This window comes from Candidatus Vidania fulgoroideorum (genome assembly GCF_053760525.1).
Map to the genome: position 1 here is coordinate 1 of NZ_CM132394.1, position 57,671 is coordinate 57,671.

Sequence of the window (57,671 nt, forward strand, 5' to 3'; positions counted from 1 at the left end):
ATGAAAAAAAATTTTGAAAGAAATAAACCTCATATAAATGTTGGTACTATAGGACATGTTGATCATGGAAAAACATCGTTAACTTCTGCTATAACAAACGTTTTATCAAAAAAGTTTTCATGCTCTTATAAAAAATATAGTGAAATAGACTCTTCTCCTGAGGAAAAAGAAAGAGGTATTACAATAAACACAGCTCATATAGAATACGAAACAGAAAAAAGACATTATGCTCATGTTGATTGCCCTGGTCATTCTGATTACATAAAAAATATGATAACGGGAGCAGCTCAAATGGATGGTGCTATATTAGTGTGTTCAGCAGTTGATGGTCCAATGCCTCAAACTAGAGAACATATTTTATTAGCAAGACAAGTTGGTGTTCCTAAAATAATAGTTTATTTAAATAAATGTGATTTAGTAGATGACAATGAAATAATAGATTTAGTTGAATTAGAAATAAGAGAATTACTTAATAAATATAACTTTGATGGTGATAATGCACCTATAATAAGAGGATCAGCTAAATTAGCTTTGGAGAATAGAGATACTGAATACGGAATAAAATCAATAGAAAAATTAGCTGATAATCTTGATTCATATATACCTTTGCCTAAAAGAGACGTTGATAAGCCATTTTTAATGCCTGTAGAGGATGTTTTTAGTATTTCTGGAAGAGGTACTGTGGTTACTGGAAAAATTGAAAGGGGAATAATAAAATTAAATGATGAAATAGAAATAATAGGTTTTGGAAAAAAAATAAAAAGCACTTGTACAGGAATAGAAATGTTTAACAAAAATTTAGAATTTGGAAAAGCAGGTGATAATGTTGGTTTACTTATAAGGGGTATTAAGAAAAGTGATGTAAGAAGAGGTCATGTAATATCTAAATTAAATACTATTAAGTCATTTAATAAATTTAAAGCAAATATATACATATTAAACAAAAAAGAAGGAGGTAGACACACTCCTTTTTTTAATAATTATAAACCTCAATTCTTTTTCAGAACTACAGATGTAACTGGTTGTATAGTTTTAACTGGAGAAAAAAAAATGGTAATTCCTGGAGAAAATATTGAAGCTGTTGTAAATCTTATGAATGATATTGCAATTGAAAAGAATATGAAATTTGCAATTAGAGAAGGAGGTAAAACAATAGGAGCTGGTGTTGTTTCTTCATTAGAGGTATAGCTTAACGGAAGAGCTCTGGTCTCCAAAACCAAGAATGAAGGTTCAATTCCTTCTACCTCTAAAAATTTTTTTTGAAATTAATAAAAATAAATATAATTAAAGGTTTTAATAAAAACTCATCAATTAATTCTTGTCTTGGTCAAAATGGTATAAATATTTTTGATTTTAAAGAAAAATTAGAAAAAAAAATAAAAAATTATAAAAAAGGTGATAAAATTAGAATATTAATAAAGGTATTTAAAAAAAATGAATATTCTTTGAAAGTTTTAGGATGTTCAACATCATTTTTAATTAAAATTATATGTAATGAACATTTTAAAGATGAAAAAAAAATAAACGAACATTGTATTAAAAAAATAATAAAACTTTCTAATAATGTTTTTAATACATTAAAATATAGTAAAATAAAAAAAATTATATTAGGTGTTTCTAAATCTATGTCTTATCGTTATGTCAAATAATTTTTTTAATTATTTAAATATAATTAATAAAAAAAAATTTAAATTTAAGGAAACTTATACTGTTACTTATATATCAAAAAAAAATTTTTTTGATTACAATTCTTTTTTTATATTACCTTTTAAAACAAAAATAAAATTTTTAATTTTTTTTTGTTTTAAAAAAAATAATTTTAAAAATTCATATAATAAATATATTTTTTTTGATTTTAACGAAAAAATTTTTAACAATAATTTTTTTAAAAAAAAATATAGATATTATTTTTTTGATTCATTTTCTTTTAAAAAATTAAAAAAATTGGGACTATTAAAAATTTTTATTAGAAAAAAAAAAAAATTTTTTTATAATTATGGATTTTACTTTGATGAATTTGAAAGAATATTTAAAATTTTAAAAGAAAATAATTTTTTATTTTTTGATATAAATAAAAAAAATAATTTTGTTAATTTTTCTTTTTCTACTACTGATTGTAATATAGATAGTATTTTTAAAAATTTTATTTTTATTAATAAGAGTTTTTTTAACTTGTTAAAAAAAAAAGGCTATAATGTTAAAAATATAAAGAAAATTGTTGTTAGTACAACTCAAAAAAATAAATTTTTAATAACAGATGATGAATGTTTTTTCAAAAATAAAAAATAATTTTTTAAAAAATATTTATTTATTTAATGCGGATATAAAGAATATTAATAATAATAGATTAATTAAATTAAGAATGTTTATGAAAAGTAAAAAAATAAAAATTTTTTTTTGTAAAAAAAAAGTTTTTTTAAAATTATATAGTTTGTTAAATAAAAAAAATATAAGTGATTGTGGAAATTATCTTTTTTTTTTTAATTCTTTTGATATTTTTCTAAAATATTTCTTTAAATATAAAGAAAAATATAATATATGTTTTAAAAGTTTATTAATAAACTTTAAAGAAATTAATAATTTTGATAAATCAATTTTAAATTACAAAAACAAAAAACATATAATAAATAAAATTATTTTTATTTTTAATAATTTTATAAAAAATATTTTTAATATTTTATTTTTTTTAAAAAATGAAAAAAGTAGATAAAATATTCGAAGAAATATGCAGTTTGAATCTATTAGAATTAAAAATTCTAATAGATAAAGCAAATGAAAAATTTGGTAATTTAAATAAAATTGAAAATTTTAAAAAAGATAAAGAAGAAAAAAAAATAATTTTAGAATTAACTTCTATAGGTGACAATAAAATTTCTTCAATTAGAATGGTAAAAGATATCTTAAAAATAGACTTAATGAAAGCAAAAAAAATAGTTGATAATGTACCTCAAGTTTTATTAGAAGATATAGAAAAAAAAAAAGCAGAAGAAATTATAAAAAAGTTTTCAAAAATAGGTTGTATATGTAATTTAAAATGATTTTAAAGAATTATGATGAATATTTTTTTACAAAAGAAACTCCTTCTATATTAAATAATTTACTTTTTATTCAAAAATTTTTATTTAACAGTACATTTTTAAGAAAAAATAATTATTTAGATAAGATTTTTTTTAGGTATTTTCCTATTTATTCAAAATATTCAAGATTAAAAATATGTTATTGTGGTTATTTTTTAAAAAAAAAAATAACAGATTTAGATTATTGCAAAAAATTCTATAAAACAAAATATTTTAGTCTTTACATTAGAATAAAATTTTTATTTTTTTATAATGAAAAAAATAAAAATTTTATTAGTAAATTAATATATAAAAACATATATTTTTGCGATATTCCTATTATGACCAACAATTGTTCTTTTTTAATTAATGGAATAGAAAGAACAATTGTTAGTCAATTATATAAAAATCCTTCTATAAGTATAGAAAGAATAAAAAATTACGATGTAATTAGAGTAATTCCTTTATATGGTATTTGGCTAGAATTTTATAGAGATAAATATAGAAATATAAGTTTATCATTAAACAACAGTAAAAAAATACCAATTTTTTATTTTTTAATATTAATTAACTTTCCACTAAGTTATTTAATAAAACTTTTTTCTTTTTATAGTTATTTGTTATTAAAAGATGGAAAAATATATATTTTGTTTTATAAAGGAATTTATAAATTATCAAAAAGATATAAAAAATCTAATTTAAATAAAATAAATAAAAAATATTATTTAGAAATTAAATCATTTTTATATAAATATATATATTATATAGATGCTTATAAAAAAAATATATTTTTAAATCTTGAAAAAAATTTTAATATTTTTTTAAAAAAATATAAAAATTTTAATGGTTTAATAAAATGTATAATTACTAAAAATTGTAATAAAATTTTTGTTTCATGCATAGAAAATTATTATAATTTAAATATTATAAAAGAATTTTATAACATTTCAGGTATTTCAAAAACAAGTAGTTTTAATAATTTTTTACTTAAAAGAAAAAAATTATTTTTTTCTGAAAAATTTTTTTACCTAACAAGTTATTCAAGAATAAAGCTAAATAAAATAATAGGTTCTTTTAGTTCCCGTAATTTTATAGATTATAATGATATTTATAACTTAATATTTTTTTTTATAAATAATAAAAAAATATTAAGTTATAAAATAGATAAAGATAGCTTATCTAATAAAAAAATAAGAGGATCTGGAAAGCAAATAGAAAATATATTTAATAATAAAATTTTTTTATTAAAAAAAATTATATTAAAAAGAATTTCAAAAAAGAATATAAAAACATCATTCTATTTGTTTAATAATAAAATAATTACTCATTCTATTAATGAATTTTTTTGCGTGTCTCAGTATTGTCAATTTTTAGATCAAAACAATATACTATCAGAAATAACTCACAAGAGAAGAATAAGTTCAATAAGTAAGAATTCTTGTTTAAAAGGAAAATCAATGGAAGTTTTAAGAGAAATACATTATACTAGTTATGGAAGAATATGTCCTATAGAAACACCAGAAGGTTTAAATATAGGATTAGTAAATTCATATTCTTTATTTTCCAATTTAGATTATGATTATTTTATAAATACCCCTTTTATAAAAATATTTAATTTTAATATAACTGGTAAAATAATATATTTAAAATCAGAAATAGATACAAAAAATAAAATATGCAGTTTTAACAACATATTAAATATTAATAAAATTAATAAATTTGGTATAGTTAGATTGAATAAAAAAATATTGTATGACACATTAGATAATGTTAAATTTTTGGATGTATCTACTTTACAAATATTTTCTCTCGCTTCAACTATGATTCCTTTTTTAGAACATGATGATTTGAACAGAGCATTAATGGGTTCTAATATGCAAAGACAAAGTGTAACTGGATTTATAAAAAGTTTACCTTATGTTAGTACTGGTTTAGAATATATACCTTTAATTGATTTAAATTATTCTTTTTACATTATAAATAAAAGAATAATTTATCAAGATTCTAAAAATATAATAATAACTAAAAAAAATAATAAAATTTTAGTTTTTAAAATAATAGATTTTTATAAGTACAAATATAATAATCAAAAAAATATAGTAAACAATAATGTTCATGACTTAAAAAAAAAAATAAATAAAGATTTATGTTTTGTTAATGATAATCAGAATACCCATAAAGGTTTTATGTCTTTAGGTCATAATGTTATTACTTGTTTTTTATCTTTTAAAGGATATAATTATGAAGACTCAATAATAATTTCTGACAGACTTTCTAAAAGCGAATATTTTAGCACTTTACACTATAGTACTTATGTAATGAAATTTAAATATAGTAAAAATATTAAATACGATAAAAAAATGTTTTATATAGATAAAAAAAATTATAAAAAAATTTCAAAAAATGGGTTTCCTAAAATAGGTATGAATTTTGAACCTGGAGAAATTATAGTTGCTAGAGTTATAAAAAAAAATGATTTTTCTAAAAGCGGTTGTGATAACCTAATAAACGTTCTTATAAAAAATAAAAAAATAAATTACTATCAAGATTTTGTAAGAATTGATAATAATTGTTCAGGTACTTTATATAAAATTGATTATATTTATTCTGATTATTATGAGGAAATAGATGGTAATTTTAGCAGAAAAATTAATAAATGTTATAAAATAATATTAAAATATTATGTAAAAGAAAAATTTAAGTATTTTAAAAAAAAGTATAAAAAATATTATTATAATTTTTATTATAACAAAAAATTTTATTACTTAGGAAAAAATAATATCAATATAAATATTGATATTATTATTGCAAATAATAGAATATATAATATTAATAAATTTATTTATCCAGAAAACAGTAATTTAAAAAAATTAAAAGAAATACGTTTTAATTTTATAAAAAAAAAAAAACTTTCAGTTGGAGATAAAATGTCTGGTAGACATGGTAATAAAGGTGTAATTTCAAAAATACTACCTATAGAAAATATGCCTTATTTAAAAGATGGAACAATTTGTGATATGATTTTAAACCCTTTAGGAGTACCTACAAGGATGAATGTAGGACAAATATTTGAAATAAATCTTGGTTTATTAATATTTGGAATAATAGAAAGAATAAAAATTTATATTAGAAATAGAAAAATAAATAATATAAAAAGTTTTTTAAAATGTTTAAATTTTTCTTTTAAAAATTTTAAAAAAAATATATACGATATTGAATATTATAAAAAAAATATAACTATTAGTTGTTTACCTTTTAGAAGTATAAATAATTTTGAAATTATAAAATTATCAAAAAAAGTTTTCAATAATTCATTAATAAAAAAATTTGGTATAAATAAAACCTTTGATAAAGTTGATATTTTTGATGGTTACAATGGATTAAAAATAGAAAATAAAGTAACTTTTGGTTATATGTATTTTTTAAAATTGCATCATACTTCTTACGATAAAATACATGCTAGATCTATAGGCCCTTACTCTTTAATTACACAACAACCTTTAAAAGGAAAATCAAAAATGGGTGGTCAAAGAATAGGAGAAATGGAAACTTGGGCTTTTGAAGCTTATGGAGCGGCATATATTTTAAGAGAAATGTTGACTGTGAAATCAGATGATATGATTTCAAGAGAAATTAACTACAAAAATATAATTTTTGGTAAAAAAGAAAAAATGAATTTTTTTCCGGAATCTTTTAATATACTTGTTAACGAATTAAAATCTTTATGTATTAATTTAGAATTATTATGAAATCATTTAAAAAATTAAGAATTTCATTTTTTAATTCAAATCAAATTCTTAAAATATCTTCTGGTGAAGTAAAAAAATCTGATACAATAAATTATAGAACTTTAAAACCAGAAAAAAATGGTCTTTTTTGTCAAAAGATATTTGGACCTTATAAAAAAAATTCTTGTAATTGTAACAAATATAAGAAAAAAAATATATTAAACAACTTATGTAAAAAATGTGGGGTTAATGTTAATAATTTATACTTAAAAAGAAATAATATAGGACATATTGTTTTACAATGTTGTGTTTTTCATATTTTTTTATTTAAGACTTCTCCTTATTATTTAAGCTTAATATTAAATTTAAAAAGAAAAATTATTGAAAAAATAATATACTACGAAATCTATTATGTTATAGAAAGTAATGTAGAATATATAAAAAAAAATACATTTATAAGTTCCTCTTACTATTTTAAGGTTTTTAATAAAGTTTTTAATATATGCAACATTAAGTCTGGATGCGATGCTTTATTTTACCTTTTGAAAAAAGTAGATTATTCAAATGAATATTTTTCTTTAAAGGATAAAATAAAATATTTTTATAAAAATGAAAATAAAAGAATGATAGAAAGATTTAATATAATATCTTTTTTTTTTAAAAACAATATAAGAATGGAAGATTATATAATAAAAGTACTTCCAGTTTTACCTTGTGGTTTAAGACCTTTAGTAAAGATAGATAAGAATAAAATTGTTTCTTCAGATTTAAATGAATTGTATTCTATAGTTTTAAATAGGAATGATAGATTAAAAAAAGTTAATAATATAGAAGCTCCAGAATTTATATTAAAAACAGAAAAGAAATTAATACAAGAATCTGTTGATTGTCTTTTTGAAAATGGAAAAAATGAAACTTTTTATAAAAAAAATTCAAAAAAACCTTTTAAATCTATTTCAGATAATTTAAAAGGTAAAAAAGGTATATTTAGAAATAATCTTTTAGGAAAAAGGGTTGATTATTCCGCAAGATCAGTTATAGTAGTTGAACCAAATATAAAATTAAATTATTGTTGTATTCCAATTAAAATTGCAATAGAATTATTTAGACCATTTATATACAGAAAATTATTAAAAAATTTTTATTGTAACAATATAATAGAAGCAAAAAATATTGTTGACAATCAAAAAAAAATTTCAATTAAAATATTAAAAAAAATAATAAGAAATAAATATATTATATTAAACAGAGCTCCAACCCTTCATAGATTGGGTATACAAAGTTTTAAAATTCTACTTGTAAAAGATAGAGCTATACATATACATCCTTTGGTATGTTCTTCTTATAACGCTGATTTTGACGGTGATCAAATGGGAGTACATATACCATTATCAAGAGAAAGTATATATGAAACAAAAAAACTTCTTAAATCAACTAATAACATTATAAATCCTTCTAATGGTAATATAACTATTTTACCAACACAAGATATTATTTTAGGCATTAATTATTTAACTAGTAATAATTACTTAATAATTGAAAATATAGAATATTTTGATAATATTAAAGATGTTATAAATTACTATTTTATTAAAAATGAAATAAATTATTGTATATATTTTAAAATATCCAATGGAAAATTCATAAAGACAAGTTGTAGGAGAATACTATTTTTATCTATTTTACCTAAAAAAAACTTTATTATAAAATATAATAAAGTTCTTTATAAACATGATATATATGAAATTATTTATTATGTTTATAATAAATATGATAAAAAATTTTTTTTTGAATTTATTTATAAATTAATAGAATTTGGTTTTTATTATGCTACTAAATCTGGTATTTCAATATCTAATTGTGATTTAAAATTTAAAAGTGAAAAAGAATTTTATTATCTAATAAAAGACATTAATAACAAATTAAATATTTTAAAAAAAAATTTCGGTAATTCTAAAACTTATAAAAAAATAGAAAAAAAAATATTTAATAAATTTTATAAAAAAAACAATAATGAAATGTTGAATTTTATATCTAAAGATTTTATAGATTTTAGAAGTAAAGGTTTTAAAGTAGAAAACAATAATTCTTTAAATAAAATTTATAAAAGTGGTTCTAAAGGATCAGAGCAACAGATAAATCAGATATCAGGAATAAGAGGATTTATGATGAAACAAAATGGAAAAATATTAAAAACTCCTGTTTTATCTAATTTTTATTATGGTTTAAATACTGATCAATATTTTTTATCAAGCCATGGAGCGAGAAAAGGATTATCAGACACATCGCTAAAAACAGCTAACTCTGGTTATTTAACAAGAAGATTAGTTGATGTATCTCATAATGTTGTAATAAAATTAAAAGATTGTAAAACAAAAAAATATTCAAGAATATTTTTTGACAAATCGAATTACTTTGAATATTTAGGATACTGTATATTTTCAGATATATACTATAAAAAAAAAAAAATATTAAAAAAGAATTCTATATTAAATGAAGAAAAATTTATGCTTCTAATTAAAAATAATATAAATATTATAAATATAAGAAACCCAATATTTTGTAAAATAAATAATGGTTTATGCTCACTATGTTATGGTATAGATTTTTCAAAAAACAAAATAGTTGATATAGGTCATGCTGTTGGAGTTATTGCTGCTCAATCTATAGGAGAGCCTGGAACTCAATTAACAATGAGGACTTTTCATACCGGTGGTGTTTATTTTGAAAAAAAAGAAAAAAAAAAATTTATATTTAAAAAATATTGTTTTATAAATAATTATAATAATAATTTATTTAATTGTTATAAAAAAAATTCTCAAATAAATAATAAAAGCAATTTGAGTTTAACTGATTTAACAGGAAAATTACTTTATAGCAATAAAGTTAATCCAGGAATTAATTATAATAATTCAAACAAAGTTAATTTTTCAAATTTAAAATTTTCAAAAAAAACTAGTTCTAAAAAAATAATTTTAGATATAAAAAATGTAAAAATAAATTTTATAAACTTTTTGAATAATTATAAATATGTAATAAAAAAATCTTATATATATTTTTATATAGAATATAAAAATATTTTAAATATACCTTATTTAGTTCTTGAAAAAAGTGAAAAATATTTATTATTTTTATATAATAAATATATTATAAAACTAAATAGAATAAAAAATTTATTTAATATTACAGTTTATTATTATAAAAAAGAAAAATATCATAAGGATATAACTGATAGTTTGTTGGATATTTCTAATATTTTTGAAAATAGATTAACTAAAAAAAATGATACAATACAATATTATGATGGTTTATTAAATTTTAATAAAAATGGATTAAAATTTAATAACAAATTTTTAAATAAAAGTTATAAAGTTATTACAAATAAACCTTTGTTATTTGGAATTAAAAAAATTATAAATAAAGGTCTTATAGTTAAGAAAAATGATTATAATTTAAATGATTATTTAAGTTTGGTAGGTTTAAATAATTTTTGTAATCATTTTGTAAATGAATTAAAAAATATATATTTATACCATAATATATCAATATCAAGAAAACATTTTGAAGTAATACTTAAAAAAATGTTGAATAATATAAAAATAACAAAAAGAAAAAACAAATTTTTTTATAAAAATCAAATTTTAAAAATCGAAAAATTAAATAATAATAATTTTTATAAAAGGTATTTATACGGAGTAACAAAATCATCTTTAAATAGTGAATCATTTATATCAGCAGCATCTTTTCAAGATACTATAAAAATTTTAGTTAACGCCTCAATTTATAAAAAAATTGATAATCTTAAAGGTTTAAAAGAAAATGTTATAGTTGGTAAATTTATTCCCGCAGGTACTGGAATTTTTTACAAATATTTTTATGAGTAGAATAAATCAAATAATAAAAAATAGAAGAAAAAAAAAAAAAAAATATTCTAAGTCACCAGCTTTGATGAAAAGTCCTCAAAAAAGAGGTATATGTATAAAAGTTTATACAACAACTCCTAAAAAACCAAATTCTGCATTAAGAAAAGTTGCAAAAGTAAAGCTATCTAATAAACAAGAAGTTATATGTTATATTCCAGGTGAAGGTCATAATTTACAAGAACACTCTGTTGTTCTTATTAGAGGTGGTAGAGTTAAAGATTTACCTGGTGTTAAATATCATATAATAAGAGGTTCTTTAGATTTATTAGGAGTTGAAGGAAGAAAATCTTCAAGATCAAAATATGGTGTAAAAAGAAATGTCGAGAAAAAAAAATAATTTTTTTAACAGAAATGTTTTTAATGATCTAAAATATAATGATTATTATGTTAGTAAATTAATTAATGTTTTTATGTTATCTGGTAAAAAAACTTTATCTGAAAAAATAGTTTATAATGTTTTAAACAATATAAAAAAAAATTATTGCTCAAACCCCTTAAAGATTTTGAAAAAGTCTATATTAAACTGTACTCCAAAAGTTGAATTAAAAAAAAAAAAAGTAGGAGGAACATATTACATGATACCTGTAAGTATAACTAGAAAAAGAGGTTTAAACAAAGCAATAAAATTTATTAAAAAAAATACCATAATAAGAAATAAAAAAAATATAATTGATTCTCTTTTAAAAGAAATTATAGATACTTATAATGATAACAGTTTATCTGTTAAAGATAGAGATGAAATACATAAAAAAGCTGAATTAAACAGAGCTTTTTCTCACTTTTCTTTTTAATGAAAATAAAAAATATTAAAAATATAGGTATATGTGCACATATTGACGCTGGTAAAACAACTCTTACTGAAAGAATTTTATATTATACTGGAAAAAAACATAAAATAGGAGAAGTTCACGATGGTGAAGCAACAATGGATTGGATGGATCAAGAGCAGGAAAGAGGTATAACCATAAATTCTGCGTGTACATATGTTTATTGGTCTGGAATTTTAAAAAAAATTAAAAAGAATAAAATTAATATAATTGATACTCCAGGTCATGTTGATTTTACAGCAGAAGTAGAAAGATCAATGAGAATACTTGATGGTGCTTGTATGGTTTTTTGTTCTGTTTCTGGTGTTCAAGCTCAATCCGAAACTGTTTGGAGTCAACTAGAAAAATACAAAATTCCTAGATTAGTTTTTATAAATAAAATGGATAGGATCGGATCAAATTATTTTAAAGTTTGTGATCAAATAGAAAAAACTTTTTCAAGAAAAATAATTAAAATACATTATCCATTATATAAAAATGGTAATTTCATAGGTTTTTATGATTTAATATATTCAAAAAAAATTATTTTTAATAATAAAGGAGTTATTAATTATCATATAAGAAATATAGATTACGATAAAAATAATTTTTTGCTTAAATTAAGAAAAAAATTAATAGAAGAATTAGTAAACCCTTATGATTATTACTTAAGTAAATATTTAGATAATAATCTAAAAGAATTAGAAATTCTAGAATTACTTAAAAAAAGAATAATAGATTGCTCAATAGTTCCAGCTTTGTGTGGTAGTGCTTTTAAAAACATTGGCGTTCAAGTTTTGTTAGATTATATAATTAATTTTTTACCTTCTCCTTTTGATAGGAAATATTACTATTATGATAAAAAAAATAATATATGTAACATAAATAAATTAAAATCATTTTCTGGTTTTGTATTTAAAGTAATTAATGATTTTTATTGTGGTTTGATGTGTTTTGTTAGAGTTTATACTGGAATAATTAAAGTTGGTCAAACGGTTTTTAATTCAAGTAAAAAAAATAAATATAAAATAAGTAGAATTATTAAAATTCATGCTAATAAAAAAAAAGATACAAATTCAGCGAAAAAAGGAGATATAGTTGCTTTAATAGGTCTAAGAGGAATAAAAACAGGAGAAACTCTTTATAAAAGTGAATTTTGTTTTTATGAAAAAATAAACTTCCCTAACCCTGTAATTTCATATGTAGTAGAACCATTAGATTCATCAGAACAAGAGAAACTTTTTGTTTCTCTAAAAAAATTGTCATATGAAGACCCAACAATATTGTTGTCTACTGATATTGAAAGTGGTAAAATAAAAGTATCAGGTATGGGAGAACTACATATAGAAGTATTTTTAGAAAGGATAAAAAGAGAATTTAACATAAATTTTAAAAAAAGCAATCCTAAAGTTTCTTATAGGGAAACAATTTCGAAACATTCAAAAAATATAGAGGGAAAATATGTTAGACAATCAGGTGGTAGGGGTAATTATGGTCATGTAGTTATAAATATATATCCAAGAAAAATTGGTAAAGGTAATAAATTTGTTAATCTTATTAAAGGCGGTTCAATTCCAAGAGAATACATAAAACCTGTTGAGAAAAGTATAATTGATAGTCTTAATAAAGGTGTATTGTATGGATATCCAGTAATTGATGTAAAGGTTGAATTAATATTTGGAACTTTTCATGAAGTAGATTCTAATGAGAATGCTTTTAAAATAGCAGCTTCTTTAGCTTTAAAAAAAGCATTAACTTTATCTTCTCCTATAATTTTAGAACCAATTATGAACGTTAATGTTACAACTCCAAAAGATTATATTGGTAATATTATAAGCGATTTATCTTCTAAAAGAGGTATTATATATGGGACTGAAGAAAATAACAAAAACTATATAGATATAAAATCGTATGTGCCTATGTCAGAAATGTTTGGTTATTCTACATCTCTTAGAACTATTACAAAAGGAAGAGCTACTCATACAATGAGTTTTCATAGTTATAAAAAATATTCAAAATGATTTATAAAAACAATTTAAAGATATTATTGATTTCATTATGTTATAAAACTATAAATTATTATACAAAAAATTTTTTAAATTTTTTAAATAAAAATTTTGTTATATTTAAAGGACCTTTAAATCTTCCTAAAGAAATAAAAAAATTTGATATATTAAGATCACCTCATAAAGATAAAGATTCTAGAGATCAATTTGAAATAAGAAAATATAAAAGACTAATAATTTTAAAATTTTGTAATAAATATATATTTAAAAAGATAATAAACTTAAGCATACCAAGTTCTGTAGAAATAAAAATTTTTTAAATGCTGTTAGTAAATAATAAATTGTTAAATTTTTATTGTAATATTTTTTTTAAAAATAATAATTTAAATAAAAATTTTTATAAAAAATTATGTTACTTTAACAACGGTTTAGCTTTGAATTTTTCACAAATATGTAAAAGATTTAATTTTTTTATTCTGGAAAAATTTATATTTTATTATTTTTATAATAATTATTATTTATTTAAAAGTTCTGAAAAGTATATTTTGATAGAAGGATGTTTAAGTTTAAATAAAAATTTTATAAAAATAAGAAGCAAGTACTTATCTTTTATTTCTTATAATAAAAATTTTATAAAAAGAAAAATATTTATTAAGGGTTTTTATTCAATATGTATACAGCATGAAATAGATCATAGTATAGGTATTTTAATTAATAAAGGCTAAATAGCTCAGTAGGCAGAGCTACGGGTTGAAGGTCCGTTGGTCAGTGGTTCGATTCCACTTTTAGCCATTATATAATTTTGTATAACTTAGTTTATAAATATTTATTTTTAAAAAAAATAAATATTTATAATTTCAAAAAAAAATTCTTAAAAAATAATGTTAATATTCTAATTAACTTTTTTTTGAAAAATAAAAATTTTTTAATTAATATAATTTTTAAAAAAAAATATTTGAAAAAAAAATTTTTTTCTACTTTAGTTTTTAATCAAAATTATCATAAAATTTTATTTAATTGTTATGTTAGTGATATAATAATTAGAAAAAATAATCTCTCAGAAATAAAAGAAAATCTTTTTCATTCTTTTTATCATGTTATAGAAAAAGAACATTATAAAAAAAAAGATTATTTAAATATGATTTTTACTTATTACATATTTAAAAAATTTAATGAAAAATTTTTTTAATTTAAATGAAAGAATTGCTAATTTATTTTTTTATAAATAAGAATAAAATAAAAATAAAAAAATTAATTCAATATTTTATATTGAAATTAAATAAAAATTTTATTAATTTTTTTTACTATGATATTTTTGTATATGTATCATCATCAAAAGTTATTTTTTTATTAAAGAATTTATTAAAAAAAAAAATATTTTTTACAAATACATCTAATAAATACTTTTTTATAAAAAAAAAAACATTTATAAAAAAATATATAAATGTTTTTTCTTATAAAAATCCATTTTTTAATTTATATTTTAAAAAAAAAAAAAAAAAATATTTATTAGTAATTCTTATAAACTCTTAATTATTAAATTAAAAAAGTTTTTAAGTGTATTAAAAATAAATACTTTTTTAAAGGTAATAAAAAATAAAAAATCAATTAAAAAATTTATTTTTATAGACTTAGAAAAAAAAATTTTTTTGTTATCAAAAATTTTTTTTATAATTAAAAAATATAAAAGATTTAAAAATATTTTTTACATTGAGAATAATAACATAATTTTTTTAAAATTAAAAAAAAAAAAATATGTAAAAAATTTTTTTTTAATTGATTTTTTATTTTTAAATAAATTTTTTTATTTAAATAAAAAAAAAAATTTTTTATATTTTTTCAAAAATTTTTTTTTAAAAAATAAATTTGATTTAATAAAAAAATTAAAATTAAAATATAATTTTTTTTTAAAAAAAATATATTTTTATTACTTCTTAAAAAAAAATTATATTTTAAATAAAAATAAATACTATTCAAAAATACATATTAAATTTTATTTTTTTTGTTTTTTATTAAAAATAAAAAATATTTTATTATGCAAAAACTTTTTTAAATTAATAAAAAAAATAGAAATAAAAAAAATATTTGCAAAAAAATTTTTAAAAAAAGAATATAAAAAAATATTTTTAAAAAAAACTAAAAATTATTATAATAAAAAAATAATTTTTAGTTTTTATTTAAAAATTTGTTATATATTAAAAAAAATATTTTTTTTTAAAACTCTTATTAAATAAATACAATGAAAATATTAAAAATTCTTTTATTGTTATCTTTTCTCTTCTAACAAAAAATTTTGTGCTTTTGTAATAAAAAATGTACTTTATTTTTTTTATTACAAAAGCACAAAATTTTTTGTTGAAAATATGTTTAACTTTAATTGATAAAAAAACCGTTTCAACTTTAACTTTAGGAAAATAATTTATACCTTCTATAAAAAAAAATTTTTTTATATTAAAAAAGATATAAAATAAATAATAAAAAAATTTTTTTTTATTATTTATTTTTTTAATAAAATATTCCTTTTGTAAAATTAAATAAATATTATTAAAAAATTTATTTAATTTTAGTAACTTATTTAATACCTTACTAGTTATATTAAAAGGAAGACTGCTAAAAAAATTAATTCTAAAAAATTTATAATTTATATTTTTAAATTTTAAAAAATCTTTATTTAATAAAAAAACATTTTTAAAGTTTTTGTATTTTTTTTTTAAATATTTAAAAAATTTTTTATTTTTTTCAAATATTAAAAAAAAATTTTTTGTCTTTTTTAATATTAAATCACTTATATTTCCGTAACCACCGCCTAATTCAATAAAATTATTAAAAGATAGCTCTGAAAAGATTTTTAATAAAATATTATTGTTTATTAAAAATCTTTCACATTTTTTATACATTTAATTAATTTTTATTTTATATAATTTTTTACCTATTTTAATAATAAAAATATTAATATTTATTATTTTATTTTTTTTAACTAATTTTTTATTTAAGTAAATAGATTTTGATTTTATTAATCTTCTATAATATGATTTTGATTTTTTAAATATATTAGAAATTATTTCTAATAAACTACAAGGAATATTATATTTAAATTCAATTAATTTTATTTGTTTTTTTTTTTTTAAAAAATAATAAATTATTTTTATACTATTACTATTTCCTAAAAAATAATTTATTTTATAGAAAAGTATTAATTTTTTTAATAGATTTTTATCTATTTTAATTCTTTTTAAAATTTTTATTTTTTTATCTTTTTTTGGATCTTTAAAAAAAGATAAAAAATTTTTTAAACAATCGTCTTTTATTTTTAAAACTTTCCAAAATATGTCTATAGGATTATCATCTACAAATATACAGTTTTTTATATTTGTAGATGACATTTTTTTTTTACCGTCTATTCCTGGTAATATCTTGAATATAACATTACATTTTTTAAACTTTTTAACATAAAACATATTAAATTCTTGGTCTTCACCACCTATTTCAACATTACAATTTACAATATAATTATCATAACTTTGAAAAAAAGGATAAATTATTTCCCCAAGACTTATATTTTTTTTATTATATATTTTTTTTTTTATTTCTTTTCTTAACAATAATTTATTAACAATTACATTTGAAATTTTTAAAAAATTAATATTATTGAACCAATTAAAATTGTTTAGTATTTTAACTTTATCGCAAAAAAAACTTTTTAAGTATTTAAAAAGTTTATTAAAATTATATAAAATTTTTTTAATAAATATTCTTTTTCTTTCTTTAACTCTTGATGGGTCTCCTATTAAAGCTGTGTAATTTCCTATTATTATAAAAGCATATATATTTTTATATTTTATAAGGTTTTTTATTTTTTTTAGAATTAAAAAATGACCTAAATGCAATTTAGAGCTTGTAGGATCAATTCCATATTTTATTATTATATTTTTAGAATTATATAAATTTTTTTTTCCTTTTATTTTTATGTATTTTTCGTTTAGGGATTTTATAAAATGATCAAAAATCATCTTTTTGTGTATTGTTTTTTTTTTCTTGATTTAACATAACCTACTTTTTTTCTTTCTACTATTCTGTTATCTGATTTTAATAATTTTTCTTTTTTTAATATTTTAAAAGCTTTTTTATCAAATAATAACAAAGCTTTTGAAATAGCATACATAATTGAAACAGCTTTGCTTACTTCACCTCCACCTTTTGTTTTTACAAAAACATCGAAATTAAAACTATTAATAACACAAAAAGGCTTAATTATATAATTTAATAAATTTTTTCTTTTAAAAAAATTAAAAGCAATAAATCTATTTATTATAATTCTACCAACACCTGATTTAATTAAAACAGTTGATACACAAGTTTTTTTTTTACCTTTAGCTCTATAATATTCAAAAATCATTCTATATATATCTTTTTTTTTATCAATTTATAAACACAATTTTTTGAAATCATACATTTTATTGTTTTCAAAAAATTGTGTTTATTTTTTGAAATAAATTTATAATAATTATATTCTTTTAAACCACCTAAATAACCAGAATGCTTATAAAATATTTTTTTATTTATTTTATCTCCACTTAATTTAATTTTTTTTATATTATAAAACCTTATTTTTTTAATTTTTTTTATATGATTTATTCCATATAAAAAAAATATATTTAATATTTTTTTAGAAAATAAAGATAAAATTCTACCTAAACTGTTTTTTGAAAGATCAAAATTCATATTTTAATATTAGTTATTCCCATAAAATGACATTTAGATGAAATATAAAAAAAATTTTTTTTAAAATATCCTATACGGCCATAATTATTAAATATATAAAAAAAAATAATTTTATAATTTATATAATATAAGTACAATAAACAAGATGAAGCTGATCCACAAGAATTAGTATAACCTACCTCATTTTCTTTAGTTAGGATAAATCTATTATAATTATTAAATTCCGTAATATTAATTTTTTTTATAATTTTTTTTGAATTTATAAAAAAACTATAATAATCTATTTTTTCTTTTACTATTAAATGTTTATTTCCTATATTAAGATTATAAAATCTTATATCTTTATAAAAAAAATTCAAACATAATAAATCTTTATTGTTTTTTAATAATAAAGATTTATATTTAAAACAAAATTTATTAATTTTCAAAGAATCACTTATATTATTTATAAGTGTAATTACATTATTTTTTTTTATGTAAAAATTAAATATTATAGATAATATTGAAATTTTTATTTTTCTTAATTTTAATTTTTTAAATATAAATCTAGACAAACACCTCAATCCATTTAAACAGTTTTTAGCTTCTGTTCCGTTGTTATTATATATTTTAACATAAAAAGTTTTATTAAAATAACCATTTAAAAAAATAAACTGATCATAAAATAAATTTAATTTATTTTTAAAAATATATAAAAATTTTTTATTATATGATTTAAAATTTTTATATATTATAAATATATTTCCACAGGAATGCATTTTTAAAATTTTCAATTTAAAAAAACATTAATATCATTTAAATATAAATAAATTGTATTTTTTTTTTTAATATATAATCCACTTTCTAAAACTCCACTTATTTTTTTTATTTTTTCATTAAAAAATAAAATTTTATTGTGATTAATTGATAAATTCAATGTAGTTATATAATTATATCTATTCAATAATGATTTTTTTACTAATATTTTTAAAACATTTTTAATATATTCAATTATTATTTTTTTTAAACTTGAAATAATTTCAAAAGGTATATTGTTAAAATTTTTTAAATAATTGCTGTTAGTAATGACAATATTATTCTTAGAATTATTAAAAAAAAATTTTTCTTTTGTTATATCTCCTGAATATCCTTTTATAAAAAATTTACTATTAATTCTATTTGAGTAACAAAAATGAAAATCAATTTTTTTAAAATTTATAAAATTATTATAAAAATAACCTCTTTTTTTTAAAATTTTTTCTTGATCTTTTGTAGATACAAAAATTCTTTTTACTTTTATTTCTTTAAAATTTATATTTTCTAATAAATAATTAATTACCTTGCCTTTTCCAAAACTTATATTTGAATTATAATTAACTTTATTTTTTATATAATCGTTAATTACAACAAACAATAAACTGTTTTTCATATTCAAATAAATAATGAATCATTTTCACACAACAAAAAAGAACCTTTTATAATTATACCACATTCTTTACCAAAACTTATTGTTTTTTTATTAATTCCCAAATGTTTTATAGAAATAATTTCTATGTCTTTTTTTAACAATTTATTATTCCTAAACAAATAATATTTACATCCTAATTTTATTGAACCTTTTTTAATATAACAACCATATATCCTTTTTTTGTCTATAAAAAATATTTTTTTTATTAAAAAATTATTTTTAAAATTAAAATCAACCCTTTTAAATTTTTCAAAATATTTATATATTTCATATATACTATAAAAAGACTTTACGTTACAATTATTGTACTCTTTAGTACCATAATATATATATTTGCAATTTTTAAAAATTAAATTATTAAAACTATTATTTATAATTTTTTTTCCTATCAAATTGTATTCACTAAAAATTGAATTTGAATTAAAAATTTTAATAAAACTATTTATATAATTAATATTATCAGAAATTAAAAATATATTTTTTTTTTTTGGAGATAAAAAATTATATTCTAAAAAATTTTCATAATTAATTTTTTTTAAATTTTTTAATTTATTTTTTTTATTGAAAAATATCTTTTTACCAAATGAAAATATTTTTTTAAAACCTAATATAGTTACTATTTCAATAGGAAATGCTATATCTATAGATATATTATCTTTGTATATTTTTTTTACAACACAAACTAAATTGTTTTCCTCATCATATATTTTTTTTCCAACACATAAATAATTATTATTTAATATTAATTTTGTTAATAATTTTTTATTATTAAAAAAAGAATTTATAACAAATGAGTAACTAAATTTCTTAAACTTAAATTCTTTTATATATTTAAATAATTCATTAAATCCTTTTTTTTTTTTAGCGGATATTTCAAAAAATTCTTTTTTTAAATTGTATTTTTTTAAAAAATTATTTGTACTATTATAAATAATTTTTGAATTTTTACAAATATCTATTTTATTAATAATAAAAATAAAATCTTTTTTTTTTATTATTAGGTATTTTATAAAATTTTCAGTATTTTTTTCTAAAAAACTACATGAATTCAAAACAATTATCACTAAATTAGAAATATCTATTGATTTTTTTTTAATATAATCAAAATCATTATGTCCTGGATTATCAATTAATATAAAATCTACATCATTAAATTTTGAATAGTAAGCATTTGAACATTGAGTTATGTTATTATATTCATTTATAAAATTATCAAAATTACAAAATCTTTTAGTTATTGTAGTTTTTCCGTTATCTGAATTACCTATTAAGGAAATTATCAATCTTTTTTTTATAGTCTTGTAATAAAAAATTATTTTTTTACTTCTTAAATATTTTTTTAAATCTATATTTTTTTTTAATATATTTTTTTTTAAAATTTTTCTTTTTTTTAAATATTCTATTAAATTAAATCCCCTTTTAACTACATATATTTTTTTCATAAACTTTACTAATAACAATTCATAATATATAATCTTATCTAACGGGAAATAACCAAGAGGTTAAGGTATCGGATTTTGATTCCGAAAGCGTGGGTTCGAAACCCACTTTCCCTGAAAAAAAATGATAATACATAATTTAAAAAAAAAATTTTTTAAAAAATATAATTTAAAAAATAAAGAAATTAAAAGAATAAAAAAAGAAATATTTAACGACACAGAAATAAATATATTTAATATTAAATCAAATAAAAATGATACTATAATATATAATTTTTATAAAGATTTTAATATTAAATATTTAGAACTTTTAATGATTTTATATAAATACAAAATAAAAAAATTAAAATACAATTTAATACTTCCTTATTTTCCATATTGTAGACAGAATAAAAAAAAAATGACAAATCTTAGATTTTCAATATTTGGAATAAAAAAAATGAATCCAAATAAAGTTATAACATTTGATATACATGATTCAAAATTATTTGATAATTCAAAAATTTTCAAAAATATTAGTACATATAAATTCATTGAAAACATAATAAAAAAAAAATTTTTTTCAATAGTTTTTCCAGATAAAGGAAGTTTTTTAAGATATAAAAAAATAATAAAAAAAAACAAAAGTTACTTAATATTCAAAAAAAATAGAAAAAAAAATAAAATAAAAATAAAAAAAAGCTTTTCTAAAAATATAAAAAAAAGTAAAAACTTTTTAATAATAGATGATATTGTTGATACAGGAAAAACTATAAAAAAAATTGTTAAAAAAATAAAAAAATATAAAAAAAATATTTATTTATATGCAACTCATTTTTTAATGAAAAATGATAAAGTTAAAAAATTTTTAAAAAATTTTAAAAAGATATATACAACAAACAGTTTTTTTATTAAAAAAAATAAAAAATTAAAAATATTTAATATATTTGATTTGATTAAAAATGATAAGAGTATTTTTAAGAAAAAAAAAACAAAATTATAATAAAAAATATAATCTTTGTTATTACAATAACAATAAAATTTTAATAAATAAAAAAGAAATTTTAGAATACATTAATTACAATAACACAAGAAATATAAATATAAAACTAGGTAATAAAAAATATAAATGTATATTAGAAACAATAAGAAATTATTTACACAACAAAGAATATATAATATGTCTAAAAAAAAAAAGAAAAATAAATAAAGCTAATGTTAAAATATCACTAATATTCGAAGAAAAAAAAATTTTTGTAAAACACTTTGTTAACTTTATAGAAGTCTTTAGTAAAAAAAACATTCCAAACATCATAGAAATAAAATTAAATAAAAAAAAAGATATTTACACAACAAAAGATATAAAAATAAAAAACATATTTTTTAAAAAAAAAATGATAATAGTTAAATTATTAAAATAGTTTTTTTATTAAGTAATAAAAAATTTTTCCTTTTTTACCTATTTTATAAATTTTTAATTTTTTATTTTTGAAACAAAATACCTTATTAGTTTCCAAATATATAAAACCATTAATTTTAAGAATATTGTTTATTTTTTTTAATATTTTATTTAAACAATAAAATAATTTAAAAGGAGGATCCAAGAATATAATGTCAAAAAATAATTTTTTTTTAAAAATATAAAAATAATCATTACATAACAAAAGATATTTTTTTTTTTTAACACTTAATCTTTTTAGATTTTTTTTTATGTTTTTTATATTTTTATATTTATTATCATTGAACAAAACAAAAGAAGCACCTCTTGATAAAGCTTCAAAACCTAAAGATCCACTACCAGAAAATAAATCTAAACAAAATTTATTTTCTATAAATTTACCAATAATAGAAAAAAAAGATTTTTTTAGTATAGATTTGGTAGGTCTAATTCTAAAATTATATGAAAATTTAATTTTTTTATTTTTTAATTTACCTGAAAGTATTTTAATACTCTTTAATTTTTTTTTCACAAAAATTTAATACCGAAGACCGGACTTGAACCGGTAAGCATTAAAGCAGCGGATTTTCTTCAAAAGGACTATTTCTTCACCAAAAAGATGCTTTCCGTATAGTCTCTACACCTTAAGGGCTCGGAATCTTATTAATTTTTTAAAAAATAATTTTCTTCCGAATAGGAAAGTTATACAATTACAATTAAGTAATGCACACAAAAAATTAAGTCCGCTATGTTTACCTATTTCATCACTTCGGTTTTTATTTATAATTTTACAATTTATTTAAAAAAAAATCAATAATGATATATTTTGATAATGCTTCATCAACAAAAGTTGATTATAAAGTAATAAGAAAAATAAATAAAAATTACAAATACTATTATAATCAAAATTCAATAACAAACTTTGAAGGTAAATTAAATAACAAAAGATTTGAAAAATACAGAAAAAAAATATCTAAAATATTAAAATGCAAAAAAAGTGAATTCTTTTTTACAAATTCAAGCACAATAAGTAACAATTTAATATTAAATGGATTTTTAAATAAAAACAAAAAGTATAGTGTAGTAACTACTAAAACTGAGCATTTATCAATAATTAATACAATAAAACATTTAAAAAATAAAAAACTATTTTTTAAATGTTTGAAAAATGGAAAATATGATTTAAATGACTTAAAAAAAAAATTAAATAATAATAAAAAAATATTATTAGCAATAACATATGTAAATAATGAAACTGGAGTAATACAAGATATAAAAAATATACTAAAATTAAAAAAAAAATATAATTTTTTAATATTTATTGATTGTTGTCAAGCTTTAGGTAAAATAATAAAAAATATAAAAAATATAAATGCTGAATTTATAAGTCTTTCTTCTAATAAAATACATGGGCCTAAAGGCATATCTGGTTTATATATAAAAAATAAGTTTTTAAAAAAAATAGAACCTACTATACGTGGAGGTGAACAAGAAAAGAAAATATATTCAGGGACAATATGTTTGTCTTTAGTTTCTGGATTTTTAGAAGCTTTAATAATTCAAAATGAATATTTTGAATTAAATAAAAAATACATAAAAAATATAAATAATTATTTTATTAAAAAATTAAAAAAAAATAATTTTTTAAAAATAAATAGCACATATAATAAATCTCCATATATAATAAATTTTTATATAAAAAATATAAGTTCTCAAATATATAAAAAATACTTAAAAGATTTTTTTTTTACTAATAGCTCTTCATGTCTATCAATAAAAAAAAAATCTTCGTATGTTCTTAAAGCTATGAAAAAAAAAAAATTTATATGCGAAAACTCAATTAGAATATCATTTAGCAAATATAATAAGCTAAATGAAATAAAAAAATTTTATAGATCAATAAAAAAAATGGTTAATTTATTTTATATTATTAAATAATAAAGTATCTCTTATATCTTTACAATTTGAAACTATCATAATTAATCTATCAATTCCTATACCACAACCTGTACAATTTTGTAATCCATATTTTAAATAATTTATATATTTAAAATTTATATTTTTAATATCCTTATAAGATTGCTTTTTAAATCTAATTAATTGTTCTTTATAATCATTTAATTCTGTATATCCATTTGCAATTTCTTTTTTCAAAAAGTAAAGTTCATACCTTTCGGAAAAATTTTTATTTTTTTTTTTTGCCAAAGTAGAATAAATAATTGGAAAACCTACTATAAAAGTAGGTTTTATTATATATTTACTTAAAACTTTATCAAAATATATATATCTTATTATATCTTTATCATTATTTTTAATCATATTTTTTTCTTCATCATTACATATTTCTATAATTTCTTCTTTAATTTTTAAAATTTCTTTATAATTGTATTTGGAGTATTTATTTATTGCTTTTTTTATGTTTAAAACTTCAAATTTTTTAATATAATTTATTTTTTTTTTATTATATAATATGTATTTTTTTTTTATAACTTTATAAATAACACTCTTTAAAATTTTTTCAACAAAAATCATTGACCATATATAATCTTTTTTTACAATATAAAATTCAATAGTTGTAAATTCTGGATAGTGTTTTTTAGAAATAGATTCATTTCTAAAATTTTTACCTATTTCAAATATTTTTTTAAAACCCATTACTATAGCTTTTTTTAAAGAAATTTCAGGTGATATTCTTAAATATAATTTTTTATTGTATTTTTTACAATATGTAAAAAAATTTTTTGCTTCAGAACTACTTTTAACTTCTTCTAAAATAGGTGTTTCTATTTCTTCAAATTTTTTATTATACATATACATTCTTAATTCTTTTATTATTTTTATCCTATTATAATAAATTTTTAATAATTTATTTCCAGTAATTGAATCAAAATATTTATTTTTATATAAAAAATTTTTATTTTTTATTAAGTTGTATTTATCTGGAACTAGTAAATTATTCTTTGCTAATATATTAAATTTTAAACAATTTATTATAATTAATCCTTTTTTATTTTTTTTTTTAAAACCATGAACTTGTAATAAATATCCTATTTTTATTTTAATAAATAAATTTTTTATTAAAACTTGAATGTCTCCTGAAATATCTGATAAAGTTAAAAAAGTTATTTTTCCCATATTTCTTATTGTATTTACTCTACCTTCTAAAATATAAAAATATTTTTTTAATTTACTTATTTTATAGATTTTCATATTAATATAATTTTTCTATAAAACCCTTTAAAATCTTGTTAATTTTACATTTTTTATTAGTAGTTTTATCAACTACTAAAGATTTATTAAAGTAATATATTCTTTTAATAGAATTATTATTTATGTTTTTTTCTTTATTTATTATAAAGTTTTTTTTTATTTTGTCTTCCAATATAAAAAAAGCTATTTTTTTGTTTATGTGTTGAGATCTTTCCTTCTGACATTCAACTTTTATTCCTGTAGGTAAATGTTTTATTCTAACTGCGGAGTTTGTTTTATTAACACTTTGACCTCCTGCTCCAGAAGATTTAAATGTGTCTATTTTTAAATCTTTTCTTTTAAAAGTTATTGATTTTTCATTATATTCTTTAAAATTATATATAAAAACAGTACAATATGATGTTTGTAGTGAATTTTTTTTATAAGGAGAATATCTTACTATTTTATGCAAACCACTTTCATTTTTTAATAAATTTATAATTTTATTATTTTTATATTTTATTAAAATATAACATTTCGTTTTTTTTATTAATTCGTAGTAAGTTTTTGTTCTTTTTAAATAATTTATATATATTTTATAAATTATTTTTAAACATTCTTTTGAATCGTTTCCACCTTTATTTGAAAATATTTTAATATATTTTGAACTCATTATAAAAATGAATTAAATTTTTATTATTAGAACATATTAGGGGTTTTCTTAGGTATTTTTTTATTAAACCTTCCTTATTCATTATTTGTTTTAATATAACAGGATTTGGTTCTTTATTACAAATATTTATAATTTTTAATATATTATTAAAAATATTAAGATTTTTATTATTAAAAATTTTTATATTTTTATATATTTTATTAAAAATTATAGGTATATAATTTGATATAACAGATATACAACCCTTAGATCCAATTAAATAAGAAAATAAAGACATATTATCATCTCCACAATAAAAATATTTTTTACTTTTTTTTAAAATTTCACAAAAAGAAAAATAATCATTAATGTTATATGAAGATTTTTTAATTCCTATGATATTTTTTATTTTTATTATTTTATTTAAAGTATTTAATTTTAAACTTATTCCATTTCTTTTTTTTATATCATATACTATTATAGACAAATTAGTATTTTCAGATATTTTTTCAAAATGTTTTATTATTCCTTTTTGACTTGGTATTATATAACTAGGAACGCTCTGCATTATTGTTTTAATGCCTTTTTTTTCAACTAATTTATTAAAAATAATAGATTTTTTTGTGCTGCTATAACAAGAACCTACTATTATATTTGCTTTTTTACCTATTTGTTTTTTAGAAAATTCTATTATTTTAATTTTTTCTTTTAAACAAAGAGAATAAAATTCTCCAGTACTACCAAGTAATAAAATGTTTTTTATTCCAGATTTTATTTGGAATTTTATTATTTTTTTTAAAGAAAAATAGTCTACTTTATTATTTTTTTTAAAAGGCGTAATTAAAGAGGTAATAATTCCTTTTATTTTTATCATTTGAAAAAATTTAGTCGCAAAGATTTTATATTTTTAATATCAAAAAATATAAATGAAAAAATTGCAATATCTTACAGTGGAGGTTTAGACTCAAACATATTATTAGAAATATGTAAAAAATTTTATAATAATATAATATTAATACATATAAATCATAAAAACAAAAATTCAAATAAAATTGAAAAAAAATGTATAAAAATTTCTAAAATAAATAAAGTTTTTATTATAAATAGAAAAATAAAAATAAAAAAAAAAATAATAAATAAGATAGGACTAGAAGCATTTTACAGAAAACAAAGATACAAAGAAATATTTAAAGTAATGAAAAATAATAATATAAAAAAATTACTGATTGCTCATACTTTAGATGATATGATTGAAACATATTTAATTAATATTACAAGAGGAACTGGTGTTTCAGGTGTTTGTTCTATAAGAGAAAATAGAAAAATAAATGATATATATGTTTTAAGACCTATTTTATATTACGATAGGTTTTATTTGATAAAAAAATTTATTGTAAATAAATCTTTAATTTCACATGATGATAGTAACTTAAATTTGTATTATAAAAGAAATTATATTAGAAATTTTTTAAATAATTTTAATATTTTTAAATTATTTAATTTTAAAATATTAAATTATTTCAAAAATTCATTTAACGAATACAAATGTTTAAAAGATATTGCTAAAATAGATATTTTTAGCACTAAAATGATAATAAAAAATATTTTAAAATTAAAAGATTTTAGAATATTTAATATGCTTAATTTTTTTTTTAAAAAAAAAAATTTTTTGATACCATCAAAATCTTGGTTGATAGAACTTTTAAAGCAAATGAAATCAAAAAGTAATAATTTTATAATAAAAAAAAATAATTTTTATATAATTAAAAAAAAAAAAAAATTATTTTGCAATAAAATAAAAATATTAGTAAACAAATTTGGAGGAAAATCATTGGAAAGTTATAAAAAAATTTTTAAAATAATTAAAAATTTAAAAAAAAAAATAGAAATTGGATACAAAATAATTGTTATATTATCTGCTCAAGGAAATGAAACTGATAAACTATATAAAGAATATAAAAAGTATACAAAAGGTAAAACTTTTAAAAAATTTGAAGATTTATATATTGCAACTGGCGAAATAAAAAGTGTATCCTTATTTTGTCAAATATCAAAAAATTTAAATATAAGATCAGATTATATGATGTCTTGGCAAATACCTATATTATCGTCAGGAAAATATTCAAATTCAAGTATTAAAAATATAAATAAATTTAAAATATTAAAAAAATTTATAATAAAGGATATGATAGTAATTCCTGGTTTTCAATCTGTTGATAAAAAAAAAAATATAAAAACATTGGGAAGAGGTGGTAGCGATTATACAGCAATAGAGATTTGTAAATATCTACAAATAAAAAAATGTTATTTTTACAAAGAAGTAAAAGGAATATATAACATGGACCCAAATAAATTTAATTACTGTAAATTATTGAAAAAAATAAATTATTTAGATATTTTAGAATCAAGTAGCTTAGGTTCTAAAATACTACAACTAAATTGTGTTGTAAGTATAATAAGAAATGGTATTATATCTTATATAATAAGATCTAAAAAAAAATTTTTAAATATGAAAAAAGAAAACAATTCAGGAACTTTAATAAGTTATGAAAAATTAAAAAAAAAACATTTTTTTGTAAATTTTGAAAAATGTTTTTTAAATTATTTAAAAGTAAAAAATACAAAAAAAATAAAAAATATATTAAAAAATTTAAAAAAAAAAAACATTAAAATAGATAATATAATTATTTACAGAAAAAAAAATTATTTTTTTGAATTTACAACATTAAATAAGATAAATAATATTGGTATAAAAAAATTAAAATATAAAAAATATATAAAGTTATATGTTTTTGGAATAGGTATAAATAATTATAACAATAATCTTTTAAAAATATTGTATTATATAAAAAAAATTGGATTCAAAATATATTCTTTTTCTAACTCTGAAATGTGTTTAAAATTTATATTTAAATTAAAATTTAAAAAAAAGATTCTTTTATTAGTCAAATATATGTCAAAAATGGAGATATGACAGAGTGGTTTAATGTACTCCCCTGCTAAGGGAGAATGCATAAAGCATCGGGGGTTCAAATCCCTCTATCTCCTATTTTAGAAGATTTTTTTTTTAAATTTTTTATTTTATTTTTTTTTATAAGTTTTTTATTTTTATCTAAAAATTTATAAAAAAAAGATATTTTACTTTTATCTTTTTTTAAAATTTTTAGATAGTTTTTTATTTTTTTTTTTATTATTAATCTTTTAATTTTATTTTTCATTTTTTAATATATTTTTACAATCATTACAAAATTTTTTTATTTTTTTATAATAATTCCAACATCTTTCGCACTTTTTATAATTATATAAAGGTTCAAGTATTATTCTTGAAGATTTTCTTTTTAGTATTTTTACATCAGAAACTTTGAAAATTTTATTAAGTTCTATTTTTTTTAATTTTATATATTTTATATAAAAATATAATCTTATTGCTTTTTCTTTATAATTTATTTTATTTTTTAATACCTTTTTTCTAATATTTAATATTTCTTTCCAATTATTTATACTTTTAATTTTTTTGAAATTTTTTATCTTTTCAAAAAAAATTGATTTTTTATTGTTTATTAACCATGCTTCTTCACAAGTATAAGATATATATGGAGAAAGTAATATAAGTATTTTTTTTAATATTTTTTTTAATACGTACTGACAAGTAATTCTTGTTTTAGAATTTTTTTTACTTAAATACAATCTATCCTTTATCAATTCAAAGTAAAAATTACTTAGTTTTTTTATACAAAACTCTTTTATACATTTAAAAGAGTTAAAGTACTCATATTTTTTATCAAATTTTTTAACTTTTTTAAATAATTTTACAAATTCATTTATTATATACTTATCTGTTTCTTCATAACATATTTTTTTTTTATTTATAAATTTTAAATCTTTTGAGTTATTTAACATAAATCTTATAATATATCTTATTTTTTTGTATAATTCTTCAATTTTTTTTAGCTCGTTTATTGAAAATTGTATGTTTTTGAAATAATTCATACTCATTAAATACATCCTAATTATCTCGATACTTTGATTTTTTAAAATTTTTTCTACATCCAAATAATTACCTAACGATTTTGACATTTTTTTTCCTTTTTCGTCAACTACAAAACCATGAGTTACAAAAGATTTAGAACAAATTTTATTATTATAAAGATAGCTTGTTATAGTTGAAGCGTTAAACCAACCTCTATGTTGATCAACTCCTTCTACATAAACGTCAGCAGGAGATTTATTATACTTACATAGTTTTTTATTTTTTAAAACTGTATAATGACTTATTCCTGAATCAAACCAAACGTCTAAAGTATCTTTAGACTTTTTATATTCTTTACTTAATTTTATTTTACTCCATATTTCTATTCCGTATTTTTTTATTAATTCATATATTCCTTTCAATAAATAAATTTTATTATTTTTTTTATTATATATTAAGCATATAGGAACACCCCATTTTCTTTGTCTAGCAATGTTCCAATCTGGTCTATCCATTAAATATTTTTTAAATATATTTTTTGTATTTTTAGGATAAAATTTTATTTTTTTTATCTTTTTATAAAACTTATTATCAAAGTCTGTTTTTATAAACCAGTGAGTTAAAACAGTTCTATATATAATAATTTTATGCCTCCAGCAAACATCACTTTTAATTTTTTTTTTAAAAAAAATAATTTTGTTTTTTAAATAGCGTTTTTTTATAGAATATAAAACTTCAGTTTTATTTTTATCTATTATAATATTTTTGTTTTTCTTTATTATTCTTAAATCTATTTCTTTATATATTTTGTATTTTTTAAATATAAAATATTGACTTTTTATTATAAAAAAAAATTTTTTATTGTTTTTTAAAATTAGAATTTTTTCATTGTGATTAACAGATACTCCTATTACTTTGTAATTTAAATTGTTGTGTTTAGCAGCAAAAAATAAAATATTACCACATAAATTAAATGATATTAAAAAATAATTACATTCTATATTTTTTTTTTCTATTTCAAATTCTGAAAGAGAAGAATTACATTTGTAACACCAATTAACTATCTTTTTATTCCTATTTATTTTTTTTTTTTTATAAAATTCTATAAATAATTTTACTTCTCTTGATTCTATATCATATGACATTGTTTTATAATAATTTTTCCAGTCATATATCATTCCAATTTTTTTAAAAACTCTTTTTTGTTTTTTTATTTGATTAATAGCGTATTTTCTATATAATATCATTTCTTTTTTCTTAGATACTTTTAATTCTATTGGTGTTCCATGACAATCCCATCCTGGTAAATAAATAGTCCTATAACCATACATATTTTTTTTTTTCATAATAACATCTTTTATTATTTTGTTTAACAAATGACCAAAATGAACTTTACCATTAGCATATGGAGGTCCATCATGTAATATAAATTTTTTTCTTTTTTTGTCTCTTATTATACTCTTATATATTTCATTTTTTTTCCAAAATTTGTTAATTTTTTTTTGTAAAAAAAACAAATTTGCTTTCATTGAAAAATTAGTATAAAAAATATTTATTTTCATTTCTTTATATAAATAAATTTTTTTTTATAAAAAGGATCAAATTTAAATATAAAATTTTTTTTTTGTTTTTTATTAAAACAAAAAAAATGACCACTTTTACTATCAGAATAATAATAAAAAAATTTTTTTTTAGACATTTTTAAAAAATTTTTTAAAAGATTTTGTAGAAATTTTAAAATAAAAATTAAAATTTTTAATTTTTATTTTTTTTATATTAGGAAAAAAAAATCTAATATTTCTTTTTTTTGAATTTGAAACTATTTTACCTTTTATAGTTCTTTTTTTATTTATAAAACATAATCTTGACATATGAAAGTAATAAGCCACATAATAGGGATGCCTAACATAGGCATAAAAAGAGAATTAAAAATTTTTGCAGAAAAATTTTTTAATAATAAAAATTCAAAGAATAAAAATTTTTTTAATAAATGTATAAAAAAAATAAATATTAATAATATTTATTATCAAAGAAAATTAGACTATTTAACCATAGGTAATTTAAAATTATTTGATCCAGTTTTACACACTATGTGCTGTTTATCTATAATACCTAAAAGATTTAGATATTTCAAAAAAATTGATATAAAAGAAATAGAAATTTTTATGAAAGGAGAAAAAGGTAAAAAACCTTTAAAAATGTTGAAATTTTTTAATAATAATTTTCATTATTTTGTTCCTGAAATAGATGAAAATTTTTCAAATAAAAAAAGAATAAAATACAAATATAAATTTTTAGATAAAATAAAAAATAAAAAAAAATTAAAATATTCTATTTTAGGTATAAATACATTTATAAAATTATGTGATTTTAGGATAAAAAAAAAAAATTCTATAAAAAATATTATAAAAATTTATTATAAATATATAAAAAATATATATAAAAAATATAAATTAAAATACATACAATTAGAAGAATATATTTTAAATTTTTCTAAAAAAATAATAAAATTTTATAAAAAGTTATTTAAAAAAAAAATTAAAATTTTTTTAGTTATACTAAAAAAAAAAATAATTTATAAAAATATAAAAAAAATATTAAAATTCGTTAGTGTTGTTCATATAGACGTATATGAACAATTTGATATAAAACTAATAAAAAAAATATCAAAAAAAAAAAAAATTTCTTTAGGAATAATAAATGGATATAATATTTGGGTAAACAACTATTTAAAAAGTATTAAAAAAATATGTTATTTAAAAAAGAATTTATTTATTTCAACAAATTGTAGTTTAATTCACGTCCCTTTTACTACTAAAAGGGAAATAGGAATGCCTAAATATATATCTTTTGCTTTAGAAAAAATTAAAGAAATTTTAGAAATAAAAAAAATATTTTTGAATTTTAAAAAAAACTATAAAATATTTTTATTTAATTTTTTAATAAATAAAAAATTAAATAAAAATAAATTTAATTTTAATAGAATAAAATTTATAAAAAATAAAAGAAAGAGAGTTACGAAAGAAGAAATTGGAATAAAAAAAATTTCAGATACAACAATAGGTTCTTTTCCTCAAACTAAAAATTTAAGAAAAATAAGAAAAAATTACGAAAATAAAAAAATAAATTTCAAAATATACAAAAAAAAAATATTAAACTATATAAAAAAAAATATTAAAATACAAAAAAAATACAAAGTAAAAATATTTGTAAATGGCGAACCAGAAAGATCTGATATGGTAGAATTTTTTTGCAAAAATTATAAAGGTTTTTACATTACAAAAAATGGATGGGTACAAAGTTATTCAACAAGATGTGTAAAACCACCTATATTATATAAAAAACCTATAAGAATAAAAAGTTCAGTAAAAAATTGGTATAAAAATATAAAAAATTTAAAAGGAATAGTAACAGGCCCGAATACAATATCAAAATGGAGTTTTATAAGAGAGAATGTAAATTATAAAAATATAATATATTGTTTGTCTGATATAGTTTCTAAAGAAATAAAAGATCTATTTGATATAGGTATAAAAATAATACAAATAGATGAGCCTGCTTTAATAGAAATTTTGTATAACAAAAAAAATAAAAAAAAATATTATGAAATTTTTATAAACTCATTTAATAATAGTTGTAAATATATATATAATAAAAAAGTACAAATACATTCTCATATTTGTTACAGTAATATAAAAAAAAAAGATTTAAAAATATTTAAAAAAATGTACATAGATGTTTTAAGTATAGAATCAAGTAAAAAATTTTATGAAACTATAAATTTTATAAAAAAAAACAAAGTTACTAAATATTTTGAAGTAGGTCCTGGTTTATATGATGTACATTCAAAAAACAAACCAAATTATTATGATATAAAAAAAAAAGTATTATACATGTTTAGAAAATTAGGAATTAAAAATGTATGGTTAAATCCTGATTGCGGATTAAAAACTAGAAAATATTCTGAAGTTAAAAAATATTTAAAATTAATAAGAAAAATAAAAAAAAAATACAATACTTCTGATCTATAGATCAGAAGTATTGTATAAATTATTTATTAAACCTTCATCAAATATTTTTTTATTTGCACTTTTTTTTTAGCTAACGTTGCTATCGAGAAAAGAAATTTATATTATTTTAAATTTATATCAAACCTTCAACCCCAATATATGGAGTTGAGAGGAATCGAACCTCTGTTTATAAATTTAAAAAATAAAACTTTTTTAACTTCTATATTTTTATTATAACAAAAATGAATAAATATAACAATTTTTTTATATTTAAAAAAATAAAAAAAATTTTTATAAAATACAAAAAATTTTATAAAACAATTTTTTTATTTATTAAAAAAAAAATTGTTTATATTAAAAAAAGCAAAAAAATTATAAATTATATAATTATAAAAAAAAATTATTTAATAATAGATAAAAAAAAAAATTATCTAGTTTATAATCATACTTTAAAAAATATAAAAAACATTTTATCATGTGTTTATAATTTTTTAGGTGAAAAAATATTTGATACTTATAAATGCGGAATTGTTCAAAGATTGGATTTTAATACTTCTGGTTTAATTATTATTTCAAGAAATAATATAAGTTATAACTTATTTAAAAAATTATTTAAAAAAAGAAAAATTAAAAAATATTATTTTGTGATATGCAACAAATATTCAAAAGAAAAAGTTGTTTCTATTAAAAATTACATATATAAAAAAAATGTTTATAAAAAAAAAAAAAATATTAATTTTAAATATTCATCATTAAAATCTAAAATTATTTTTAAAAATAATTTTAATAATATAGTAATTTGCAAAATGTTCACTGGAAGAAAAAATCAGATAAAAATACAATTTAAAAATTTTTTTAATTTAGATTATAAAAAAATTTTTCTTCATAGTTACAAAATAAAAATAAAAAAATTTAAAATGGATTGTTATTCTTTATTAAATAAAAAACTAATTAATTTAATAAAGAATAACAATACAAAAACTTTTTTATGAAAAAATGAAAAATTTAAATGGTAAAATTATAAAAGCTTCTTCTGTGATTTTTAAAAGTTATGAAGAATTAATAAAATGTGAAAAAAAAAAAAAAATAAGTTACGGAACACAAGGATCTAAAATAGAAAATAAACTTTGTAAAATTATAAAAAAAAAAAATAAATCAAAATATGTAGTTTTAAGCCCTTCAGGATTGAACAGTATATTTCTAATATATAGTACGTTACTTAAAAAAAATGAAGAAGTTATAATATCAAGTGGAATATATGAACCAAATAAAAAACTAATATTTTATATGTCAAAAAAATATGGAATAAAGATAAATTTATGTAATAATTATTTTAAATACAAAGACTTTAAAAAAAAATTCTGTAAAAAAAATATAAAAATTTTTTTTACAGAATGTCCAAGTTCTATAACTTATGAGATACCTTATTTAAATGAAATAGTAAATTTTTGTAAAAAAAACAAAATAATATCGGTTATAGACGATACTTATTCTTCAGGTGTTTTTTTTAAACCACTCTTAATAGGATTTGATATTTCAATACAAGCATTAACGAAATTTTATTCAGGAGGTAATGATGTTATTATGGGATCAATATTTACAAATAACAAAAAATTATATAAAAAAATAAAAAAAAATAAAAAATTTTTAGGAATATATGTAGATCAAATGGATTGTTATTTATTAATAAGAAGTTTAAAAACTATTAATATAAGATATAAAATTCATTCAAAAAACTGTAAAAAAGTTATAAAATATCTTGAAAATAAAAGTTTTATAGAAAAAATAATATATCCTTTTGACAATAAAAATAAAAACTATTCTTTTTTTAAAAATAATTACAAATACAATGCTGGTTTGTTTTCAATTATTTTTAAAAAAAGAATAATGAAAGAAAAAATAATAAAATTTATAAATTCTCTTAAAATATTTAAAATAGCTTATAGTTGGGGTGGTTATAATAGTTTAGTTATGTTATATAAAAATTTTTTTTTAAAAAAAAAATTTTTTAAAAGATTTATTTTAAGGTTTTTTATCGGATTAGAAAATGTAAAATCAATAATAAAAGATATAGAAAAATCTTCAAAATTATTTTATTAATTTATTCTTAGAAAATATTTTATCTATTCTTCCATTTTTTAAAATATTTTTTAGATTACTAAAATTTTTTTTTAAAAAATGATCCTTAATAACATTTCTAGAATAATTATAAGTTCTTATTTTAGAAGATCTTATTGAATAATATTTAAAATAATTATTTCTTTTATTATTCTTTTCTTTATCGTTTTTCTCTTTTTCTATATCTTTTAATTTAGATACGAGAAGTTTAATTGCAAATCTTTTATTTTCCATTTGAGATCTTTCCTTCTGACATTCAACTTTTATTCCTGTAGGTAAATGTGTTATTCTAACTGCGGAGTTTGTTTTATTAACACTTTGACCTCCTGCTCCAGAAGATTTAAATGTGTCTATTTTTAAATCTTTTCTTTTAAAAGTTATTGATTTTTCATTATATTCTTTAAAAACCTCAACAACACATGTTGAAGTATGCATTCTTTTTTTGAAATCATTTTTAGGTATTCTTTGTACTCTATGAACTCCTGATTCAAAAAAAAATTTATTATATATATTTTTTTTTTTTATTCTTAGTATTATTCTTTTTAATCCTTTTTTACCTTTTTTTTTATGTATTATTTCGTAAATAATATAATTGTTTATGAAATATTTTGTATACATTTTGTATATATCTTTTACGAACATACAACTTTCATCTCCACCTATACCACTTCTAATTTCTAGATATATTATTTCTTCTTTGTTATTCATATCAATATTTTTTTTATAAAAGTTTTTTTTAAAAACTTTAAAAACTATTAAAAGATAAATATTATTATTATATTTATCATTAATTTTTTTAAAATTAAAATTAAATTTTTTATAATTTTTTTTCACAATTAAAAAAATTATTTTTTATACTATTTTCACCTACTAAAAAATAATTTATTCCAATATTGTAATATTTAAATACGTAATTAATGTTTTTTATAGAAGATTCTGAAACTATATTATTTAAATTAATCAATTTAGAAAATTTAATTAATTTAATAAAATCTTCTTTAAAATTAGATATATTTCTATTATTAAAACCTATTATAAAAAATTTTTTTATTTTTTTAATATTAAATAATTCTTTTATTTTGTGTATTTCTAATATTGGAATTATTTTTAAAAATTTTATTAATTTAATAAAATTTTTAATTTTTTCTGAGTTAATTATATATTTTATTAATAGTATATAATCAAATTTATTTAGACAACCTTCGTATATTTGTATAAAATCTATTAAAAAATCTTTCATTAAAAATTTTTTATTACTTATTCTTTTTATTAAAAAAAAATTTATTTTTCTGTTTTTAAAAAATTTTTCACTGTTTAAAAAAGAAAAAGACTTTACATATTTGGAATTTGAAGATTTTAAAAAACTTAACAATTCACTATTTTTAATATTTCCTTTTAAAGGGCTAAATATTTTATTTTCAAAAAAAACATAAGGTTTACTGAAATCAATTATACTGATTTTTCTTTTTAAATTTTTATAAGATAAAAATTTAAATATACTTAGTAAATTTTTTTTATATTTATTTTTTATTTCTTTTATTTTATTACTTACTATTTTGTTAATAAACATTTTAATTTTTTTTTCAAATTTATAAATTTATTTAAAAAAAATCCCTCTTTTAATTTTTTTTTTAAATAATAAATGGTGTTATTATAATTTTTAGTAAATGACAAAAATTTTATTATAATAGAACAACTTAATAAAATTATATTAATAACACTAATATTTTTAAATAATAAAAATTTATAAAATTTTTTTACAGAGTTTTCAACATTTTTAGAAATTATATTTTTAAATAATCCTTTCAAAAATATATTTTCACTCTTTAATATATATTTAAATATTTTATTTTTATCATATTTGTATATTTTTATATAATTAAATATAGAAGCTTCATCAAGTTCATCATAAGAACAAATTAATATAAATTTTTTATAATTTAGAACAAGATTATTTATTATTTCTTTTTTAAATTTTTTTTTACTAATACAACAATAGCATTTTTCCAAATTAAAAGGATTTGTAAATGGTAAAGAATAATTAAAAATACTATATTTATTAATTTTTCTTCTATAAGAATAAAAGTTTTTTGGAAAAAAACTTTTATTATAAAATACATTAGCTTTTAAAGTTATAAAATTTATTTTTTTATAAATTTTTTTTATATTTTTTTTTTTTTTTAAATTATAATATTTTAAAATATTATAAAAAAAATCAACGCTACCTGTGTTACTTGTATAAGATACACTTCCTTGTTTAAAAACATTTATATTAATTAAAAATATTATTATAAATACAGAAGATGATATATTGAAAGTTTTTTTTTTATCACCTCCACTTCCTGAAATTTCTATTGTATTTTTTTTTAAATTAAAAAAAAAATTTATATTTTTTCTAAAGTATTTAATATAATTTGTTATATTTTTTTTAATATATTTATCATTTTTAAAAAATTTAAAATTATTAATCATTTTTTAAAAAAAATTTTATTATTTTTTTAGAATAATTAGACATAAAAGAATCAGGATGATATTGAAAAGTAAAAATTTTATATATAATGCTTCTCATTATCATTATTTCTTTACTTTTTTTTTCGTAAGCTTCTATTTTAAAAATATTTTTAATTTTATAATTTTTTAAAGTTAAAGAGTTATATCTTACTACATTTATTATTTTAGGTATATTAATTTTTTTATAAAAATTTTTTATTGTAATTTTAACTATATTTCCGTGTGAAATATAGTTTGAAATTTTTATTTTAAAACCAAAGTAATATCCAATTATTTGATGACCAAGACATATTCCTATAAAAGTTATTTTATTATAAAAATTACTTATTAATTTTATAGAACTTTTATATTCCCTAGGATCTCCAGGACCTGGACCTAAACAGATAATTGGTTTAAATAATAATATTATTAAATTAATAATATTATTATTTTTATAATTTATTACAATAGTTTTTTTATTAAATCCATTAAACAATTCAATAATATTGTTAACAAAAGAATCATTATGATCAACTATTAAAATCATTTTTTTAATAAAAATATTTTTAATTTGTTGTTTAACTCTTTCCATTCATTTGATAAAATAGAATTTAAAACTATACCAGATGCTGATCTTAGAAATAGATATTTTTTTATATTTATTAAACTTCTTATTATAATAAATATCTTAAAAATTTTATTACCATAAATATGTCCTAAAGATCCACCATAAGATTCTCTTTTTCTTTCCAATTTGCTTATATAATCAATAGATTTTTTTTTTGGTGTTCCTGATAAAGTTCCAGATGGTGATAAAGAATCAATAAATAATCTTTCAATTTTTTTTTTTTTTATATGTGTTTTTACATTACTTATAATATGTTGTATGCTTTTAAATTTTTTTATATAAAAACTTTTTGTAACATTTGTTTTATAACCTCCACTTATTTTATTCAAATCATTTCTAGTTAAATCAATCAACATTAAATGTTCTGAGATTTCTTTTTTATCTTTTTTTAATTTATATTCCTTAATCAAATCCAATATTATATTTTTACCTCTATTTATAGATCCTGCAATAGGAAACATAAATATTTTTTTATTATTTCTTTCCATCAGAACTTCTGGTGTAAAGCAAATAATATTCTTTTTAATTAAATTTAAATAAATTTTGTTAACATTTAAATTTTTTTTATTAAGATAAAAAAAAATGTTAGATTTAAAAATATTAGATTTAAATATTTTTTCTTTTCCTATTTGTAATTGCATTATTTTTCCAATATTTATTTTTTTTTTTATAAATAAATATATATTTTTATATTTATTTTTGTTTATAGAAAAATCTTCAGAATTTTTATAAAAAAAATTATAATTTATTATTTTTTCTGAATATTTATTAATTAAATTATTTAATTTTTTTAATATTATTATTTTTTTTTTTAAGTTACTAATTTTTATATTATTAATTACTATTGAAAAAATATTTTTTTTATTAATATAAAAAAAATATTCAATATTAAATATAATATTTTTTTTTGATTTTTTATAATTAAAACCAGAGTAGTAGACAACTCTGTTAAATAAATTTTTTTTTAAATTTAAATTTTCAATTTTTTTTTTAGAATAACCAAAAAAAAAATTTTTATTTTTATTTATATTTAAATAAGATAAATATAAATTCTGTTTAAATAAATTAAAAAGATAAAAAAATAATTTATAATTAAATTTGTAATAAATACAAATAAAAATATTGTATATTTTTTTGTATTTATGTAAAAAATATTTCATAATTTTTTAATTTTTCTTTTCATTAATTTACATTCTCTTATCACAAAAAAAGGATTAGTACTTCCTAAACTTTTTTTCATGTATATTAAATTTTTAAAATTTTTGAACTTTTTAATTTTATTTTTAAACATTAAGTAGAAATTATTATTTTTTTTTTTTAAAAAAATTAAAACATTTTTTATTAAATTTTTATTATTATTTAAAGATTTTAAAACTGAATTAGATACTACATCATAAGCATCACAATATGGCATGCCTTTATAAGATAAAAACTCAGAAATATCTGTTGAATTTGAAAAATCCATTTTTGATTTTTTGTACATTTCTTTTTTATTAAAAGTTATTTTATTGAATATTTTTTTTAATATATTTATAGTTTTTATTAATACATCATAAGAGCTAAATAGTAAACTTTTATCTTCTTGAAGATCTTTATTATAACCCATAGGTAGAGATTTAATTATAAATAAAATTGAAAACAAATTACCTATAACAATACCTGATCTTGATCTAGCAACTTCAAAAACATCAGGATTTTTTTTTTGAGGCATTAAAGAAGAACCTGATGAATAAGAATCAGAAATATCTATAAAATTGTATATTTTATTTGACCAATTTATAAAATCTTCACATATTCTTGAAATATGTATCATAATTTGAGAATAACAATATATACTATCTATAACATAATCTCTATCAGATACAGCATCTATAGAATTTCTACTTATCTCTTTATAACCTAAAATATCTTTCATTATATTTCTATTTGTTTTTAAATTAGTTCCTGAAATTGCACAACTGCCTAATGGCATAAAATTGTTTATTTTTGAAATTTTTTTTAATCTTAAAGAATCCCTTAAAAACATTTCACATAGAGATAAAAGATAATGTCCTAAAGTTATTGGTTGTGCAATATGAGAATGAGTAAAAGATGGCATAATTGTATCAAAATGTTTTTCTGATAAAAAAACAATATCTTTTAAAAATAATTTTATTTTTTTTACTATAAAATTATTTTTTTCTAAAACCCATAGTTTTAAACAATTTGTAGAAAGGTCGTTTCTTGATCTTGATATTCTAATTTTAGAAGATATTTTACCTATTTTTTTTTTTAATTCTTTTTCTAAAGCAAAATGTATATCCTCTGATTTTTTATCCAAATCTTTTTTATTAATTTTTTTTAAATTTGATATTATTTTTTCTTTTTCGTATTTATTAATTACTTTTATTTTATATAACATATAAATATGTGCCAATATACTTTTTTTTTCTTGTTTAAAAAGCCTTATATCTTTCGATATCGAAAAAGTATAATCTTTAAAATCATTTGATATAGGTTTTTTAAATCTTTTTGACCATTTCATATTTTATATTAAAAGCAAAAAAAAATATTTTTTTTATTTTAAAATAGGAAAGTCCGGGCTTAAGTAAATAAGATGTTAACAGCATCTAATGATAAATTTTAATAAAACAACAGAAAAAATACATTTTTTAAAAAAAATGGTGAAAAGGTTATACCTTATATAATAGAAATATTATATTAATGTTTTCTTTATTTAAGAAATTATATAATAATAATTTATAAAGCTTTATTTTTAAATAAATAGTCAAATTATACAGAACCCGGCTTATTTTGCTTTTCTTTATATAAAACAACTTCACTAAAATATTTTTTTTTACCAAAAAATTTAATGAATTTAAATATTCCAATACCTTCAAATATATAATTTTTATTTAATTTTAAATTTTTAATTAAATTAAATTCAACATAGTATTCTTTTATAATATCATTTTTTATAAAATATACTAAAATTTTTTTTTTTTTTTTTATTGATTTTATATAATTGCTTTTATAAATAGAATTTCCTAATATTATAAAATAATTTTTAAATAAATAAGATGTAAAAAAATTATTTATTATTAATATTTTTCTAAAATTTATTGAATTTAAAATATCATTTTCAATATTTAGAGATATAAAATTTGATTTTTTAATTAAAAATATTAATTTTGTATTTTTCAAAACAATTATTTTTTCTAAATTTTTATTATTTTTAAAAAAAATTTTATTTAATAGAGATATACTTACTGATGACTTATTTTTTGTATATCCTGTTTTTATAACAAATTCTTTTATACTTTTTAAATCAAAACCTCTGTTTAGTAATCCATTAAAAGTTAGGAGTTTTCTGCTATTCCAATTTTTTATGTTTTTTTTTTTCATAAAAATTTTTATTTTCCTCTTACTTAATAATTCTCCATTTATTTCTAATTTAAAAAATTCAATTTGTTTAGGAAAAAATGAATTTTTATCCACATGATTATATAGATAAATTAAATAATTGTATAAAACTTTATTATTGTAAAATTCCATTGTACATATAGAGTGACTTACTTTATCATAATAATCTGTATAACTATTTATAAAATCATAAGAAGGATAAATTTTAAAATAATTATATATATGTTTTTTTTTTATTATTCTATATATAATAGGATCTCTTAATAAAATATTATTTGAGTTCATATTTATTTTTAATCTTACACAGTGTTCATTTTCTTTAAATAAACCAGATTTCATTTTTTTTAACAAATAATATTTTTCTTTTATTTTTCTATTATAAAATAATGATCTTTTTCCTTTTTTATTATAACTTCCTTTTTTTAATATATAACTTATTTTACTTTGACTATCTATATATGAATGACCTATTCTTATAAATTTTTTAACAAAAATATATGATTTTTTAAAATAATTACTTGAGTAATATATATTTAATCTATTTTTTGTTAAAATAATAAAATTTCTTATTATACTTTTAGTATATATATCATTTATTTTTTTTGGATTAGAATCATCAATTTTAAAATAAAAATTACCATTAAATTTTGAATAGATATAGTAATTTATGTAAAAACATTTTAAATGACCTAAATGTAAACAACCACTAGGTTCAGGTGAAAATCTTGTTACTATATTTAAAAATTTATTTAGTATAATATCTTTTTTAACTTGTTTTATTATGAAATTTTTCACATAAATATAATATCTTTTTTAAATTTAAAATAATATTTTTTTTTAAAATATTAATATATATTAATATTCTTAAATATTTATATGGATTTTTTGTTAGATATTCTTTTTTTTTTATATTAATGAATCTTGTTATCATAAATCTTATTGATATTTTTCTTAAATATGATAAAAAGTAATTAAAATTTAAAATTTCATTATTTTTTATCATATATCCTTTTAAAAAATAATAAAATTTTCTAAAATATATTTTTTTTTTAAAACACCATTCACAAATAAATATTGCTAAGTCAAATAAATAATTTTCCTTAGAAAAATAATAAAAATCAAAAACACCTAATATTTTTCTATTTTTTATAAAAACATTATCTTTAAATATATCACAATGGCAATTTTTATATTTTATATTTTTATTTAAAATTTTTTTTTCATAATTTATGTCTTTTTTAATTTCATTATCTATAAAGTAAAAATATTTTTTAGGTATTTTTTTTTTAATTTTATTGTATAAAATAACTATATTATTAGTTACCATAAAGTTTTTTTGAATATTAAAATAATTAATATTATGTATTTTACTTAATTCCAATCCTAAATAATAACATATTTTAATATATTTATTTTCAACTTTTTTACCATATAAAAAAGTTGTTATTAATGAATATTTATTTTTAATTAAAAAAATGTATTCTCCAAAATTACTTTTGATAAATTTTGGAACTTTTATATTATTATAGTACAAAAGATTTTGAAAATAAATTATGTTAAAAATATTTTTTAAACTTAAATTATTTTCAATAATAGTAAGTATATAATTTTTTTCTTTTGTATTAATAACGTAATTACTATTTGTTGTGCCTTCTTTTATTCCTTTTATTTTTGAATTTCTTATATTATATTCAATTATTTTTTTTTTTATATTTTTAATTTTTACTTTTGTAAAATATGCCATTTTTTTAAAAATGTTAAATGAGATATCATTGTAGCATTATCTTCACAGAATTTTTTACTGCAAAATTTTATTTTTATAAAATTTATTTTTAATTTTCTAAAATATGTATTTTTAGAAAAACCCCCACACATAAAAAAATTATTTATTCTATATTTTTTATAAAAATATATAATTTTTTTTTTTATTATTAAAATAATATTTTTAAAAAAATTTAATATAATTTCTTTTGTACTATAAATATTTTTTTTGTAATAAAAAAAATATTTTGTGTATATTCCACTTAAGCTTATATAATTTTTTTTTGTTTTTGGATACTTGATAATATTTTTTATTAAATACTTTTTTTTATAATTTTTTTCTATATAATTATGTACAGGATAAATTCTTTTTATTTTTCTACCTAGTTTATTTAAAACTTCACCTACAGAATTGTCTATTGTTCCACCTATTTTTTTAATTTCTTTTATATTTTTTACTAAATAAAATATTGTATTTCCACCTGAAATTAAAAAAGAAATGAAAGGATAAAATATTACCTTTCCTATAAAATTAGAAAAAATATGAGCTTTTAAATGATTTATTTTTATAACTTTTACTTTTAATATTTCAGATAAAGATTTACAATATTTTTTTGAAATATTTATTGAACCTGATAATCCAGGTTTACTTGAGTATGATATAAATTTAACATCATTAAAATTAAAATAATTCAAAATTATAGAAAAAATTTTTTTAAAATTTTTTATATGGTTATTTGTAGCATATTTTGGAATTATTCCTAAATATTTTTTATATTTATGAGTTATTTTTATTTCAAAGGTTTTGTTTTTTTTAAAATTGTATATGCAAAAACAAGTATCATCAAATGTACTTTCTAAACTTATTATATACATAATTAAATTAATGAAAAATTTTTTAAATAAAATTAAAAAGTTATTAAAAATAAAAAAGATAAAAAAAAGGTACTGGGCTTTATGTCCTTTTCACAAAGAAAAAAACGAATCTTTTTTGATAAATAAAAAAGAAAAATACTATTATTGTTTTGGATGTAAAAATAGCGGAAATATTGATTATTTAATTAAATATCTAAAAAAAAAAAAAAATAATTTTTTTTTAGAAAAAATTTATAAAAATTTAAAAAATAAAAATAAAAATTTTATAAATAATTATTTATTAAAAAGAGGATTTGATAGTAAATCATTAATAAAAAAATTTTTAATAAACTCAAACAAAGTAAATTTTAAAAAATTTTTTAAAAAAAAAGAAATAAAAAGTTTATTATTAAAAAAAATATTAATTATTAAGAGAAAAAAAATAGTTTTTTATGAAAATTCTATAATAATTCCAATAAAAGACCAAAATGGCTATTTGTTATCTTTTGCTATCAATAATAAATTTGGAAAACCTAAGTATTTTTTTTCTAGAAATTTTTATAAATTTAATAAAAAAAATATTATTTTTGGTTTTTATGAATTATTCAAAAATAAATTTTATAATAAAAATGAAATTTTTGTTGTTGAAGGTTTTTTTGATTTTTTTAGATTGTATGATATCGGAATTAAAAATTCTGTTTGTATAATGGGAAGTGATTTAAGTTTAAAACAATTTTTTATTTTAGAAAAAACTAAAAAAAAAATTGTATTTATTATGGATTGTGACTTAGCGGGATTTAGCTTTTACTATAATTTGTTAAATAAAAAATATTATTTTAATTATAATCTATTAAATAAAATTTTTTATTTAAAAATTAATAGATCAGATCCTGATTTATTTTTTAAAAATTTTAAAAAAAAAGATTTTAAAAAATTCTATAAATTTAACAAAATAAATATTTTTGAATTTATATTTTTAAATATAGAATATTTTTTAAAAAAGAAAATTTTAAAAATAATATTTAAATATAAAAAAAAAATAATAAAAAAAATTAGATATAATAAATTAATATCTTTTTATAATAAAATAAAACATGAAAATTTATGATTTAAAAAAAAAAAGGTTAAAAAAAAAAGAAGAAAAAAAAATATTCAAAAGTTTAAATTTTTTATTAGAAAATATTAATAATATTTTTTTTTCTAATAATTTTTTTACAAAATTTATAATAAGAAAAATTTATTATAAATTTTTTACAAATAAGAAAATAAAATTTTTTAATTACTTAAATAAAAAAAAAAGAATAAAGATTAAAAATGGATTTATAAAAATAAAAGAAAAAAAAAAAAGTATATTTTATTATATATGTAAAAATAAAAATAATAAAAAAAAAATAATAAAAATAAGATTTTACGAAAAATATTTAATTAAATTTATAAATATTTTTAAAATAAAAATATTTAATAATATAAAAAAAATATTAAATAAATATAAAATAAAAATTTATGAAATATCAAAAATTAAAAATATAAGAAAAAAAATATTTATTTATTTTAGTTCATATAATAGAATAATAGAATATTATAACAAATATAGACTAATTAAAAATAGTTTGGTAGAATCTAATATAAGATTAGTTATATCTATTTCAAAACTTTATAGTAATAAAGGAGTTAATTTTAAAGATATAGTTCAAGAAGGAATATTAGGATTATACAAATCGATTGATAAATTCGATTATAAAAAAGGTTTTAAATTTTCAACTTATTCAACATGGTGGATTAAGCAATCTATTTCAAGATCAATATCTGATCATTCTAGAATAATAAGAATACCAGTGCATATGAATGATTTGTTAAACAAAATAAAAAAAATCTCAAATTTATACAGTAGAAAAAAAAAAAGAGAAATAAAAAACTCATATATAAGCGAAAAATTAGAAATAAAAAAAAAAAAAATAGATAATTTAATAAATATTTCAAAAAACTTTTCTTCTTTCGAAGATATTGTTTATAGTAATGAGAACACTTCATATAAAGATATTATAGAGGATAAAAATGAAAAAAATTTTGAATTAAAATTACATAAAAGTTTCTGTAGCAAAATAATCGAAGAAATTCTAAATACATTAAAAAAAAGAGAAAAAGAAATATTGATAAAAAGATTTGGATTATTTAATAATAAATGTCATACATTAGAAGAAATAGGAAAAATATTTGGTATAACTAGAGAAAGAGTAAGACAAATAGAAGCTATAGCAATAAAAAGATTAAAAAAACCTTCAATATTAAGAATAATTAAAAAATTGATAAAAGGCCGTTAGCTCAACGGTAGAGCAGAGGACTCTTTGGGTTTTATTTTTTAAAATAAATAATCTCTCAAATTCGAAAAAAGCTAAAGTGATAACTAAGCTAATTACGAGCGAAGCCTTAATGGAACGTGTAGAGACTTTACGGGAGAAGTTTAAAACTAAGAAAAAGTCCGATCCTAGATGAAAATCTAGTTATATTTTTTGCATAATCCTTTGGTTGCGTGTTCGAATCACGCACGGCCTATCAATGTCTTATAACTTTAAAATTTATACTGAATATTCCTTAGAAAAAGGATCAGTTAAAATAAATAAATTATTTAAGGAAGTAAAAAAAATAGGTTATAAAAACTTAATCATAACAGATTTCAACAATATTTCTGGTTCTTTAGAATTTTTTGAAAAATTTAAAAACAAAAAATTCAATATACTTCTTGGATGTGATATAGAAACATATTGTAATTTTAAAAGTAAAAGAATAAAAGGAAATTTAACAATAATAGTTAAAAATTGTTTAGGTTATAAAAATTTATGTAAAATAATAAGTAAAAAAAAAATTGTTCCATATAAAAAAATTTATAAATTAAAAGGAATTAACATTTTATCTAGTAGTAATAAAGGTTTATTAACAAATTGTTTGAAAAAAATAAATAATAAAAATAAAGTATTTAAAAAAATTAAAAATATAATATTAGAAATAAATATATTTGATAAGAAATCTTACAAAACAAGTAAATATATATATGATATAGCAAAAAAAAAAAAAATAAAAATTTTATGTCTACACCCTGTAAGATTTATAAAAAAAAAAAATTTTGAAATTTTTAAATATAAAAATTTTATAATAAAAAAAAAATTTTTAAACGAAGATAATAAATATATAAAAAAATATAAAAATCAATATTTAATTGATAAAAAACATTATAAAAAATTTTATTGTAAATTTAATGAAAATTTTTATAATATTTTTAAAAAAAACAAATATAATTTCGATTATAAAAAAAAAAAACTAAAATTTTTTAAAAAAAATATAAAAAAAAAATATTTTTTTAAAAAATCAATAAAAATATTTAAAAAAAAAAAAATATTTTTTAATAATAACTATAAGAAATATTATGAAAGATTTTTAAAAGAATTAAAAATAATATATAAAATGGGTTTTTCAAACTATTTTTTTATAGTTAGGGACTTTATAAAATGGTCTAAAAAAAAAAAAATAATAGTAGGTCCAGGTAGAGGGTCTAGCTCAGGTTCTCTAGTAGCATACGTATTTGGTATTACAGAAATTGATCCTATTAAATATGGTTTATATTTTGAAAGATTTCTAAATTACAAAAAAAAGTCTATACCAGATTTTGATATAGACTTTTGTAAAGAAAAAAGAAATGATGTAATAAATTATTTGAAAAAAAAATATGGTATAAAAAAAGTTTTTAATATTGTAACTTTTGGGAAATTTTCTTTTAAAAATTCTATAAGGGATAGTGGTAGAATTTTAGGATATGGTTATAACTATGTTGATAAATTATCTAAAATATTTAATAACATAAAAGATTATAAAGAATTTATTAAATTTATTAAAAAAAAATCTAATATACCAAATGAATATAGAAATGATATAAGATTTTATAAAATAATAAATATAACAGTAAAAATAAGTGGATATATTAGAAATATAGGAAAACACGCTGGTGGTGTTATAATAACAAATAAAAAATATTATAATTTTATGCCATTATATTATAATAATAATGATAAAGTATTTATAACTCAGTTTGATAAGTTTTCTATTCAAAAACTTGGTTTTATAAAATTTGATTTTTTATGTTTAAATACTTTATCATTATTGAATAACATTATTAAAAAATTAAAAATAAACTTTAGCTTTTTTTCTTTAGACTTTAATAATAAAAATACATTTGATTTAATTAAAAAAGGAAATACAACGGGTGTTTTTCAATTAGAAAGTTACCAAATGAAAAAATATTTAAGGATAATTAAACCAAATAGTTTTAATGATATAGTAAACATTATATCTTTATATAGACCAGGACCTATATGCCTTATAAATGATTATTGCATATATAAAGGAGATAAATATTTATCAAAATTTAAAAAAATATTATTTGAAACTAGAGGAATTTTAATATTTCAAGAACAATTAATGAAAATATTAAAAAAAGGTTACAATTTTAATATGTACGAAGCAGATATAATAAGATCTTGTATTTGCAAAGGAAAAAAAAAAGACATTAAAATTGCAAGGTCATTATTTTTAAAAAAAAATATAAAAAATAAAGATTTTGAATTTTTTAAAAAGTATTCTGGTTACAGTTTTAACAAAGCTCATGCTGTTTCTTATTCATACATTACATATTATATGGCTTGGTTAAAATCTAATTATAAAGAGGTATTTTATATTTGTAGTTTGAATTATAGTTTTAAAAATAAGAAAAAAATAAAATTATTATATAAAGATATGATATATAATAAGATATATTTTTGTAAACCTCATATAAATAAATCTAAAAATTTTTTTTCTATTAAAAAAAAAAAAATTTATATAGGATTTGTTTTTATTAAAGGCATAGGAATTAATGTTGGTGATGAAATTATAAAAGAAAGAAATCAAAAAGATTATAAAAATTTTTTTGATTTTTATTTTAGAATAAACAAATCTATAGTAAATAAAAGAGTTATATATTCACTTATATTTTCTGGATGTTTTGATTGTTTTAATAAAAACAAATTTTTTTTAATTTCAGAGTATGAAAATTATAAAAAAAATTATAACAGCTTTAAAAATATATTTAATAATCAAATTACTGTTTTAAAAAAAAAAGAAATAAAAAATTCTTTTTTAAATAATAAAAATAATTTTTTATTAGAAGAAAAAAATTCTTTGGATTTAATAATAACTAATTTAAAAGATTTAGCTGTAAAAAAATTTCCTATAATACTTGGAAAAAAATTTTTTTCAGGTATATTAATTGAAAAAAAAAAAATAAATAATTATTTTTTTTTATTTATAGAAAGTAATTATTTAATAACAAATCGTTTTTATATAAACGAAAAAAATTATAACAAAATAAATATTTTTGATTTTATTGTAGTTTTATACGATATTAAATTTATAAATTCTTTTTATTCTTACTATATTTATAAATATTATTTATATGATTAAAAAAATTAATGAAAGAATTAAAAAATTAAAAAATCATTTTTTAATTCATAAAAAAGATTTTAGTAGCATGAGAGGTTTAAAAAAAATAATAAATATAAAAAAAAAATATTTAAAATATAAAAAAAAAAAAAAACCAATGTGGTGAAATGGTAAACACATTACCTTAAGGTGGTAACGCGAGAGCTTGTGAGTTCAAATCTCATCATTGGTAAACGAGAGTGGTGAAATGGTAAACACATTAGATTTAGGTTCTAAGTTTTGCAGGTTCAAGTCCTGTTTCTCGTAAAAGAGGGATTGATGAGCGGTTTAAGTCGTGCGTTTAGAAAACGCATACAGTAAAAAATATCTGTCAAGGGTTCGAATCCCTTTCTCTCTTGAAATTATTATTAGAAATATTTCCTTTTAAATTAAAAAAAAAAAAAATAAGATATTTATTTTTAAAAAAATTTAATAAATTTTATAAAATTTCTATTGTTTTTAAAAATAAAAACAATAGAAATTTTAATTATTTTTTTTTATTTTATTTACTGAAAATTAAAAAAAAAATTATATTTCATTATAATTTAACTATTAACCTTTTTTTATTTTTTAAAGATTTATATGTTATTAATAACAATTCATTAAATAGATTTTTGTTATTAAAAGGAGACAAAAATAAAATTATAAAATTTAATTTCTATAAATTTTATAATTTTTTTAAAAAAAATAATATTTACTTAACTTTATATCCTGAATATTTTAAAAATTCTTATTTAAATAGTAAATCTAAAATTTATATAAGAAGAAAAATATTTTTTTTTAAAGCAAAAAGTATTATAACGCAACATTTAAATTTTTCTGAATCTTTGTTATTATATAAATTAAAAATTAATAGCATTTTTTTGATACCTGGTTTTTTTGTTTTTAAAGATATTTCAGAATTAATTAATTCTTTTAATAATTGTGGAATTCAAGTTCCTTATTGTTTTATAAAATATTTTTATGAATATAAAAATATTTTTTCAAGAATTTATATTTTTTTATTATATAATAATATAAAAAATATATTAATTAAAAAAATTAAAATAATAACTTTTTTTAGTTTAAACAATTTTATTTTTTTTAAAAATTTTTTAAAAAAACTTTTTAAAAATGGTTAAAATAGCTTTAATAGCAGATAGAGGTTTAGTAAGTGAAGAGTTCAAAAAAAGATCTAAACATTTGTTAAAAAAATATAAATCAATTATTTTAGGTAAAAAATTTTTTTTAAATAATAAATTTTTAGAAAAATTAGAAAGATATGAAATTATTATAAATTGTAAAGATTCTTTTTTTTCAAAAAAAATATTTTCATCTTTAAGAAAAAATCTTTGGAAAGGATATTGGTTAGATTTTTCATCATATTATAGATTAAAAAAATATTCAACAATATGTTTAAACCCAATAAATAAAAAAGACATATTAAAAAACATTAAAAATAAAAAAGTTTTTTGTGGCTCTAATTGTACTGTTTCAATATTATTAATATCAATAGGAGGTATATTAAATAAATATAAAATAAAAAGAATTTTTTGTAATACATATCAATCAATATCAGGCGAAGGTTATATAAAAACATATAAATTAATAAAAAGTTATGAAAAAAATATAAAAATTAATGATAAAAATTATATTTTAGAACACATAAAAAAAATATATTATTTGAATAAAAAAAATGGTGATTTTTTAAACTATTCTTTAATTCCGAAAATAGGAAAAATAAAAAATGATAAAACTGAAGAAGAAACTAAAACTGAAGAAGAAACTAAAAAAATTTTAAAATACAATTTAAGTATTCATAGTACTTGTGTTAGAGTAAATGTACTAAGATGTCATTCTGAATCAATAATTATTAAGATTAATAAAGACATAAGTTTAAAAAAATTTAAGAATAATATAATAAAATTCAATAAATATGTTGTTTATGTAAACAATAAAGAAATAAACAAAAAATTGAATCCATCATATGTTACCGGTAAGAGAAAAATATTTGTAGGAAGAATTAGAAAAATAAAAAATAAAACATTTTCTATTTTTTGTGTTGGCGATCAATTAATATGGGGAGCTACAGAACCTATATATAGAACTTTAAAATTAATTATAAATGAAATTAAAAAAAAAAATTAAGATTTGCGGAATTAAGTCTTTTAATGATATTAAAAATATTTTGAAAATAAAAATAAACATTTTAGGATTTGTTATTTATAGTAAAAGTAAAAGATACTTAAACTATAATAGTTTATGCAATATTTTTTCTAAAAGATATAAATATAAAAAAATATTAGTTTTAGTAAATCAAAGTATAAATTTAATAAATAAATTAATTATTAAACATTTTATATTCAAATTTCAACTTCATGGTAATGAAAACTATCTAGAATGTTTGAAATTATCAAAAAAATTAAATATAAGTTTTATAAAAATTTTTTATATATCAAACAATTTTTATGAAAATAAAGAAATATTTAATTATTTAAAAATTTCTAAAATAAATTATTTAAATTTAGAAAATTTAGAATGTCAATATGGCGGAACGGGTAAAAAAAATAATTATTTTTTTATTTTTAAAAATAAAAAAATAATTATTTCAGGAGGAATAAGTGAAAAAAATGTACCTATATTGAAGAATTTATATTATTACGATATATCTTCTTCAATAGAAAAAAATGGTAATAAAGATAAAAAAAAAATTTATTTTTTAAAAAAAAAAATTAAAAATGCAATACAATTATCCTGATAGAGAAGGTTTTTTCGGTAAATATGGGGGTTCTTTTATACCAAATTTTATGTATGAAAAAACAAATAATATATACAAAAATTATATATATTATAAAAAAAAAAATTTTTTAAATGAGGTTTATAAAGAAATAAAGAAATTTTCAAGAAGGCCATCTTTAATATATTTTGCTAAAAATTTAAGTTATAAATATAAAAATAATTTTTTTTTCAAAAGAGAAGATCTTAATTTTACAAATTCACATAAAATAAACAATACAATAGGTCAAATGTTACTAGCTATAAAAATGGGTAAAAAAGAAATAGTAGCAGAAACAGGTGCTGGACAACATGGGTTATCTGTTGCATCTATTTGTTCTTATTATAATGTTAAATGTATTATATTTATGGGTTATAATGATTATAAAAAACAAATTAATAACTATAAAAAGATGAAATTTTTAGGAGCAAAAGTATTTATTGTAAAAAAGGGAAATAAAGATTTAAAAGAAGCTATAGATGAAGCTATAATGTACTGGATGAAAAATAAAAAATCATATTATTTAGTAGGAAGTGTTGTTGGACCTCACCCTTATCCCTTAATGGTAAGAGATTTTCAAAAAATAATAGGTAAAGAATGTTTTGATGAAATAAAAAAGTTATCTATAAAAATAGATTATTTTTTAGCTTGTATTGGTGGTGGTTCTAACTGCATAGGTTTTTTTTATAATTTTATAAAAAAAAGATATAAGTCTAATTTAATAGGTGTAGAGGCATGTGGTAAAAATAAAAAAAACTCAGTTTTTAAAAAAGGTAAAATATCAGTAATAAATGGATGTAAAACATTAGTTTTAAAAAAAAATAAAAAACTTGTTAACTTAAAATCAATTTCTTCTGGATTAAATTATCCTTCAGTAGGACCTGAACATTGTTTTTTATATAAAAAACAAATTGTAAATTATAAATGTGTTGATAATAAAAATTCAAAAAAAGCTTTTTTTGAATTTTCAAAAATAGAAGGTATAATACCTTCCATAGAATCTTCTCATGCTATATATCAGGCTATTAAAACATCTAAAAAAAATAAAAATAAAAATTTTTTAATAAATCTTTCTGGTTCTGGAGAAAAAGATTTAAGATTAATAAAATGAAATTTTTGCCATTTCTAATACCTTTTTTTCCTAACAAAAAATTTTTTTTTCAAATACTTAACTATTTAAAAAAAAAAAAAATATCAAAAATAGAAATAGGTATACCTTATTACTATAGTTATTTAGATAGTTATGTAATAAAAAAAGAATACAAAAAATTTCATAATAAAGTAAAAATATTAAAAGTATTAAAAAAAATAAAAAAAAAATATAAAAATTTTTTTAGAATAATAATAGTATGTTATTACGATAGTGTTTTAGAAATAGGAGAAAAAAAAATTTTTTATTATATAAAAAATAAATTTATACATAAATTAATTATAATTGACTTACCTTACAATATTAAAAAATACATATATAAAAAAATAATAAAATATTTAATATTTTTAGTACCTTATAAAAAAATAAAAATATACTGTAATAAAAAAGAATGTTTCTACTATCATTTGGAAAAAAAAGAAAAAATTTTAAAAAAAATAAAAAATAAAAATAAATATAGTATAGTAGGTTTTCATATAAAAAAAAAAAAATATTTCAAAAAATTTTTAAATAGTCATAATAATATAGCAATAGGAAGTTTTTTTATTAATGACATAAAAAATATGTTTATTAAAAAAATAAAATATAAAATAAATAAATTTATAAAATGTTAAAAGCAAAATTTAAAAAAACAGGTAGTAAATTTATATATAAAATATGCGTTTTAGATTCTAGAAAAATAAATTCTAAAAAAATAAAAAAAATAGGTTTTATAGATAAAAAAAAAAAAATAATAATATTTTATAATAATTATTTTAAAATATATATATCAAATGGAATTAATTTATCAAAAGGATTAGTTAAAATATTAAAATTAATTAAAAAAAAAAATGATTATAAAATACAAAAATAAAATTAGAAAATTAGATAATATTAAATTTTGGATATTTGATAAAAATACAAAAAATAAAATAATTTGTTATAAAGGAAAAATTTTAAAAAAAAAATACTTTAATTTTTTTTGTAATTTAAAGATTAATATTAAAATAGGTAAATATTTTTATATAATAAATATGTCAACTTCAAATCCTATATTTTTGCATTATTTTATATATTAGTTATTCTTCCCAACTTGGATTTGAACCAAGAACTAATGGATTAACAGTCCACTACTCTACCAATTGAGTTATTGAGAAAATGGCAGTACCTAAAAAAAAAATATCTAAAAGAAGAAGCAATAGGAAATTTTACTCTAAAAAAATAAGAATTAATAATTTTTTTATAAAAAAAAAAGTAAGAATCGGACTTGAACCGATAAAAAATAGTTTTGCAAACTAAAGCATTTACCATTCTGCAATCTTACCTTAAGCAAAGAACGAGATTTGAACTCGCATAATTAATCTTGGCAAGATTAAACTTTACCTTTAAGATATCTTTGCAATCATACTTTGTTTATTTAATAAATAAACAAAGATTTTATACAATAATATAGCATCATATAAAGCTCTGTGAAATAAATTATTATTTTTTATTCCGATTCTCTCAGAAATTTTTTTTAGTGTATTTTTTTTTCCTGGAAATATTTTTCTAAATATTCTAAGTGTATCTATAACTATAAATTTAACTTTAATTTTTATAATTTCAAATTCTTTTTTTAAAAATTTAATATCAAATTTTGCATTATGAATTACTAAGTAACACTTTTTTATTAATCTCAATAATTTTTTGTGTATATCTATAAATCTAGGTTTATTTTTTAACATACTGTTTTTTATTTTATTAATTAAATAAGAATTTTTAGAAATTTTTTTATTACTTTTTATTAAAGTATTAAATATTTTTTTTACTTTTCCTTTTTTTAAATATATGTATGCTATTTCTATTATTCTATCTCCTTTTTCAACATATAATCCTGTTGTTTCTACGTCAATTATTAAATATCTATTATGCATTATAAAAAAAAATGTTATTTAAGATTTGAAGATGGAAAAACTTTTAAATTATTTTCTTACGGTAAAAAAAAAAATTTTTACGGAAAAATAACTTTTAATAATTCAAATTTAGGATATCAAGAAATAATTACTGACCCAAGTTATTATAATAATATAATTTTATTTCTTAGTTCTAACATAGGAAATACAGGGGTAAATTTTAAAGATAATGAATCAATAAGAGTATTTTCTTCTGGAATTATAGTTAATAAATATAGAGATTACTATAGTAATTATAGATCAGTAAAAAGTTTAAAGCATATTTTAAAAGTAAATAATTCTCTATTACTTGAAACTAATAGAACAAGAGAAATTTTTGAAAAAATAAAAAAGGGATATAATAAAATTAATATATACTTTAAAAAATTAAAAAAAAATTTAAAAAAAAAAATTTTTTTTAATTTTAATTACGTTAATTATTCGTACTCAAAATTTAATATATATAAAAAAAAAGTTTTGGTTATAGATTTAGGATTAAAAGAAAATATTTTAAGAATATTAGATGAAAAAAAAATATTTTCTTTAGTTATCACAAAAGATTATATTAATAATAAAATTAACATAAAGAATTTTGATGGTGTTTTAATAACAAATGGACCAGGAGATCCAAGAGAAAACAAAAAAATTATTGATTATGCAAAATATTTGATAAATATAAAAAAACCAATTATGGGTATTTGTCTTGGCCACCAAATAATTTCTTTAGCT

The 57,671-nt window shown here is 16.2% G+C and carries 59 protein-coding genes and 9 tRNA genes (1 of these 68 running past the window's edge); 41 read left to right on the forward strand and 27 right to left on the reverse strand.

Translation table 11 applies throughout. The features are described 5' to 3' along the window. The 17 genes from tuf to ACWNYQ_RS00085 all read left to right on the forward strand — a co-directional run bounded on the left by tuf (window position 1) and on the right by ACWNYQ_RS00085 (window position 15,753). Entirely contained in the window at window positions 1–1,188 is a 1,188-nt protein-coding gene (gene tuf / locus ACWNYQ_RS00005) for an elongation factor Tu (protein ID WP_455290555.1), read from the forward strand. Then, window positions 1,179–1,249 (forward strand) — tRNA-Trp (locus ACWNYQ_RS00010). The genes tuf and ACWNYQ_RS00010 overlap by 10 nt, the downstream gene beginning before the upstream one ends. A gap of 10 nt (window positions 1,250–1,259) precedes the next feature. Further along, the gene (locus ACWNYQ_RS00015) at window positions 1,260–1,649 is read left to right on the forward strand and encodes a hypothetical protein (protein ID WP_455290556.1); all 390 of its coding nucleotides are present in this window, start codon (window positions 1,260–1,262) and stop codon (window positions 1,647–1,649) included. Continuing rightward, window positions 1,639–2,289, forward strand: a complete 651-nt coding sequence (locus tag ACWNYQ_RS00020; RefSeq protein ID WP_455290557.1) for a hypothetical protein — start codon at window positions 1,639–1,641, stop codon at window positions 2,287–2,289. Before ACWNYQ_RS00015 ends, ACWNYQ_RS00020 begins: the two co-directional genes overlap by 11 nt. Then, complete coding sequence (locus ACWNYQ_RS00025) at window positions 2,261–2,710, forward strand: hypothetical protein (RefSeq protein WP_455290558.1); 450 nt, start codon at window positions 2,261–2,263, stop codon at window positions 2,708–2,710. The genes ACWNYQ_RS00020 and ACWNYQ_RS00025 overlap by 29 nt, the downstream gene beginning before the upstream one ends. Continuing rightward, window positions 2,694–3,038: a ribosomal protein L7/L12 gene (locus ACWNYQ_RS00030; RefSeq protein WP_455290559.1), complete on the forward strand. Its 345-nt coding sequence runs from the start codon at window positions 2,694–2,696 to the stop codon at window positions 3,036–3,038. Before ACWNYQ_RS00025 ends, ACWNYQ_RS00030 begins: the two co-directional genes overlap by 17 nt. Next, window positions 3,035–6,805: a DNA-directed RNA polymerase subunit beta gene (locus ACWNYQ_RS00035; RefSeq protein ID WP_455290560.1), complete on the forward strand. Its 3,771-nt coding sequence runs from the start codon at window positions 3,035–3,037 to the stop codon at window positions 6,803–6,805. Before ACWNYQ_RS00030 ends, ACWNYQ_RS00035 begins: the two co-directional genes overlap by 4 nt. Next, window positions 6,802–10,668, forward strand: a complete 3,867-nt coding sequence (gene rpoC / locus ACWNYQ_RS00040) for a DNA-directed RNA polymerase subunit beta' (RefSeq protein ID WP_455290561.1) — start codon at window positions 6,802–6,804, stop codon at window positions 10,666–10,668. The genes ACWNYQ_RS00035 and rpoC overlap by 4 nt, the downstream gene beginning before the upstream one ends. After that, window positions 10,661–11,044, forward strand: a complete 384-nt coding sequence (rpsL, locus tag ACWNYQ_RS00045) for a 30S ribosomal protein S12 (protein WP_455290562.1) — start codon at window positions 10,661–10,663, stop codon at window positions 11,042–11,044. The genes rpoC and rpsL overlap by 8 nt, the downstream gene beginning before the upstream one ends. Beyond that, a complete protein-coding gene (locus tag ACWNYQ_RS00050) occupies window positions 11,025–11,498 on the forward strand; it encodes a 30S ribosomal protein S7 (RefSeq protein ID WP_455290563.1) in 474 nt (157 codons plus the stop codon). The genes rpsL and ACWNYQ_RS00050 overlap by 20 nt, the downstream gene beginning before the upstream one ends. Beyond that, window positions 11,498–13,534, forward strand: coding sequence for an elongation factor G (gene fusA, locus ACWNYQ_RS00055; RefSeq protein ID WP_455290564.1), 2,037 nt, complete (start codon window positions 11,498–11,500; stop codon window positions 13,532–13,534). Before ACWNYQ_RS00050 ends, fusA begins: the two co-directional genes overlap by 1 nt. Then, the gene (gene rpsJ / locus ACWNYQ_RS00060) at window positions 13,531–13,839 is read left to right on the forward strand and encodes a 30S ribosomal protein S10 (protein ID WP_455290565.1); all 309 of its coding nucleotides are present in this window, start codon (window positions 13,531–13,533) and stop codon (window positions 13,837–13,839) included. Before fusA ends, rpsJ begins: the two co-directional genes overlap by 4 nt. After that, window positions 13,840–14,244 carry a peptide deformylase gene (locus ACWNYQ_RS00065; protein ID WP_455290566.1) on the forward strand — a complete coding sequence of 135 codons (405 nt, stop codon included), beginning with the start codon at window positions 13,840–13,842 and terminating at the stop codon, window positions 14,242–14,244. Further along, a tRNA-Phe gene (locus ACWNYQ_RS00070) sits at window positions 14,239–14,311 on the forward strand. Before ACWNYQ_RS00065 ends, ACWNYQ_RS00070 begins: the two co-directional genes overlap by 6 nt. A 10-nt stretch (window positions 14,312–14,321) precedes the next feature. After that, entirely contained in the window at window positions 14,322–14,708 is a 387-nt protein-coding gene (locus tag ACWNYQ_RS00075; RefSeq protein ID WP_455290567.1) for a hypothetical protein, read from the forward strand. 5 nt (window positions 14,709–14,713) lie between these two features. Further along, on the forward strand, window positions 14,714–15,052 hold the full coding sequence (locus ACWNYQ_RS00080; protein ID WP_455290568.1) for a hypothetical protein: 339 nt from the start codon (window positions 14,714–14,716) through the stop codon (window positions 15,050–15,052). A 116-nt stretch (window positions 15,053–15,168) separates the two neighbouring features. Continuing rightward, window positions 15,169–15,753 (forward strand): hypothetical protein, encoded by a 585-nt coding sequence (locus ACWNYQ_RS00085; RefSeq protein ID WP_455290569.1) that lies wholly within the window; start codon window positions 15,169–15,171, stop codon window positions 15,751–15,753. Here ACWNYQ_RS00085 and ACWNYQ_RS00090 read toward each other — a convergent pair. From ACWNYQ_RS00090 to ACWNYQ_RS00120, 7 genes are read right to left on the reverse strand one after another with little or no spacing between them, the layout of a single operon-like run. Next, window positions 15,715–16,416, reverse strand: a complete 702-nt coding sequence (locus tag ACWNYQ_RS00090; protein WP_455290570.1) for an rRNA adenine N-6-methyltransferase family protein — start codon at window positions 16,414–16,416, stop codon at window positions 15,715–15,717. The genes ACWNYQ_RS00085 and ACWNYQ_RS00090 overlap by 39 nt on opposite strands. Then, on the reverse strand, window positions 16,417–17,529 hold the full coding sequence (gene tyrS, locus ACWNYQ_RS00095; RefSeq protein ID WP_455290571.1) for a tyrosine--tRNA ligase: 1,113 nt from the start codon (window positions 17,527–17,529) through the stop codon (window positions 16,417–16,419). It lies immediately after the preceding gene. Then, the gene (locus ACWNYQ_RS00100) at window positions 17,526–17,915 is read right to left on the reverse strand and encodes an uS9 family ribosomal protein (protein WP_455290572.1); all 390 of its coding nucleotides are present in this window, start codon (window positions 17,913–17,915) and stop codon (window positions 17,526–17,528) included. The genes tyrS and ACWNYQ_RS00100 overlap by 4 nt, the downstream gene beginning before the upstream one ends. Further along, entirely contained in the window at window positions 17,912–18,241 is a 330-nt protein-coding gene (locus tag ACWNYQ_RS00105) for an uL13 family ribosomal protein (RefSeq protein ID WP_455290573.1), read from the reverse strand. Before ACWNYQ_RS00105 ends, ACWNYQ_RS00100 begins: the two co-directional genes overlap by 4 nt. Then, window positions 18,238–18,999 (reverse strand): hypothetical protein, encoded by a 762-nt coding sequence (locus tag ACWNYQ_RS00110; RefSeq protein WP_455290574.1) that lies wholly within the window; start codon window positions 18,997–18,999, stop codon window positions 18,238–18,240. The genes ACWNYQ_RS00105 and ACWNYQ_RS00110 overlap by 4 nt, the downstream gene beginning before the upstream one ends. Window positions 19,000–19,010: 11 nt before the next feature. After that, window positions 19,011–19,649 (reverse strand): ribose-5-phosphate isomerase A, encoded by a 639-nt coding sequence (locus ACWNYQ_RS00115; protein WP_455290575.1) that lies wholly within the window; start codon window positions 19,647–19,649, stop codon window positions 19,011–19,013. 2 nt (window positions 19,650–19,651) lie between these two features. Beyond that, complete coding sequence (locus ACWNYQ_RS00120) at window positions 19,652–21,130, reverse strand: GTP-binding protein (protein WP_455290576.1); 1,479 nt, start codon at window positions 21,128–21,130, stop codon at window positions 19,652–19,654. Window positions 21,131–21,172: 42 nt separating this feature from the next. On the opposite strand from ACWNYQ_RS00120, the gene ACWNYQ_RS00125 reads away from it, so the two are divergent. The 3 genes from ACWNYQ_RS00125 (at window position 21,173) to ACWNYQ_RS00135 (ending at window position 22,527) form a co-directional block, all read left to right on the forward strand. Further along, window positions 21,173–21,244: transfer RNA gene (locus tag ACWNYQ_RS00125), tRNA-Gln, on the forward strand. Between the two features lie 7 nt (window positions 21,245–21,251). Next, window positions 21,252–22,109 carry a phosphoribosyltransferase family protein gene (locus ACWNYQ_RS00130; RefSeq protein ID WP_455290577.1) on the forward strand — a complete coding sequence of 286 codons (858 nt, stop codon included), beginning with the start codon at window positions 21,252–21,254 and terminating at the stop codon, window positions 22,107–22,109. Continuing rightward, window positions 22,069–22,527 (forward strand): hypothetical protein, encoded by a 459-nt coding sequence (locus ACWNYQ_RS00135; protein WP_455290578.1) that lies wholly within the window; start codon window positions 22,069–22,071, stop codon window positions 22,525–22,527. The genes ACWNYQ_RS00130 and ACWNYQ_RS00135 overlap by 41 nt, the downstream gene beginning before the upstream one ends. Here the strand turns inward: ACWNYQ_RS00135 and rsmD are convergent. Then, window positions 22,519–23,076: a 16S rRNA (guanine(966)-N(2))-methyltransferase RsmD gene (gene rsmD / locus ACWNYQ_RS00140; RefSeq protein ID WP_455290579.1), complete on the reverse strand. Its 558-nt coding sequence runs from the start codon at window positions 23,074–23,076 to the stop codon at window positions 22,519–22,521. The two genes, ACWNYQ_RS00135 and rsmD, sit on opposite strands and share 9 nt — an antisense overlap. A gap of 284 nt (window positions 23,077–23,360) precedes the next feature. Between rsmD and ACWNYQ_RS00145 the strand changes: the two genes are divergently transcribed. Then, complete coding sequence (locus ACWNYQ_RS00145) at window positions 23,361–24,482, forward strand: aminotransferase class V-fold PLP-dependent enzyme (RefSeq protein WP_455290580.1); 1,122 nt, start codon at window positions 23,361–23,363, stop codon at window positions 24,480–24,482. On the opposite strand, the gene ACWNYQ_RS00150 is transcribed toward ACWNYQ_RS00145, so the two are convergent. Genes ACWNYQ_RS00150 through dapA form a run of 3 tightly spaced genes read right to left on the reverse strand, consistent with a single transcriptional unit; the run spans window position 24,462 to window position 27,259 of the window. After that, complete coding sequence (locus tag ACWNYQ_RS00150; RefSeq protein ID WP_455290581.1) at window positions 24,462–25,754, reverse strand: amino acid--tRNA ligase-related protein; 1,293 nt, start codon at window positions 25,752–25,754, stop codon at window positions 24,462–24,464. The genes ACWNYQ_RS00145 and ACWNYQ_RS00150 overlap by 21 nt on opposite strands. A gap of 1 nt (window position 25,755) precedes the next feature. Continuing rightward, window positions 25,756–26,406, reverse strand: a complete 651-nt coding sequence (locus ACWNYQ_RS00155) for a peptide chain release factor-like protein (protein WP_455290582.1) — start codon at window positions 26,404–26,406, stop codon at window positions 25,756–25,758. Continuing rightward, entirely contained in the window at window positions 26,387–27,259 is an 873-nt protein-coding gene (dapA, locus tag ACWNYQ_RS00160; RefSeq protein ID WP_455290583.1) for a 4-hydroxy-tetrahydrodipicolinate synthase, read from the reverse strand. The genes ACWNYQ_RS00155 and dapA overlap by 20 nt, the downstream gene beginning before the upstream one ends. On the opposite strand from dapA, the gene tilS reads away from it, so the two are divergent. Both tilS and ACWNYQ_RS00170 read left to right on the forward strand, forming a co-directional pair. Next, the gene (gene tilS, locus ACWNYQ_RS00165) at window positions 27,260–29,359 is read left to right on the forward strand and encodes a tRNA lysidine(34) synthetase TilS (protein WP_455290584.1); all 2,100 of its coding nucleotides are present in this window, start codon (window positions 27,260–27,262) and stop codon (window positions 29,357–29,359) included. It abuts the gene before it with no gap. Further along, window positions 29,350–29,433 (forward strand) — tRNA-Ser (locus ACWNYQ_RS00170). The genes tilS and ACWNYQ_RS00170 overlap by 10 nt, the downstream gene beginning before the upstream one ends. On the opposite strand, the gene ACWNYQ_RS00175 is transcribed toward ACWNYQ_RS00170, so the two are convergent. From ACWNYQ_RS00175 to ACWNYQ_RS00190, 4 genes are read right to left on the reverse strand one after another with little or no spacing between them, the layout of a single operon-like run. Further along, window positions 29,415–29,603 (reverse strand): hypothetical protein, encoded by a 189-nt coding sequence (locus ACWNYQ_RS00175; RefSeq protein WP_455290585.1) that lies wholly within the window; start codon window positions 29,601–29,603, stop codon window positions 29,415–29,417. The genes ACWNYQ_RS00170 and ACWNYQ_RS00175 overlap by 19 nt on opposite strands. Beyond that, entirely contained in the window at window positions 29,593–31,917 is a 2,325-nt protein-coding gene (locus ACWNYQ_RS00180) for a class I tRNA ligase family protein (protein WP_455290586.1), read from the reverse strand. Before ACWNYQ_RS00180 ends, ACWNYQ_RS00175 begins: the two co-directional genes overlap by 11 nt. After that, entirely contained in the window at window positions 31,914–32,054 is a 141-nt protein-coding gene (locus ACWNYQ_RS00185; protein WP_455290587.1) for a hypothetical protein, read from the reverse strand. Before ACWNYQ_RS00185 ends, ACWNYQ_RS00180 begins: the two co-directional genes overlap by 4 nt. After that, a complete protein-coding gene (locus ACWNYQ_RS00190) occupies window positions 32,047–32,226 on the reverse strand; it encodes a large ribosomal subunit protein bL28 (RefSeq protein WP_455290588.1) in 180 nt (59 codons plus the stop codon). The genes ACWNYQ_RS00185 and ACWNYQ_RS00190 overlap by 8 nt, the downstream gene beginning before the upstream one ends. Here ACWNYQ_RS00190 and ACWNYQ_RS00195 point away from each other — a divergent pair, their 5' ends adjacent. The 3 genes from ACWNYQ_RS00195 to ACWNYQ_RS00205 all read left to right on the forward strand — a co-directional run bounded on the left by ACWNYQ_RS00195 (window position 32,227) and on the right by ACWNYQ_RS00205 (window position 36,465). Further along, complete coding sequence (locus tag ACWNYQ_RS00195) at window positions 32,227–34,386, forward strand: 5-methyltetrahydropteroyltriglutamate--homocysteine S-methyltransferase (RefSeq protein ID WP_455290589.1); 2,160 nt, start codon at window positions 32,227–32,229, stop codon at window positions 34,384–34,386. Between the two features lie 221 nt (window positions 34,387–34,607). Then, on the forward strand, window positions 34,608–35,357 hold the full coding sequence (locus tag ACWNYQ_RS00200) for a pseudouridine synthase (RefSeq protein ID WP_455290590.1): 750 nt from the start codon (window positions 34,608–34,610) through the stop codon (window positions 35,355–35,357). Window positions 35,358–35,361: 4 nt separating this feature from the next. Next, window positions 35,362–36,465 (forward strand): aminotransferase class I/II-fold pyridoxal phosphate-dependent enzyme, encoded by a 1,104-nt coding sequence (locus tag ACWNYQ_RS00205; RefSeq protein WP_455290591.1) that lies wholly within the window; start codon window positions 35,362–35,364, stop codon window positions 36,463–36,465. Here the strand turns inward: ACWNYQ_RS00205 and ACWNYQ_RS00210 are convergent. The 9 genes from ACWNYQ_RS00210 to ACWNYQ_RS00250 form a co-directional block, all read right to left on the reverse strand. Beyond that, window positions 36,454–37,317 (reverse strand): peptide chain release factor-like protein, encoded by an 864-nt coding sequence (locus ACWNYQ_RS00210; protein ID WP_455290592.1) that lies wholly within the window; start codon window positions 37,315–37,317, stop codon window positions 36,454–36,456. The genes ACWNYQ_RS00205 and ACWNYQ_RS00210 overlap by 12 nt on opposite strands. Then, complete coding sequence (locus tag ACWNYQ_RS00215; protein WP_455290593.1) at window positions 37,301–38,053, reverse strand: hypothetical protein; 753 nt, start codon at window positions 38,051–38,053, stop codon at window positions 37,301–37,303. Before ACWNYQ_RS00215 ends, ACWNYQ_RS00210 begins: the two co-directional genes overlap by 17 nt. Continuing rightward, window positions 38,035–38,955: a hypothetical protein gene (locus ACWNYQ_RS00220; protein WP_455290594.1), complete on the reverse strand. Its 921-nt coding sequence runs from the start codon at window positions 38,953–38,955 to the stop codon at window positions 38,035–38,037. Before ACWNYQ_RS00220 ends, ACWNYQ_RS00215 begins: the two co-directional genes overlap by 19 nt. Next, on the reverse strand, window positions 38,948–39,565 hold the full coding sequence (locus ACWNYQ_RS00225) for an aminodeoxychorismate/anthranilate synthase component II (RefSeq protein WP_455290595.1): 618 nt from the start codon (window positions 39,563–39,565) through the stop codon (window positions 38,948–38,950). The genes ACWNYQ_RS00220 and ACWNYQ_RS00225 overlap by 8 nt, the downstream gene beginning before the upstream one ends. Next, window positions 39,517–40,761: a chorismate-binding protein gene (locus ACWNYQ_RS00230; protein ID WP_455290596.1), complete on the reverse strand. Its 1,245-nt coding sequence runs from the start codon at window positions 40,759–40,761 to the stop codon at window positions 39,517–39,519. The genes ACWNYQ_RS00225 and ACWNYQ_RS00230 overlap by 49 nt, the downstream gene beginning before the upstream one ends. Beyond that, a complete protein-coding gene (gene argH / locus ACWNYQ_RS00235) occupies window positions 40,758–42,125 on the reverse strand; it encodes an argininosuccinate lyase (protein WP_455290597.1) in 1,368 nt (455 codons plus the stop codon). Before argH ends, ACWNYQ_RS00230 begins: the two co-directional genes overlap by 4 nt. Before the next feature lie 248 nt (window positions 42,126–42,373). Beyond that, the gene (locus ACWNYQ_RS00240) at window positions 42,374–43,798 is read right to left on the reverse strand and encodes a glutamate--tRNA ligase family protein (protein WP_455290598.1); all 1,425 of its coding nucleotides are present in this window, start codon (window positions 43,796–43,798) and stop codon (window positions 42,374–42,376) included. Then, a complete protein-coding gene (locus ACWNYQ_RS00245) occupies window positions 43,770–44,747 on the reverse strand; it encodes a phosphotransferase (RefSeq protein ID WP_455290599.1) in 978 nt (325 codons plus the stop codon). Before ACWNYQ_RS00245 ends, ACWNYQ_RS00240 begins: the two co-directional genes overlap by 29 nt. Then, window positions 44,726–45,640, reverse strand: a complete 915-nt coding sequence (locus tag ACWNYQ_RS00250) for a hypothetical protein (protein WP_455290600.1) — start codon at window positions 45,638–45,640, stop codon at window positions 44,726–44,728. Before ACWNYQ_RS00250 ends, ACWNYQ_RS00245 begins: the two co-directional genes overlap by 22 nt. 10 nt (window positions 45,641–45,650) lie before the next feature. On the opposite strand from ACWNYQ_RS00250, the gene ACWNYQ_RS00255 reads away from it, so the two are divergent. From ACWNYQ_RS00255 to ACWNYQ_RS00320, 14 genes are all read left to right on the forward strand, one after another. Further along, window positions 45,651–46,727 carry a CHC2 zinc finger domain-containing protein gene (locus ACWNYQ_RS00255; protein ID WP_455290601.1) on the forward strand — a complete coding sequence of 359 codons (1,077 nt, stop codon included), beginning with the start codon at window positions 45,651–45,653 and terminating at the stop codon, window positions 46,725–46,727. Next, window positions 46,714–47,940, forward strand: coding sequence for a sigma-70 family RNA polymerase sigma factor (locus tag ACWNYQ_RS00260; RefSeq protein WP_455290602.1), 1,227 nt, complete (start codon window positions 46,714–46,716; stop codon window positions 47,938–47,940). Before ACWNYQ_RS00255 ends, ACWNYQ_RS00260 begins: the two co-directional genes overlap by 14 nt. A 235-nt stretch (window positions 47,941–48,175) precedes the next feature. Then, the gene (gene dnaE, locus ACWNYQ_RS00265; protein ID WP_455290603.1) at window positions 48,176–51,109 is read left to right on the forward strand and encodes a DNA polymerase III subunit alpha; all 2,934 of its coding nucleotides are present in this window, start codon (window positions 48,176–48,178) and stop codon (window positions 51,107–51,109) included. Continuing rightward, window positions 51,102–51,254, forward strand: a complete 153-nt coding sequence (locus ACWNYQ_RS00270; RefSeq protein ID WP_455290604.1) for a 30S ribosomal protein S15 — start codon at window positions 51,102–51,104, stop codon at window positions 51,252–51,254. The genes dnaE and ACWNYQ_RS00270 overlap by 8 nt, the downstream gene beginning before the upstream one ends. Next, window positions 51,242–51,320, forward strand: a tRNA-Leu gene (locus ACWNYQ_RS00275). Before ACWNYQ_RS00270 ends, ACWNYQ_RS00275 begins: the two co-directional genes overlap by 13 nt. A gap of 1 nt (window position 51,321) precedes the next feature. Then, a tRNA-Leu gene (locus ACWNYQ_RS00280) sits at window positions 51,322–51,394 on the forward strand. A 2-nt stretch (window positions 51,395–51,396) separates the two neighbouring features. Next, window positions 51,397–51,485, forward strand: a tRNA-Ser gene (locus ACWNYQ_RS00285). Then, a complete protein-coding gene (locus ACWNYQ_RS00290; protein WP_455290605.1) occupies window positions 51,484–52,248 on the forward strand; it encodes a hypothetical protein in 765 nt (254 codons plus the stop codon). The genes ACWNYQ_RS00285 and ACWNYQ_RS00290 overlap by 2 nt, the downstream gene beginning before the upstream one ends. After that, complete coding sequence (locus ACWNYQ_RS00295) at window positions 52,241–53,254, forward strand: aspartate-semialdehyde dehydrogenase (protein WP_455290606.1); 1,014 nt, start codon at window positions 52,241–52,243, stop codon at window positions 53,252–53,254. The genes ACWNYQ_RS00290 and ACWNYQ_RS00295 overlap by 8 nt, the downstream gene beginning before the upstream one ends. Then, window positions 53,232–53,864: a phosphoribosylanthranilate isomerase gene (gene trpF, locus ACWNYQ_RS00300; RefSeq protein WP_455290607.1), complete on the forward strand. Its 633-nt coding sequence runs from the start codon at window positions 53,232–53,234 to the stop codon at window positions 53,862–53,864. Before ACWNYQ_RS00295 ends, trpF begins: the two co-directional genes overlap by 23 nt. Then, on the forward strand, window positions 53,845–54,993 hold the full coding sequence (gene trpB, locus ACWNYQ_RS00305; protein ID WP_455290608.1) for a tryptophan synthase subunit beta: 1,149 nt from the start codon (window positions 53,845–53,847) through the stop codon (window positions 54,991–54,993). The genes trpF and trpB overlap by 20 nt, the downstream gene beginning before the upstream one ends. Then, window positions 54,990–55,646 carry a tryptophan synthase subunit alpha gene (locus ACWNYQ_RS00310; RefSeq protein WP_455290609.1) on the forward strand — a complete coding sequence of 219 codons (657 nt, stop codon included), beginning with the start codon at window positions 54,990–54,992 and terminating at the stop codon, window positions 55,644–55,646. The genes trpB and ACWNYQ_RS00310 overlap by 4 nt, the downstream gene beginning before the upstream one ends. Then, window positions 55,640–55,885: a hypothetical protein gene (locus ACWNYQ_RS00315; protein WP_455290610.1), complete on the forward strand. Its 246-nt coding sequence runs from the start codon at window positions 55,640–55,642 to the stop codon at window positions 55,883–55,885. The genes ACWNYQ_RS00310 and ACWNYQ_RS00315 overlap by 7 nt, the downstream gene beginning before the upstream one ends. Beyond that, window positions 55,863–56,090: a hypothetical protein gene (locus tag ACWNYQ_RS00320; RefSeq protein WP_455290611.1), complete on the forward strand. Its 228-nt coding sequence runs from the start codon at window positions 55,863–55,865 to the stop codon at window positions 56,088–56,090. The genes ACWNYQ_RS00315 and ACWNYQ_RS00320 overlap by 23 nt, the downstream gene beginning before the upstream one ends. Before the next feature lie 5 nt (window positions 56,091–56,095). Here the strand turns inward: ACWNYQ_RS00320 and ACWNYQ_RS00325 are convergent. The 3 genes from ACWNYQ_RS00325 to ACWNYQ_RS00335 all read right to left on the reverse strand — a co-directional run bounded on the left by ACWNYQ_RS00325 (window position 56,096) and on the right by ACWNYQ_RS00335 (window position 56,924). After that, window positions 56,096–56,168: transfer RNA gene (locus tag ACWNYQ_RS00325), tRNA-Asn, on the reverse strand. 95 nt (window positions 56,169–56,263) lie between these two features. Next, window positions 56,264–56,336: transfer RNA gene (locus tag ACWNYQ_RS00330), tRNA-Cys, on the reverse strand. Between the two features lie 60 nt (window positions 56,337–56,396). Then, window positions 56,397–56,924 (reverse strand): 3'-5' exonuclease, encoded by a 528-nt coding sequence (locus tag ACWNYQ_RS00335; RefSeq protein ID WP_455290612.1) that lies wholly within the window; start codon window positions 56,922–56,924, stop codon window positions 56,397–56,399. On the opposite strand from ACWNYQ_RS00335, the gene ACWNYQ_RS00340 reads away from it, so the two are divergent. Beyond that, window positions 56,919–57,671, forward strand: the 5' portion of a protein-coding gene (locus ACWNYQ_RS00340) for a carbamoyl phosphate synthase small subunit (protein WP_455290613.1). Its footprint extends 261 nt past the window's final position; 753 of the gene's 1,014 nt are visible here — the first part of the coding sequence; its start codon is at window positions 56,919–56,921; its stop codon lies beyond the right edge, outside the window. The genes ACWNYQ_RS00335 and ACWNYQ_RS00340 overlap by 6 nt on opposite strands.

What these genes read in the sequence shown, in the direction of transcription:
- tuf (WP_455290555.1), top strand. Translation starts at nt 1, where the DNA reads ATGAAAAAAAATTTTGAAAGAAATAAACCTCATATAAATGTTGGTACT.
- ACWNYQ_RS00020 (WP_455290557.1), top strand. Translation starts at nt 1,639, where the DNA reads ATGTCAAATAATTTTTTTAATTATTTAAATATAATTAATAAAAAAAAA.
- ACWNYQ_RS00025 (WP_455290558.1), top strand. Translation starts at nt 2,261, where the DNA reads ATGAATGTTTTTTCAAAAATAAAAAATAATTTTTTAAAAAATATTTAT.
- ACWNYQ_RS00030 (WP_455290559.1), top strand. Translation starts at nt 2,694, where the DNA reads ATGAAAAAAGTAGATAAAATATTCGAAGAAATATGCAGTTTGAATCTA.
- ACWNYQ_RS00035 (WP_455290560.1), top strand. Translation starts at nt 3,035, where the DNA reads ATGATTTTAAAGAATTATGATGAATATTTTTTTACAAAAGAAACTCCT.
- rpoC (WP_455290561.1), top strand. Translation starts at nt 6,802, where the DNA reads ATGAAATCATTTAAAAAATTAAGAATTTCATTTTTTAATTCAAATCAA.
- rpsL (WP_455290562.1), top strand. Translation starts at nt 10,661, where the DNA reads ATGAGTAGAATAAATCAAATAATAAAAAATAGAAGAAAAAAAAAAAAA.
- ACWNYQ_RS00050 (WP_455290563.1), top strand. Translation starts at nt 11,025, where the DNA reads ATGTCGAGAAAAAAAAATAATTTTTTTAACAGAAATGTTTTTAATGAT.
- fusA (WP_455290564.1), top strand. Translation starts at nt 11,498, where the DNA reads ATGAAAATAAAAAATATTAAAAATATAGGTATATGTGCACATATTGAC.
- rpsJ (WP_455290565.1), top strand. Translation starts at nt 13,531, where the DNA reads ATGATTTATAAAAACAATTTAAAGATATTATTGATTTCATTATGTTAT.
- ACWNYQ_RS00065 (WP_455290566.1), top strand. Translation starts at nt 13,840, where the DNA reads ATGCTGTTAGTAAATAATAAATTGTTAAATTTTTATTGTAATATTTTT.
- ACWNYQ_RS00080 (WP_455290568.1), top strand. Translation starts at nt 14,714, where the DNA reads ATGAAAGAATTGCTAATTTATTTTTTTATAAATAAGAATAAAATAAAA.
- ACWNYQ_RS00090 (WP_455290570.1), bottom strand. Translation starts at nt 16,416, where the DNA reads ATGTATAAAAAATGTGAAAGATTTTTAATAAACAATAATATTTTATTA.
- tyrS (WP_455290571.1), bottom strand. Translation starts at nt 17,529, where the DNA reads ATGATTTTTGATCATTTTATAAAATCCCTAAACGAAAAATACATAAAA.
- ACWNYQ_RS00100 (WP_455290572.1), bottom strand. Translation starts at nt 17,915, where the DNA reads ATGATTTTTGAATATTATAGAGCTAAAGGTAAAAAAAAAACTTGTGTA.
- ACWNYQ_RS00105 (WP_455290573.1), bottom strand. Translation starts at nt 18,241, where the DNA reads ATGAATTTTGATCTTTCAAAAAACAGTTTAGGTAGAATTTTATCTTTA.
- ACWNYQ_RS00110 (WP_455290574.1), bottom strand. Translation starts at nt 18,999, where the DNA reads ATGCATTCCTGTGGAAATATATTTATAATATATAAAAATTTTAAATCA.
- ACWNYQ_RS00115 (WP_455290575.1), bottom strand. Translation starts at nt 19,649, where the DNA reads ATGAAAAACAGTTTATTGTTTGTTGTAATTAACGATTATATAAAAAAT.
- ACWNYQ_RS00120 (WP_455290576.1), bottom strand. Translation starts at nt 21,130, where the DNA reads ATGAAAAAAATATATGTAGTTAAAAGGGGATTTAATTTAATAGAATAT.
- ACWNYQ_RS00130 (WP_455290577.1), top strand. Translation starts at nt 21,252, where the DNA reads ATGATAATACATAATTTAAAAAAAAAATTTTTTAAAAAATATAATTTA.
- ACWNYQ_RS00135 (WP_455290578.1), top strand. Translation starts at nt 22,069, where the DNA reads ATGATAAGAGTATTTTTAAGAAAAAAAAAACAAAATTATAATAAAAAA.
- ACWNYQ_RS00145 (WP_455290580.1), top strand. Translation starts at nt 23,361, where the DNA reads ATGATATATTTTGATAATGCTTCATCAACAAAAGTTGATTATAAAGTA.
- ACWNYQ_RS00150 (WP_455290581.1), bottom strand. Translation starts at nt 25,754, where the DNA reads ATGAAAATCTATAAAATAAGTAAATTAAAAAAATATTTTTATATTTTA.
- ACWNYQ_RS00155 (WP_455290582.1), bottom strand. Translation starts at nt 26,406, where the DNA reads ATGAGTTCAAAATATATTAAAATATTTTCAAATAAAGGTGGAAACGAT.
- dapA (WP_455290583.1), bottom strand. Translation starts at nt 27,259, where the DNA reads ATGATAAAAATAAAAGGAATTATTACCTCTTTAATTACGCCTTTTAAA.
- ACWNYQ_RS00175 (WP_455290585.1), bottom strand. Translation starts at nt 29,603, where the DNA reads ATGAAAAATAAAATTAAAAGATTAATAATAAAAAAAAAAATAAAAAAC.
- ACWNYQ_RS00180 (WP_455290586.1), bottom strand. Translation starts at nt 31,917, where the DNA reads ATGAAAATAAATATTTTTTATACTAATTTTTCAATGAAAGCAAATTTG.
- ACWNYQ_RS00185 (WP_455290587.1), bottom strand. Translation starts at nt 32,054, where the DNA reads ATGTCTAAAAAAAAATTTTTTTATTATTATTCTGATAGTAAAAGTGGT.
- ACWNYQ_RS00190 (WP_455290588.1), bottom strand. Translation starts at nt 32,226, where the DNA reads ATGTCAAGATTATGTTTTATAAATAAAAAAAGAACTATAAAAGGTAAA.
- ACWNYQ_RS00195 (WP_455290589.1), top strand. Translation starts at nt 32,227, where the DNA reads ATGAAAGTAATAAGCCACATAATAGGGATGCCTAACATAGGCATAAAA.
- ACWNYQ_RS00200 (WP_455290590.1), top strand. Translation starts at nt 34,608, where the DNA reads ATGAATAAATATAACAATTTTTTTATATTTAAAAAAATAAAAAAAATT.
- ACWNYQ_RS00205 (WP_455290591.1), top strand. Translation starts at nt 35,362, where the DNA reads ATGAAAAATTTAAATGGTAAAATTATAAAAGCTTCTTCTGTGATTTTT.
- ACWNYQ_RS00215 (WP_455290593.1), bottom strand. Translation starts at nt 38,053, where the DNA reads ATGTTTATTAACAAAATAGTAAGTAATAAAATAAAAGAAATAAAAAAT.
- ACWNYQ_RS00220 (WP_455290594.1), bottom strand. Translation starts at nt 38,955, where the DNA reads ATGATTAATAATTTTAAATTTTTTAAAAATGATAAATATATTAAAAAA.
- ACWNYQ_RS00225 (WP_455290595.1), bottom strand. Translation starts at nt 39,565, where the DNA reads ATGGAAAGAGTTAAACAACAAATTAAAAATATTTTTATTAAAAAAATG.
- ACWNYQ_RS00230 (WP_455290596.1), bottom strand. Translation starts at nt 40,761, where the DNA reads ATGAAATATTTTTTACATAAATACAAAAAAATATACAATATTTTTATT.
- argH (WP_455290597.1), bottom strand. Translation starts at nt 42,125, where the DNA reads ATGAAATGGTCAAAAAGATTTAAAAAACCTATATCAAATGATTTTAAA.
- ACWNYQ_RS00245 (WP_455290599.1), bottom strand. Translation starts at nt 44,747, where the DNA reads ATGGCATATTTTACAAAAGTAAAAATTAAAAATATAAAAAAAAAAATA.
- ACWNYQ_RS00250 (WP_455290600.1), bottom strand. Translation starts at nt 45,640, where the DNA reads ATGTATATAATAAGTTTAGAAAGTACATTTGATGATACTTGTTTTTGC.
- ACWNYQ_RS00255 (WP_455290601.1), top strand. Translation starts at nt 45,651, where the DNA reads ATGAAAAATTTTTTAAATAAAATTAAAAAGTTATTAAAAATAAAAAAG.
- ACWNYQ_RS00260 (WP_455290602.1), top strand. Translation starts at nt 46,714, where the DNA reads ATGAAAATTTATGATTTAAAAAAAAAAAGGTTAAAAAAAAAAGAAGAA.
- dnaE (WP_455290603.1), top strand. Translation starts at nt 48,176, where the DNA reads ATGTCTTATAACTTTAAAATTTATACTGAATATTCCTTAGAAAAAGGA.
- ACWNYQ_RS00270 (WP_455290604.1), top strand. Translation starts at nt 51,102, where the DNA reads ATGATTAAAAAAATTAATGAAAGAATTAAAAAATTAAAAAATCATTTT.
- ACWNYQ_RS00295 (WP_455290606.1), top strand. Translation starts at nt 52,241, where the DNA reads ATGGTTAAAATAGCTTTAATAGCAGATAGAGGTTTAGTAAGTGAAGAG.
- trpF (WP_455290607.1), top strand. Translation starts at nt 53,232, where the DNA reads ATGAAATTAAAAAAAAAAATTAAGATTTGCGGAATTAAGTCTTTTAAT.
- trpB (WP_455290608.1), top strand. Translation starts at nt 53,845, where the DNA reads ATGCAATACAATTATCCTGATAGAGAAGGTTTTTTCGGTAAATATGGG.
- ACWNYQ_RS00310 (WP_455290609.1), top strand. Translation starts at nt 54,990, where the DNA reads ATGAAATTTTTGCCATTTCTAATACCTTTTTTTCCTAACAAAAAATTT.
- ACWNYQ_RS00315 (WP_455290610.1), top strand. Translation starts at nt 55,640, where the DNA reads ATGTTAAAAGCAAAATTTAAAAAAACAGGTAGTAAATTTATATATAAA.
- ACWNYQ_RS00320 (WP_455290611.1), top strand. Translation starts at nt 55,863, where the DNA reads ATGATTATAAAATACAAAAATAAAATTAGAAAATTAGATAATATTAAA.
- ACWNYQ_RS00335 (WP_455290612.1), bottom strand. Translation starts at nt 56,924, where the DNA reads ATGCATAATAGATATTTAATAATTGACGTAGAAACAACAGGATTATAT.